The sequence below is a fragment of the Massilia sp. UYP34 genome, from assembly GCF_056279385.1.
In genome coordinates this window covers 739,240-788,143 of record NZ_JBWBRF010000001.1, presented here as the reverse complement: position 1 = coordinate 788,143, position 48,904 = coordinate 739,240, and the positions used below count along the sequence as shown (strand labels likewise).

48 protein-coding genes, 1 rRNA gene and 1 pseudogene (1 of these 50 cut by a window edge) are annotated in these 48,904 nt (G+C 64.8%); 26 read left to right on the top strand and 24 right to left on the bottom strand.

The window, feature by feature from the left end; all coding sequences use genetic code 11:
• Positions 1 to 521 precede the first annotated feature (521 nt).
• From ACZ9AQ_RS03485 to ACZ9AQ_RS03465, 5 genes are all read right to left on the bottom strand, one after another.
• Entirely contained in the window at positions 522 to 2,924 is a 2,403-nt protein-coding gene (locus ACZ9AQ_RS03485; protein ID WP_429200666.1) for a penicillin acylase family protein, read from the bottom strand.
• Positions 2,925 to 3,130: 206 nt separating this feature from the next.
• Positions 3,131 to 3,243 (bottom strand): 5S ribosomal RNA (rrf, locus tag ACZ9AQ_RS03480).
• Positions 3,244 to 3,349: 106 nt separating this feature from the next.
• Positions 3,350 to 4,162: a M48 family metallopeptidase gene (locus ACZ9AQ_RS03475; RefSeq protein ID WP_429200668.1), complete on the bottom strand. Its 813-nt coding sequence runs from the start codon at positions 4,160 to 4,162 to the stop codon at positions 3,350 to 3,352.
• Positions 4,159 to 4,626: a YbjQ family protein gene (locus ACZ9AQ_RS03470; protein ID WP_429200670.1), complete on the bottom strand. Its 468-nt coding sequence runs from the start codon at positions 4,624 to 4,626 to the stop codon at positions 4,159 to 4,161. Before ACZ9AQ_RS03470 ends, ACZ9AQ_RS03475 begins: the two co-directional genes overlap by 4 nt.
• Complete coding sequence (locus tag ACZ9AQ_RS03465; RefSeq protein ID WP_429200672.1) at positions 4,626 to 4,940, bottom strand: YbjQ family protein; 315 nt, start codon at positions 4,938 to 4,940, stop codon at positions 4,626 to 4,628. The genes ACZ9AQ_RS03470 and ACZ9AQ_RS03465 overlap by 1 nt, the downstream gene beginning before the upstream one ends.
• 141 nt (positions 4,941 to 5,081) lie before the next feature.
• Here ACZ9AQ_RS03465 and ACZ9AQ_RS03460 point away from each other — a divergent pair, with 141 nt between their 5' ends.
• From ACZ9AQ_RS03460 to ACZ9AQ_RS03410, 11 genes are all read left to right on the top strand, one after another.
• Positions 5,082 to 6,581 carry a B12-binding domain-containing radical SAM protein gene (locus ACZ9AQ_RS03460; RefSeq protein ID WP_429200674.1) on the top strand — a complete coding sequence of 500 codons (1,500 nt, stop codon included), beginning with the start codon at positions 5,082 to 5,084 and terminating at the stop codon, positions 6,579 to 6,581.
• A gap of 63 nt (positions 6,582 to 6,644) precedes the next feature.
• A complete protein-coding gene (locus ACZ9AQ_RS03455; RefSeq protein ID WP_429200676.1) occupies positions 6,645 to 7,778 on the top strand; it encodes an MlaE family ABC transporter permease in 1,134 nt (377 codons plus the stop codon).
• On the top strand, positions 7,778 to 8,635 hold the full coding sequence (locus tag ACZ9AQ_RS03450) for an ABC transporter ATP-binding protein (RefSeq protein ID WP_429200678.1): 858 nt from the start codon (positions 7,778 to 7,780) through the stop codon (positions 8,633 to 8,635). Before ACZ9AQ_RS03455 ends, ACZ9AQ_RS03450 begins: the two co-directional genes overlap by 1 nt.
• A gap of 2 nt (positions 8,636 to 8,637) precedes the next feature.
• Positions 8,638 to 9,585 (top strand): MlaD family protein, encoded by a 948-nt coding sequence (locus ACZ9AQ_RS03445; RefSeq protein ID WP_429200679.1) that lies wholly within the window; start codon positions 8,638 to 8,640, stop codon positions 9,583 to 9,585.
• 8 nt (positions 9,586 to 9,593) lie between these two features.
• Positions 9,594 to 10,229 carry an ABC-type transport auxiliary lipoprotein family protein gene (locus tag ACZ9AQ_RS03440; RefSeq protein ID WP_429200681.1) on the top strand — a complete coding sequence of 212 codons (636 nt, stop codon included), beginning with the start codon at positions 9,594 to 9,596 and terminating at the stop codon, positions 10,227 to 10,229.
• On the top strand, positions 10,226 to 11,371 hold the full coding sequence (locus ACZ9AQ_RS03435; RefSeq protein WP_429200683.1) for a VanZ family protein: 1,146 nt from the start codon (positions 10,226 to 10,228) through the stop codon (positions 11,369 to 11,371). Before ACZ9AQ_RS03440 ends, ACZ9AQ_RS03435 begins: the two co-directional genes overlap by 4 nt.
• Before the next feature lie 105 nt (positions 11,372 to 11,476).
• Positions 11,477 to 11,812, top strand: a complete 336-nt coding sequence (locus ACZ9AQ_RS03430; protein ID WP_429200684.1) for a (2Fe-2S) ferredoxin domain-containing protein — start codon at positions 11,477 to 11,479, stop codon at positions 11,810 to 11,812.
• A 16-nt stretch (positions 11,813 to 11,828) separates the two neighbouring features.
• Positions 11,829 to 12,458: an alpha/beta hydrolase gene (locus ACZ9AQ_RS03425; RefSeq protein ID WP_429200686.1), complete on the top strand. Its 630-nt coding sequence runs from the start codon at positions 11,829 to 11,831 to the stop codon at positions 12,456 to 12,458.
• 104 nt (positions 12,459 to 12,562) lie between these two features.
• On the top strand, positions 12,563 to 13,708 hold the full coding sequence (locus ACZ9AQ_RS03420) for a D-alanyl-D-alanine carboxypeptidase family protein (RefSeq protein ID WP_429200687.1): 1,146 nt from the start codon (positions 12,563 to 12,565) through the stop codon (positions 13,706 to 13,708).
• A gap of 143 nt (positions 13,709 to 13,851) precedes the next feature.
• Complete coding sequence (locus ACZ9AQ_RS03415; protein ID WP_429200689.1) at positions 13,852 to 14,793, top strand: aldo/keto reductase; 942 nt, start codon at positions 13,852 to 13,854, stop codon at positions 14,791 to 14,793.
• Position 14,794: 1 nt separating this feature from the next.
• Positions 14,795 to 15,106, top strand: a complete 312-nt coding sequence (locus ACZ9AQ_RS03410; RefSeq protein ID WP_429200691.1) for a metal-sensitive transcriptional regulator — start codon at positions 14,795 to 14,797, stop codon at positions 15,104 to 15,106.
• A 7-nt stretch (positions 15,107 to 15,113) separates the two neighbouring features.
• Here ACZ9AQ_RS03410 and pssA read toward each other — a convergent pair whose 3' ends face one another.
• Positions 15,114 to 15,893 (bottom strand): CDP-diacylglycerol--serine O-phosphatidyltransferase, encoded by a 780-nt coding sequence (gene pssA, locus ACZ9AQ_RS03405; RefSeq protein ID WP_429200693.1) that lies wholly within the window; start codon positions 15,891 to 15,893, stop codon positions 15,114 to 15,116.
• A 142-nt stretch (positions 15,894 to 16,035) separates the two neighbouring features.
• Between pssA and ACZ9AQ_RS03400 the strand changes: the two genes are divergently transcribed.
• Together ACZ9AQ_RS03400 and ACZ9AQ_RS03395 are read left to right on the top strand one after the other, a co-directional pair.
• Positions 16,036 to 17,013 (top strand): CAP domain-containing protein, encoded by a 978-nt coding sequence (locus ACZ9AQ_RS03400; RefSeq protein ID WP_429200695.1) that lies wholly within the window; start codon positions 16,036 to 16,038, stop codon positions 17,011 to 17,013.
• Positions 17,010 to 17,615, top strand: coding sequence for an Hpt domain-containing protein (locus ACZ9AQ_RS03395; protein WP_429200696.1), 606 nt, complete (start codon positions 17,010 to 17,012; stop codon positions 17,613 to 17,615). The genes ACZ9AQ_RS03400 and ACZ9AQ_RS03395 overlap by 4 nt, the downstream gene beginning before the upstream one ends.
• Before the next feature lie 66 nt (positions 17,616 to 17,681).
• Here the strand turns inward: ACZ9AQ_RS03395 and ACZ9AQ_RS03390 are convergent, their stop codons facing one another.
• The 7 genes from ACZ9AQ_RS03390 to rpmH form a co-directional block, all read right to left on the bottom strand.
• Positions 17,682 to 17,897: a hypothetical protein gene (locus ACZ9AQ_RS03390; RefSeq protein WP_109345944.1), complete on the bottom strand. Its 216-nt coding sequence runs from the start codon at positions 17,895 to 17,897 to the stop codon at positions 17,682 to 17,684.
• 301 nt (positions 17,898 to 18,198) lie between these two features.
• The gene (locus ACZ9AQ_RS03385) at positions 18,199 to 18,780 is read right to left on the bottom strand and encodes a DUF1439 domain-containing protein (RefSeq protein ID WP_429200698.1); all 582 of its coding nucleotides are present in this window, start codon (positions 18,778 to 18,780) and stop codon (positions 18,199 to 18,201) included.
• Between the two features lie 41 nt (positions 18,781 to 18,821).
• Positions 18,822 to 20,201: a tRNA uridine-5-carboxymethylaminomethyl(34) synthesis GTPase MnmE gene (mnmE, locus tag ACZ9AQ_RS03380; protein ID WP_429200699.1), complete on the bottom strand. Its 1,380-nt coding sequence runs from the start codon at positions 20,199 to 20,201 to the stop codon at positions 18,822 to 18,824.
• A gap of 246 nt (positions 20,202 to 20,447) precedes the next feature.
• Entirely contained in the window at positions 20,448 to 22,139 is a 1,692-nt protein-coding gene (yidC, locus tag ACZ9AQ_RS03375; protein WP_429200701.1) for a membrane protein insertase YidC, read from the bottom strand.
• An 8-nt stretch (positions 22,140 to 22,147) separates the two neighbouring features.
• On the bottom strand, positions 22,148 to 22,411 hold the full coding sequence (gene yidD, locus ACZ9AQ_RS03370; protein WP_123067961.1) for a membrane protein insertion efficiency factor YidD: 264 nt from the start codon (positions 22,409 to 22,411) through the stop codon (positions 22,148 to 22,150).
• Positions 22,408 to 22,806: a ribonuclease P protein component gene (gene rnpA, locus ACZ9AQ_RS03365; protein WP_429200704.1), complete on the bottom strand. Its 399-nt coding sequence runs from the start codon at positions 22,804 to 22,806 to the stop codon at positions 22,408 to 22,410. Before rnpA ends, yidD begins: the two co-directional genes overlap by 4 nt.
• Positions 22,807 to 22,837: 31 nt before the next feature.
• Positions 22,838 to 22,972 (bottom strand): 50S ribosomal protein L34, encoded by a 135-nt coding sequence (gene rpmH / locus ACZ9AQ_RS03360; protein WP_040378179.1) that lies wholly within the window; start codon positions 22,970 to 22,972, stop codon positions 22,838 to 22,840.
• Positions 22,973 to 23,337: 365 nt separating this feature from the next.
• On the opposite strand from rpmH, the gene dnaA reads away from it, so the two are divergent.
• From dnaA to gyrB, 3 genes are all read left to right on the top strand, one after another.
• Positions 23,338 to 24,759, top strand: a complete 1,422-nt coding sequence (dnaA, locus tag ACZ9AQ_RS03355; protein WP_429200707.1) for a chromosomal replication initiator protein DnaA — start codon at positions 23,338 to 23,340, stop codon at positions 24,757 to 24,759.
• 96 nt (positions 24,760 to 24,855) lie between these two features.
• Positions 24,856 to 25,962: a DNA polymerase III subunit beta gene (gene dnaN / locus ACZ9AQ_RS03350; protein ID WP_005664571.1), complete on the top strand. Its 1,107-nt coding sequence runs from the start codon at positions 24,856 to 24,858 to the stop codon at positions 25,960 to 25,962.
• A gap of 205 nt (positions 25,963 to 26,167) precedes the next feature.
• Positions 26,168 to 28,669, top strand: coding sequence for a DNA topoisomerase (ATP-hydrolyzing) subunit B (gene gyrB, locus ACZ9AQ_RS03345; RefSeq protein ID WP_429200710.1), 2,502 nt, complete (start codon positions 26,168 to 26,170; stop codon positions 28,667 to 28,669).
• 56 nt (positions 28,670 to 28,725) lie between these two features.
• Here the strand turns inward: gyrB and ACZ9AQ_RS03340 are convergent, their stop codons facing one another.
• The 3 genes from ACZ9AQ_RS03340 to ACZ9AQ_RS03330 form a co-directional block, all read right to left on the bottom strand.
• Complete coding sequence (locus ACZ9AQ_RS03340) at positions 28,726 to 30,012, bottom strand: MFS transporter (RefSeq protein WP_429200712.1); 1,287 nt, start codon at positions 30,010 to 30,012, stop codon at positions 28,726 to 28,728.
• Between the two features lie 361 nt (positions 30,013 to 30,373).
• The gene (locus ACZ9AQ_RS03335; RefSeq protein ID WP_429200714.1) at positions 30,374 to 30,676 is read right to left on the bottom strand and encodes a hypothetical protein; all 303 of its coding nucleotides are present in this window, start codon (positions 30,674 to 30,676) and stop codon (positions 30,374 to 30,376) included.
• 196 nt (positions 30,677 to 30,872) lie between these two features.
• Positions 30,873 to 32,000, bottom strand: a complete 1,128-nt coding sequence (locus ACZ9AQ_RS03330) for an NHL repeat-containing protein (RefSeq protein ID WP_429200715.1) — start codon at positions 31,998 to 32,000, stop codon at positions 30,873 to 30,875.
• Between the two features lie 568 nt (positions 32,001 to 32,568).
• Between ACZ9AQ_RS03330 and leuA the strand changes: the two genes are divergently transcribed.
• Complete coding sequence (gene leuA, locus ACZ9AQ_RS03325) at positions 32,569 to 34,251, top strand: 2-isopropylmalate synthase (RefSeq protein WP_429201772.1); 1,683 nt, start codon at positions 32,569 to 32,571, stop codon at positions 34,249 to 34,251.
• A gap of 46 nt (positions 34,252 to 34,297) precedes the next feature.
• On the opposite strand, the gene infA is transcribed toward leuA, so the two are convergent.
• The 3 genes from infA to ACZ9AQ_RS03310 all read right to left on the bottom strand — a co-directional run bounded on the left by infA (position 34,298) and on the right by ACZ9AQ_RS03310 (position 36,928).
• Positions 34,298 to 34,564 (bottom strand): translation initiation factor IF-1, encoded by a 267-nt coding sequence (gene infA / locus ACZ9AQ_RS03320; protein ID WP_005664553.1) that lies wholly within the window; start codon positions 34,562 to 34,564, stop codon positions 34,298 to 34,300.
• Positions 34,565 to 34,938: 374 nt separating this feature from the next.
• On the bottom strand, positions 34,939 to 35,196 hold the full coding sequence (locus ACZ9AQ_RS03315) for a hypothetical protein (RefSeq protein WP_429200717.1): 258 nt from the start codon (positions 35,194 to 35,196) through the stop codon (positions 34,939 to 34,941).
• A gap of 73 nt (positions 35,197 to 35,269) precedes the next feature.
• Positions 35,270 to 36,928 (bottom strand): ATP-binding domain-containing protein, encoded by a 1,659-nt coding sequence (locus tag ACZ9AQ_RS03310; RefSeq protein WP_429200719.1) that lies wholly within the window; start codon positions 36,926 to 36,928, stop codon positions 35,270 to 35,272.
• Positions 36,929 to 37,209: 281 nt separating this feature from the next.
• Here ACZ9AQ_RS03310 and ACZ9AQ_RS03305 point away from each other — a divergent pair, with 281 nt between their 5' ends.
• The 7 genes from ACZ9AQ_RS03305 to ACZ9AQ_RS03275 all read left to right on the top strand — a co-directional run bounded on the left by ACZ9AQ_RS03305 (position 37,210) and on the right by ACZ9AQ_RS03275 (position 44,230).
• Positions 37,210 to 40,146, top strand: a complete 2,937-nt coding sequence (locus ACZ9AQ_RS03305) for a DUF6701 domain-containing protein (RefSeq protein WP_429200721.1) — start codon at positions 37,210 to 37,212, stop codon at positions 40,144 to 40,146.
• Complete coding sequence (locus tag ACZ9AQ_RS03300; protein WP_429200723.1) at positions 40,143 to 40,628, top strand: pilus assembly FimT family protein; 486 nt, start codon at positions 40,143 to 40,145, stop codon at positions 40,626 to 40,628. The genes ACZ9AQ_RS03305 and ACZ9AQ_RS03300 overlap by 4 nt, the downstream gene beginning before the upstream one ends.
• Positions 40,618 to 41,097, top strand: a complete 480-nt coding sequence (locus tag ACZ9AQ_RS03295; protein ID WP_429200725.1) for a type IV pilus modification PilV family protein — start codon at positions 40,618 to 40,620, stop codon at positions 41,095 to 41,097. The genes ACZ9AQ_RS03300 and ACZ9AQ_RS03295 overlap by 11 nt, the downstream gene beginning before the upstream one ends.
• Positions 41,094 to 41,969: a prepilin-type N-terminal cleavage/methylation domain-containing protein gene (locus ACZ9AQ_RS03290; RefSeq protein ID WP_429200727.1), complete on the top strand. Its 876-nt coding sequence runs from the start codon at positions 41,094 to 41,096 to the stop codon at positions 41,967 to 41,969. Before ACZ9AQ_RS03295 ends, ACZ9AQ_RS03290 begins: the two co-directional genes overlap by 4 nt.
• Positions 41,966 to 42,466, top strand: a complete 501-nt coding sequence (locus ACZ9AQ_RS03285; RefSeq protein ID WP_429200728.1) for an MSHA biogenesis protein MshP — start codon at positions 41,966 to 41,968, stop codon at positions 42,464 to 42,466. Before ACZ9AQ_RS03290 ends, ACZ9AQ_RS03285 begins: the two co-directional genes overlap by 4 nt.
• A 101-nt stretch (positions 42,467 to 42,567) precedes the next feature.
• Positions 42,568 to 43,302: an SDR family oxidoreductase gene (locus ACZ9AQ_RS03280; RefSeq protein ID WP_429200730.1), complete on the top strand. Its 735-nt coding sequence runs from the start codon at positions 42,568 to 42,570 to the stop codon at positions 43,300 to 43,302.
• Between the two features lie 265 nt (positions 43,303 to 43,567).
• Complete coding sequence (locus ACZ9AQ_RS03275) at positions 43,568 to 44,230, top strand: HAD hydrolase-like protein (protein WP_429200732.1); 663 nt, start codon at positions 43,568 to 43,570, stop codon at positions 44,228 to 44,230.
• Positions 44,231 to 44,233: 3 nt separating this feature from the next.
• Here ACZ9AQ_RS03275 and ACZ9AQ_RS03270 read toward each other — a convergent pair whose 3' ends face one another.
• Both ACZ9AQ_RS03270 and ACZ9AQ_RS03265 read right to left on the bottom strand, forming a co-directional pair.
• On the bottom strand, positions 44,234 to 44,437 hold the full coding sequence (locus tag ACZ9AQ_RS03270) for a hypothetical protein (RefSeq protein ID WP_429200734.1): 204 nt from the start codon (positions 44,435 to 44,437) through the stop codon (positions 44,234 to 44,236).
• A gap of 31 nt (positions 44,438 to 44,468) precedes the next feature.
• Entirely contained in the window at positions 44,469 to 45,722 is a 1,254-nt protein-coding gene (locus ACZ9AQ_RS03265) for an RtcB family protein (protein ID WP_429201774.1), read from the bottom strand.
• 119 nt (positions 45,723 to 45,841) lie between these two features.
• Here ACZ9AQ_RS03265 and ACZ9AQ_RS03260 point away from each other — a divergent pair, with 119 nt between their 5' ends.
• Positions 45,842 to 46,261 carry a hypothetical protein gene (locus tag ACZ9AQ_RS03260; RefSeq protein WP_429200735.1) on the top strand — a complete coding sequence of 140 codons (420 nt, stop codon included), beginning with the start codon at positions 45,842 to 45,844 and terminating at the stop codon, positions 46,259 to 46,261.
• On the opposite strand, the gene ACZ9AQ_RS03255 is transcribed toward ACZ9AQ_RS03260, so the two are convergent.
• The 3 genes and pseudogenes from ACZ9AQ_RS03255 to folE form a co-directional block, all read right to left on the bottom strand.
• Positions 46,262 to 46,870 (bottom strand): phosphatase PAP2 family protein, encoded by a 609-nt coding sequence (locus ACZ9AQ_RS03255; protein ID WP_429200737.1) that lies wholly within the window; start codon positions 46,868 to 46,870, stop codon positions 46,262 to 46,264.
• Between the two features lie 169 nt (positions 46,871 to 47,039).
• Positions 47,040 to 47,315 (bottom strand): annotated as a pseudogene (locus tag ACZ9AQ_RS03250) (transposase); the annotation flags it as partial.
• An 80-nt stretch (positions 47,316 to 47,395) separates the two neighbouring features.
• Positions 47,396 to 47,962 (bottom strand): GTP cyclohydrolase I FolE, encoded by a 567-nt coding sequence (gene folE, locus ACZ9AQ_RS03245; protein ID WP_109345918.1) that lies wholly within the window; start codon positions 47,960 to 47,962, stop codon positions 47,396 to 47,398.
• Positions 47,963 to 48,105: 143 nt separating this feature from the next.
• Here folE and ACZ9AQ_RS03240 point away from each other — a divergent pair, with 143 nt between their 5' ends.
• Positions 48,106 to 48,904: the 5' portion of a hypothetical protein gene (locus tag ACZ9AQ_RS03240; protein ID WP_429200738.1), read on the top strand. Its footprint extends 107 nt past the window's final position; 799 of the gene's 906 nt are visible here — the first part of the coding sequence; the start codon lies at positions 48,106 to 48,108; its stop codon lies off the right edge, out of view.

Sequence of the window (48,904 nt, the reverse complement as noted above, 5' to 3'; positions counted from 1 at the left end):
ACTTGCATGTGTAAAGCATGCCGCCAGCGTTCAATCTGAGCCAGGATCAAACTCTTCAGTTCAATCTCTGTTTGTTGACTCTTTCGAGTCATCGGCTATTGCTAACCGAGTCGCTCACTCAAAATACTGACCGTCACTTCATTGCTGAAGCAACGTTTAATACTTTGTGCGAACATTTGATATTTTAAGTATGCAAGAACCGAAGTTCTTGGCACCTTCATCAAACGCCCACACTTATCGACTGTTAATTTTTAAAGAACTTTATTCGGTACTGCACCCCTGCCGTTTGCTTCGAATCGTTTTGTTCGTCAGCAGCAGAGGAATGAGATTATGCTCGTCCTGCTGAGCTTCGTCAACACCTAATTTTTCAGTTTTGTGACGAAACCGCGTCGTTACGGAGGATGTCGACGAAGGCCTTTATCAGCCGGCGCACGATATATAGCCTCAACCAGTCTTCGACCACCTGGCGGCAGCCAAGCTCAGCCTGCCGCAGGACGTGCTGGCGCAGCGCGAAGCGATCGCTATTCCCGCAGCGTGAGCGTCGTATAGTTCGGATCGGCCCCGATACGCTCTTGTGTAAAGGGAAGGCTCGGCCACTCCTTGCGCGAATACATCATGGTCTGGTCGGCATACCAGGGCGACCTGGGGTCGGTCGACTGGCCATAGGTCAGCATGGCCTGGGCCACCGGCCCTTGCTCGTCGAACGTGACGGTCTGGATATAACTCTGGCCCCAGTGCGCGCCAACATAGCCCTGCGCCGTCAATCCACTGCGCATGGTCAGCGAACCATAGCTTCCTTCCTGATTACCGTTGCCGCCATGCAGGGGAATGCGCACGCCGTTACGCGGCTCGACCTGGTAGTCGCCCAGCCGGCCGTCGAACGGCACGTCGAGCGACTGCAGCTTGTCCGCCGCGCCTTTCAGCGCTGCCAGCAACGCCGGCATGGCCTTTGACGCCACCCCGGACGGCGTATTCACCGGGTCGGCCGGATCGAAGGGCACCGCCCATTTATCCGGAATCGCCGCCGCCGCGCGCCAGAATTCGCGGAACAGCACCGCCCCACGGCTATCTAGATCGGCGCGGCGATCCCAGCCCTGCAGCGCCGTGCAGGCCCGCCTCAGCAGCGCATCGTTCGCCGCCGCACAGGCCGGCAGCAGTTCCGGCAACACGAGCTCGGCCGCATACACGCGGTTCGAGAACGCCAGTGCCTGCATATCGCCCAGGCTCAGTTTACTGCGCCGGGCCAGCATATCCTCGACCTGGCGGAAACCGATCCGCGTGCGCAGGCTTTGCTCGACATTGGTCCGCCCATACAGCGGCGAATAGCCCAGCGGCGCCGGCCCGGTCAGCAAGGCCTTCGGGTTGGTCAGCCAATAACTGTCGTTCGAATTGCCGACATAGTCGGTGCGCATCATCCACGGGGCATTGGCTGGAGAATAAATGCCGGGTGGCGCCCCCGCATCCTGGCCCCAGCCGCAGCTGCTGCGTGAACCGTCGAACAGCAGCGCCGCCTGCAGCAACAGACAGCCATTGGCGAATTTGTCGGCGTTCATGTGCGGCACGACGCTGGCGTCCGCATACAGCGTGTTGCCGTCGCGGTCGGCCGCAACCGTATTTACCCACGGCAGGCCCACCACCTTGTCCAGCGAGTCCTTGAGCGCACGCACGTTGCTGGCGCTACCGATGCCCAGCCATTGCGCGAGCATGCGCGTATTGCTGCGGTTCGGGTCGGCCAGCACATAGGCCGCCTCCGCCGTCCACGTCATGCCCGCCGCCGGCCGGCTGATGACGGCGCCCTGGTGGCTGAAATAGAAGGTCTTGCTGCGCCGGCCAACCAGCCCGTCCGGCAGCAGCGCATCGACGTGGACCGTCTTCGCGGTCATCCTGCGCCGCTCGCCGTCATAGACATAGGTGGTGCCGCTGGCGTCGGCCGGATCCAGCGTCAGCCGGAAGGTGGTGAAGTGATAGGCGAACGTCACCGTATGGCTCCATGCCACGTCGCGGTTGAAGCCGATCACGACGGCCGGGACGCCGCCGATGATCACGCCCATCGCGTCATAGCGCCCCGGCACGGTCAGGTGGGCCTGGTAGAAGCGGTCGGTCGTGGTCCAGGGATAGTGCGGATTACCCAGCAACAGCCCCCGCCCATTGGCGGACAAGTCCTTGCCCACCGCCAGGGCATTGCTTCCAAACCCTTGTCGGTTGAGCTGGTCCAGCTGCGCCACCAGCGTCGAGGCGTCGATCTTGCGCGGCGCCCTCCTGGCCAGGCGCACGCTCGCGCCGGGAACCCTCCCGGCTGCGACAAAATCCCTGGCAAAGGCCTGGCCCGACGCGTGCAACGCCTTTTCCGCCACCACCAGAACCATATCGTCGAGCGTCATCGGCCGCACCCACTTGGCGTCGGCGCAGGCGGCCGGCAGCTTGCCGCCGGCATCCTTCAGGTAGCGGTTATAGCCGTCGACAAAGCCTTCGAGCAGATCGCGCGGCTCGCGGGGCCCCGCGGCATAGCCGGCGCGCAACTGCCCGATATCGAGGTAGCCCTTGAAGAAAAAGTCGCTTTCTTCATTGTTCAAGTCCATGAAACCGCTGCCGCCGCCATAGTCGTCGCCCGTGCGCTGGCGCGGACGCGCATCGGCGCCGAAGAACAGCGAGCGCTCGCCACGCACGGTCAACAGGGAATCGGCAAACATGCAGACGTTGTCCTGGGCATAGGCATACGCCAGCCCATAACCGAGGCTATGAAAATTATCGGCGCGCACGTGCGGCACGCCATGCGTGGTGCGTGCGAGCGAAACCTGGACACGGGCGACCGGCTCGGAAGGCGGCGGGGGCGGCGCCGGATCGTCGCCGCCGCTGCAAGCGCCTAGCGCCAGCGCAAGCAGCGCGCAGACAAGAAACCGGATCGCAGGGACAGGAGGCTTCATGGAGGCGCTTTCTGCGGCAATGGCCGCATGGTGATGGCGGAACGAAGGGCAAAAGGTGCAACAACTTTAACCCTGAATTAATGCCCGCATACCATTACTTACGCGTAAATCCTCAAAATAGATGATTGACGCAACGCCGTCGTGTCGGACCGCCAGAAAGCAAAAAAGCCCACCAGACATCTGGTGGGCTTTCTCTCTATTGAATAGCCTGACGATAAACTACTTTCACACTGGTTGCAGCACTATCATCGTCGCAATGTCGTTTCACGGTCCTGTTCGGGATGGGAAGGGGTGGTACCGACTTGCTATGGTCATCAGGCATAACTTGCTGGAAAACTGTTCCTCTACTGGGCAACAGACTTCCTGAATTCCGGCGAGCATTCTATCAGGCAAATCCTCGGAGCACCAGCGTTATCACGCCGCGGTCAAAACCGCGGCAAGGGACGTACTGCGCCGGATTGCATCCGCGCCTGGCGAATCGCCGCCCGTAATGCCGCGATGCGTGCATCCATCGATGGATGCGACGCCAGGTAGTGCGTGAACGCCGGCGTATCGCCCTCCGCGCGCCGCAGGCTTTCAAAGAATTCGGTGGCGCCGCCGGCGTGTCCGTAACGGCACTGCAGGATGTCCAGCGCCTTGCCGTCCGCCGCCGCTTCGCGCCCGCGCGAATAGCGCGATTCTCCCAGGGTTTGGGCCGGCAACAGCACACTGGCCGCTCCCGATCCATCCCCGGTCAGCAAGGTGGCGGCCGCCACCAGCACCAATCGCCGCCCGAGCGCGCGCAAGTGATCGCGATGCGCGAGATGGGACAGTTCGTGGGCCAGCACGAACGCCATGCCGTTCTCGGAACGCACGCTGTCGAACAGCGCCGAATGCACGACGATCAGCCCGCCAGGCGCGACCATCGCATTCGGCGACGTCGATCGGGTGATCCGCACCGTCACCGGCTCGCTCACCCCGGCGCATGTCTTCATGCCATCGACCAGGGCCTGCGCCCACGCCTCATGTTTGCGCAGCGCGGCTTCGGCGGGCGGCGGCGTCCACGCCACCAGCCGCGTGAGCCTGGCCTCGGTCCCAGGGTCCATGCGCTCGACGACCACGTCCACCAGCCATCCCAGCGCCAGGTAGGCCGCGAAAATCGCCGCCGACAGCCCGGCCAGGATCAGCACGAAATCCTTCAGTGGATGTTCGTGCGAGATATTGTCGTTGTGCTCGGGCAGCGACGCCTGGTATTTCATGCCGGTGCGGACCGCTCCACATAATAGATGGCGGTGCCGTAGGCCAGTACCTCGACCCCGGTCACCTGGCGCGGCTGACTGCCGGCCAGCGGCATGGTTTCCAGGCGCACGTTAACGATCTCATGAGCGCCGGGACAGCTTTCCTTCAGGCGCAGCAGCGCTTCGCGCTTGGCGCGGTCGAGCAGGGATTCATACGACTTGACCGAGCCGCCCACGATCGAGCGCAGGGCCGAAGCCGCCTTCTTGAAATGGTCGACCGAGATGACCACGCTGCCCGTCACCAGCTCGCTGCGCGCCACCGGTCCGGCGCCCAGTACCGTGCGCAGCGATGTAGCGGGCAGGTGCACGAACGCTTTTTCGCGCTCGATGATCGAGCGGTAATGCCGGCGCTCGGCCATCCTCCCAAACACATAGCCCAGCACCACGGGGATCGTCCAGAAGGCGATCAGAAAGAGGATTTCCATTATTCGACCGTCACCGCGGTGCCATAAACATAGATCTCGGCGGCGCCAGCGGCCACCGACGAGGTCGAGAAGCGCACGTTGACGATCGCATTCGCGCCCATCTGCGCCGCCTGCGCCTTCATGCGCTCGGTGGCCTGGGTGCGCGATTCTTCCAGCAACTCGGTATAGCCGCGCAGCTCGCCGCCGACCATGTTCTTCAGGCCCGCCATGATGTCCCGTCCGACGTGCTTGGAGCGCACCGAACTGCCGGAGACGATGCCGTGGCAGACCGTGATGTTCTTGCTGGGAATGGTTTCGATATTCGTGAGAAGCATGATGGCCCTGGATAAAAAAGAGTGGTCGATTGTAGACAGTAATCTTTACCACAAGCAATTCGCACTGCATAGTCGGCGCGAATGGCGCTTCAAGCACAGTAAAATACCGCCTTCGCGCCAGCCATCCTTCGCTTCCCCACCATGACGATCCTGCTCTCAACGCTCAATGCCCGCTATACGCACGCCTCGCTCGGCCTGCGCTACCTGGCGGCCAACATGGGTCCGCTGCAAGAGCAGACCACGATCCAGGAATTCGTCATCGGCGCCAAGACCACCGACCTGGTCGAGCGCATCCTGGCGCACGCGCCGCGCATCGTCGGCTTCGGCGTCTATATCTGGAACGTGGAAGAGACCACCCGCCTGGTGGCCCTGCTCAAGCGCGTGGCGCCGCAGCTCACCATCATCCTGGGCGGCCCGGAAGTCTCGCACGAGACGGGCGAGCAAGAGATCGTCAAGCTGGCCGACTACGTCGTCACCGGCTGGGGCGACGTCACCTTCCCCAAGCTGTGCCGCGAGATCCTGGACGGTCCCAAGCCGATCATGAAGGTGCATGCGGGCGTGCAGCCGCCGATGGGGGACATCGCCCTGCCCTACTCTTTATATGGCGAAGAAGACATCGCCCACCGCACCCTGTACGTGGAAGCCTCGCGCGGCTGCCCGTTCAAGTGCGAATTCTGCCTGTCCTCGCTGGACAAGACGGCATGGCCCTTCCCCCTGGATACCTTCCTGGCCGAGCTCGAGCTGTTGTACTCCCGGGGCGCGCGCCTGTTCAAGTTCGTCGACCGCACCTTCAACCTGAACGTCAAGACCAGCCTGCGCATCATGCAGTTCTTCCTCGACAAGATCGCCGCCGCGCCAGGCGACCCGGTATATGCCCACTTCGAGCTGGTGCCGGACCACCTGCCGGAAGCGCTCAAGGAAACGATCGCCAGATTCCCGGCCGGAGCGCTGCAGTTCGAGATCGGCATCCAGAGCTTCAACCCCGAAGTGCAAGGCCTGGTCAGCCGCCGCCAGAACAATGAAAAAGCGGCCGAGAACATCCGCTGGCTGACCCGGCACTCCACCGCCCACCTGCACGTGGACCTGATCGCCGGCCTGCCGGGCGAAGACGTGGCCAGCTTCGCGCGCGGCTTCGACCACCTGGTGAGCCTGGGCGCCGAAGAGATCCAGTTCGGCATCCTCAAGCGCCTGCGCGGCACGCCGATCATCCGCCATACCCAGGAATTCGGCATGGTCTACGATCCCTACCCGCCTTATACGGTGCTGGCGACGAACAGGATCGACTTCGCCACCATGCAGCGCCTGGTGCGCTTTGCCCGCTACTGGGACCTGGTGGCCAATTCGGGCCGCTTCGCCAACACCATCCCGGTGCTGCTGGGCGAGACGCCGTTCGACAACTTCATGGCCTTTTCGGACTGGATCTATGCGCACACCGACGCCACCCACCGCATCGCGCTGGACCGGCTGGCCAAGCTGGTGGCCCGGTGGCTGCAGGTGCGCGGCATGGCCGCCGACGAGGCGGCGGCGCTGCTGGCCAGCGACTATGCCGGCAAGGTCGACGCCCCGACCCGCCTGGTGACGCCGGCGGATGCGCCGAAAGCGGTCGCCCCGGCGCGCCAGGTGCGCCATCTGGCCGCCTGACGGGGCAAGCACGCAAGAGGATCGCGGCTGGCAACACATATGATTCTCTTTTACACTGGCGCAATGCGGATTGAAAATGCGCCAACATTAACCATTCAACAGTCCGGCCAGGGAGCCGGCCAATCCGTCATTGCCGAGGGGGTCTGGCAAGTCCACGGCCTGTCGCAGCGCGGCGTCCTCAAGGGCATCACGCGCCAGCTGGCCAGCCTGAAGGACAAGGGCGCCTGCGAATGGGACCTGTCCGGCATCGAAAGCCTCGACCACATCGGCGCCCAGCTGTTCTGGAATACCTGGAACAAACAGCGTCCCAAGCGCCTCAAGCTCGACCCGCGCCAGGAAGACCTGTTCCGCCGCATCGAGCAGGCCAGCGCCATCAAGCTGCCGCGCCACCGGACGAGCCCTTTCCATTGGGTGATCATTCTGGGCGCCGGCATCCTGAACTTCTTCGAACACCTGCGCAGCTTCATCGGCCTGATCGGGATCGTGGTCCAGGACCTGGGCCGCTTCCTGCGCCGTCCCCAGACCGGGCCGTGGCGCGAAATCTCGGCCAATATCTATCATTCCGGCTTCCAGGCGCTGGGCATCACGGCCCTGGTCGGCTTCCTGATCGGGATCGTGCTGTCCTACCTGTCGTCGCAGCAGCTGCGCATGTTCGGCGGCGACGCATATCTCGTCAACATCCTCGGCATGGCGGTGATCCGCGAACTGGGCCCGCTGCTGGCGGCGATCCTGGTCGCCGGCCGTTCCGGCTCCTCGATCACCGCCCAGCTGGGCGTGATGCGGGTGACCGAAGAACTCGACGCCATGCTGGTGATGGGCATCTCGCATGGCTACCGCCTGATCATGCCGAAAGTGGTCGCGCTGGCGATCTCGATGCCGCTGCTGGTGGTCTGGACCGACGCCATGGCCCTGTTGGGCGGCATGGTCTCGGCCAAGATCGAGATGGGCATGTCGTTCCGCTACTTCCTGCAAAAGCTGCCGGACGCGGTGCCGATCGTGAACTACACGATTGGCCTGCTCAAGGGCGCTACTTTTGGGGTGCTGATCGCCCTGATCTCGTGCCACTTTGGCCTACGCATCAAGCCCAACACCGAGAGCCTGGGCCGCGGCACCACCACCTCGGTGGTCACCGCGATCACGGTGGTGATCCTGGCCGACGCGGTGTACGCCATCATCTTCAGCGGGACGGGCTTCTGATGCCGGAAACCAGCAAACAACGCCGCCAGGAGCTGAACCTGCGCCCCGACGAGGAAGTCGGTGCGCCGGTGGTCCAGATCCGCAACCTGTGGACCCGTTTCGGGCGCACGGTGGTGCACCAGGACCTGAACCTCGAGATCTACAGCGGCGAAATCCTCACCATCGTCGGCGGCTCGGGCACCGGCAAGACCGTGCTGCTGCGCCAGATGCTGGGCCTCGAGCGGCCAGCGCAGGGCAGCGTGCACGTGTTCGGCGAGGACATCAGCGCGGCCTCGCCCGAACAGCTGCAGCGCATGCGCAACCACTGGGGCATGCTGTTCCAGCAGGGGGCGCTGTACTCGGCGCTGAGCGTGTTCGACAACATCGCCCTGCCGATGCGCGAGCTGCGCGCCCTGCCCGAGGACGTGATCCGCGACGCCGTGCTGCTCAAGATGGATATGGTGGGCCTGGGCCCCGAGCACGCCAACAAGATGCCGGCCGACCTGTCGGGCGGGATGGTCAAGCGCGCCGCGCTGGCGCGCGCGCTGGCCCTCGAGCCGCAGCTGCTGTTCCTGGACGAGCCCACCGCCGGCCTCGACCCCGACCTGTCGGACGCCTTCGTCACCCTGATCCAGACCCTGCACCGCGAACTGAAGCTCACGGTGGTGATGGTCACGCACGACCTGGATACGCTGTTCGCGCTATCCTCGCGCATCGCGGTGCTGGCCGAGAAGCACGTGCTGGCGGTGGGACCGTCGTGCGACGTGCTGCAGGTCGACCATCCCTTCATCAAACACTTTTTCCTGGGCCCGCGCGGCCGGCGGGCGCTGGAAGTGCTCGACGAGCGCCATGCCCAGCATGAATCGGAGAATCGATAGTTATGGAAAACAGGTCGCATGCCCTGATGACCGGCATCTTCACGATCGCGCTGCTGGTGGCGACCATCCTGGTCGGCCTCTGGTTCAGCCGCGACAAGACCGAGCTGGTGCCCTACGAGATCGTCACCACCCAGTCGATCCCCGGCCTCAACCCGCAAGCCACGGTGCGCTACCGCGGCCTCGAAGTGGGCCGCGTCGACGCGATCGTGTTCGACCCGCGCGTCACCGGCCAGATCCTCATCAGGCTCTCGGTGGACGCCGCCTCCCCGATCACCAGCACCACGTATGCGACGCTCGGCTACCAGGGCGTCACGGGCATCGCCTTCATCCAGCTCAACGACGACCGCACCGGCTCGCCGCGCCTGCAAACGGGGGATGATCGTATTGCCCGCATCCCGCTGCGTCCGGGCCTGCTCGACCAGCTCGAAGTGCGCGGCCTGGCGATCCTCGGGAAGGCAGAGAAAGTGACCGCCAGCCTCGACGAGCTGCTCAGCGAAGACAACCGCGCCAAGATGGTCGGCGCCTTCGAGAGCGTCGACCGCGCGGCCGACGCCTACGCCGCCATTCCCGAGCGCCTCGATCCGGTGATCGACCAGCTGCCCGCCCTGATTGGCAAGGTCAACCGCAGCATGGATTCGGTCGACACCCTGGCCACCAGCGCCACCTCGATGACCCGCAACTACGACCAGCTGGCGACCCGCCTGCAGGCGCCGGACGGCCCGATCGAGCGCCTGAACACCACCATCGGCGCGCTCGGCGCCGCCACCAGCGAACTGGAGCTGGAAACCCTGCCGCACGTGGTGCGGATGACCGACGAGGCGCGCTCTTCGCTGCGCGCGGTGCGGCGCACCGCCAACTCGTTCTCCGACCGCCCGCAGAGCATCCTGTTCGGCACCCCCGGCGACGCGCCCGGCCCCGGCGAGCCGGGCTTCGTGCCCCCGACCAAATGAGGACCACCGTGAACCGTCAATCCTTCCGCTTTCCTGGCGCCGCCGCCGTTGCCGCAGTTGCGTGTTCCGTGCTGCTGGCCGGTTGCGCCGGCCAGGAACGCGCGCAGAACACCATCTACGACTTCGGCGCGCCGTCGCTGGGGCCAACCGCCCCGGCCACGCCGCCCGCCGCGCCCCTTGCGATCGTGGTGATGGATGTCACCGGTCCCAGTGGCCTGGACACCGAGCGCATGTTCTACCGCCTGAACTACGCCGACGCCCAGCAGGCGCGCACCTACGCCAGCAGCCGCTGGAGCGCCACGCCGGTCGCCCTGGTCACCACCCGCCTCAAGACCCGGCTGTCGCAGGCGCACATGAAGGTGCTGTCGGCCACCGACGCCGCCAACGGCATACCGGTCCTGCGCATCGAGATCGACGACTTCGTGCATGCGTTCCCGAGCGCGGACCGGAGCGAAGGCCGGATCATGCTGCGCGCCTCGGTGTTTCTCGAGCACCGCCTGGTCGACCAGCGCAGCTTCGAGCGCAGCACGCCGGCGGCAAGCCAGGACGCGGCCGGCGGCGCGGCGGCGCTGGCGGCCAGCACCGACCAGCTGGCGGCCGACATCGGCGCCTGGCTGGCCGCCCTCGGCCTGCAAGGCAAATGACCAAGGCGGAAGTCCCTGCCGACGTCGCCGCCGGCCGCTCGCGCGGCTCGCCGATCGTGCGCGCCGCGCTGCTGGCCTATTTGCTGCTGATCGTCTACGCCAGCTGGTTCCCGTTCACCGGCTGGCGCGACAGCGGCATCTCGCCGCTGGCCTTCCTGAACCTGGTCAAGCAGCGCTACTGGACCGGCTTCGACGCCGGCGTCAACATCGTCGGCTACATCCCGTTCGGCATGCTGCTGGTGCTGGCGATGTATCCGCGCGTGCGCGGCGTATGGGCGGTGCTGCTGGCCACGCTCGCGGGGCTCCTCACCACCGGCACGATGGAAGCCGTACAGACTTACCTGCCCAGCCGCGTGCCGTCGAACCTCGACTTCGTCACCAATGCCGGCGGCTGCTTCCTGGGCGCCATCCTCGGCGCGCTGTGGGCCCCGGGCCTGCTCGACCGCAGCCGCCTGTTCAAATTGCGCCAGCGCTGGTTCGCGCCGCACGCCAGCCAGGGCTTGGTGCTGGTGGCCATGTGGCCGCTGGCCCAGATCTACCCGCAGAGCTACCTGTTCGGCCACGGCCAGGTGCTGCCGATCCTGTCCGGCTGGCTGTCGTCCTGGTTCGGCACCGAGATCGACCTGGTGGCCATGCTGCGCCCCGGCGACGACATCATGAGCGTCGAACAGTACTGGCTGTCCGAGACCATCATCACCGCCTGCGGCATGACCGGCGCCGCCCTCACCCTGATGTGCCTGGTGCGCCGCGGCGCCCCGCGCTTCTGGCTCATGCTGGCCCTGCTGGCCGGCGCACTCGTGGTGAAGGCGTTCGCCAGCTCCCTGCTGTTCCGGCCCGATAACGCCCTGGTGTGGGTGACGCCGGGCGCCGAAGGCGGCTTCTTGATCGGCCTGATCATGCTGTCCGGCCTGGCGTTCGCGCCCCAGGTGGCGCAGCGCCGGCTGGCGGTCGTGACCCTGATCCTGGCGCTGGTGGTGGTCAATACGATCCCGGTCAACCCGTATTTTTCGTCCACCCTGCAGGGCTGGGTGCAGGGCAAATTCCTCAACTTCAATGGCGCGGCCCAGTTCCTGTCACTGGCCTGGCCCTTTGTTGCATTGTGGTTCTTGCTGCTGCCCTCGCATAAACTCAATCGGCAATAGAGCCTGTCCCGGCAGGTGGGGCCTCCCACCTGTCGGGATAGGCGCGATAGCGCGTATCATGACGCTTTGGCGCGACGCCATGCCACTCTTTCCAATGAGAACGACATGAACGACCACGTGAATGACGAGCAGTTTTACAAGCACCATGTATTTTTCTGCATGAATGTCCGCGACGGCAAGGATGCGCGCCCGAGCTGCGGCAAGTGCGGCGCCGAGAAGGCGCAAAAGCATGCCAAGAAACGCATCAAGGAACTGGAACTGAGCGGCCCGGGCAAGGTGCGCATCAACCAGGCCGGCTGCCTCGACCGCTGCGAGGAAGGCCCGGTGCTCGTGGTCTACCCGGAGGGCACCTGGTACACCTACGTCGACAACGACGACATCGACGACATCATCGATACCCACCTGGTTGGCGGCAAGGTCGTCGACCGCCTCAAGATCTGATCCGACAAGACGCTCTATGAACATCCATTCGCACAAGTTCACCCTCGACGGACACGCCGGCAAGATGCAATGCCTGCTCGACCTGCCGGAAGGCGCGCCGCGCGGCGTCGCCCTGGTGGCGCATCCGCATCCGCTGTATGGCGGCACCATGGAGAACAAGGTCGCCCAGACCCTGGCGCGCACCTTCGTCACGCTCGGCTATGCGGCGGCGCGTTTCAATTTCCGCGGTGTGGGCGAATCCGAAGGCGTGCACGACGAGGGCCGGGGCGAGGTCGACGACATGGCCGTCATGTATGCCCACATGCGCGAACAATACCCTGACCTGCCGATCACGCTGACCGGTTTCTCGTTCGGCACCTTCGTCCAGGCCCAGTTTGCGCTGCGCCTGGCGGCCGAAGGCCGGCCGGCCGAGCGCCTGGTGCTGGTCGGCACGGCGGCCGGCAAATGGCCGATGCCAGAAGTGCCGCAAGACACCATCCTGATCCATGGCGAACTGGACGATACAATTACCCTGAAGGAAGTTTTCGACTGGGCGCGGCCGCTCGACCTGCCCGTGACCGTCGTTACGGGCGCCGACCATTTCTTCCATCGCAAGCTCGGCCACATTAAAAATCTCGTGATTCAACTGTGGCGACGTGACATTTAGCCGCAACAACCCCCTATAATCATTCCCTTCTCTTGAGGCAATGCTCCTTTCGGGGCATTGCCTTGCGCTCCACCACAGCCTTACTTAATGACGAAATACTTCCCATGAAAAAACTGTTAGCGGCCTTCGCCGCCAGCCTGGTGATGGTCTCGGCCAGTGCGCAAACCGTACCCGCGCCCGCCATCGCCGCCAAATCGTGGTTGCTGCTCGACGCGACGAGCGGCCAGGTCATCGCCTCGCAAGAACAGAACATGCGCATCGAACCGGCGTCGCTGACCAAGGTCATGACGGCCTACGTCGCCTTTGCCGCGATCCGCGACAAACGCATCACCATGGACCAGATGGTGAACGTGTCGGAGCGCGCCTGGAAAGTCGACAGCAGCAGCTCGAAGATGTTCATCGATCCGCGCGTGCCAGTGTCGATCAGCGACCTGCTGCATGGCCTGATGATCCAGTCGGGCAACGACGCCGCGGTCGCCATCGCCGAAGCGGTGGCCGGCGACGAAGCCACCTTCGTCACCCTGATGAACCGCGAAGCGCAGCGCCTGGGCCTGAAGTCCACCCGCTTCGCCAACCCGCACGGCCTGCCGGACGCGAACAACTACTCGACCGCGGCCGACCTGGCGCAGATGGCGGCCCACGTGATCCGCGACTTCCCCGAGTTCTACAAGATCGACTCGATCAAGCAGTTCACCTATAACAAGATCACCCAGCAGAACCGCAACCGCCTGCTGTGGCTGGACCCGACCGTGGACGGCATGAAGACCGGCCACACCAATTCCTCGGGCTACAGCATGATCGCCTCGGCGCGCCGTCCGAACGGCAGCACCGGCGAACGCCGCCTGATCTCGGTGGTGCTGGGCACCAGCTCGACCGACGTGCGCACCCAGGAAAGCCAGAAGCTCCTGAACTGGGGCTTCCAGAACTTCGACACCGTCAAGCTGTACTCGAAGGGCCAGGCGATCCAGACGCCATCGATCTGGAAGGGCGCGCAATCGACCGTCAAGATCGGCTTCACGCGCGACATCCTGGTCACCGTGCCGAAAGGCGTGGCCGGCAAGCTCAAGCCGGTGCTGGAACGCCGCGACCCGCTGGTCGCGCCGCTGGCACGCAACGGCCAGGTCGGCACCCTCAAGATGACGGTCGACGGCAAGCCGCTGCTGGTGTTGCCGGTGGTGGCGCTGGAAGAAGTGCAGGAAGCGAGCATTTTCGGGCGCGCCTGGGATTCGATGCGCCTGTGGATGCAGTAAGCCGGCGCGCTTGACCGTCGAAAGCCCGTCCGCGCATCGCGCCGGACGGGTTTTTTTTCATGCGCGGCGGCTGACGCGGGGCAGGCTTGCGGCCGTTATAATCATGCTATCCAGTCAGCACGAAAAAATCACGAAAGAACCCGATGCCACAAGCGCCTGCCGAACTTCTCTTCCCCCGCATTCCGACGCGCGAAGGCGGACTCGAACTGTCGCGCATCGTGGCCGGCATGTGGCGCATGGGCGAATGGGACATGCCGGTCGCGGCGCGCGTCGAGTTCATCGAACAGTGCCTGGCGCTGGGCGTGACCACCTTCGACCACGCCGACATCTACGGCAACTACGGCGTCGAAGAGCTGTTCGGCCAAGCCCTGCGCGCGCAACCGTCGCTGCGCGATCGCATGGAGCTGGTGAGCAAGTGCGGCATCAAGCTGTTGTCGGACAAGCACCCGGGCCACACCATCCAGCACTACGACACCAGCGCCAGCCACATCATGCGCTCGGCCGAGGAGTCGCTGCGCAAGCTGGGCACCGACCGCCTCGACCTGCTGCTGATCCACCGTCCTGATCCGCTGATGGAATTCGACGAGATCGCCGCGGCCTTCTCGCGCCTGAAGCAGGACGGCAAGGTGCTGCACTTCGGCGTGTCGAACTTCACGCGCCATCAGTTCGAGTCGCTCAACCGCCGCATACCGCTGGCCACCAACCAGGTCGAGTTTTCGCCCCTGCACACCGCGCCGATGTTCGACGAGACCTTCGACGGCCTGCAAGACCTGGGCGTGGCGCCGATGATCTGGTCGCCGCTGGGCGGCGGCCGCCTTTTCGACGCGGGCGATGCGGGCGATGCGCACGGCCAGCGCGGCGCCGCGCTGCGCCAGGCCATCCAGGACGTGGCCGAGCGCATGGACAAGCCGTTCTGCAGCGTGGTGTTCGCGTGGATCATGCGCCTGCCCTGCCGGCCGATCCCGCTCACCGGCAGCGGACGCATCGCGGCGGTCCGCGAAGCGGTGCTGGGCGCGAGCTTCGAGCTCGAGCGCGATGACTGGTTCCGCATCCTGCGCGCCGCACGCGGACACGAGGTGGCCTGAGATGGTCGAGGGCCCGATCCGGATCGTCGAGGGCAAGGCCCTCAGCGCGCAGCAAAAGAAGGATTTGCTGAACCGGCTGGCCCGGATCGAGGGCCAGCTGCGCGGCGTGCAGAAACTGATCGCGCTGGCCGATTTGCCGTCGGATTGCGACGCCGTCGCGCAGCAGATGGCGGCGGCGCGCAAGGCGCTCGACCGCTCCTTCGTGCAATTGCTGACCTCATCGATCCTGACCCAGACCGGCGACGCCGAAGACCTGGACGATGCCCGCGCCCGCGCCGCCCACCTGGCGGCGATGCTCGACAAGTTCGCGTGACGGGCGCCTAGTCTTCGAACACCTTGGGCGGCGCGACGCCGCGCCAGCCCAGCTTCCAGCCGATGTTGAGCAGCAGGGTCGCGCACACGTAGAGCACGAAGAACAGCACGAAGAAGCGCTCCTGCAGCAGCGCCAGCAGCACCGCGCACACGCCCAGCAGCGCCAGCATCACCTTGCCTTTCGGGTGCTTGGAGCTGGGGAAGCGGATGGTCGACACCATCAGCGCGCCGACGAAGACCATCAGCGCGCACACCAGGAAGGCCGGCGCTACCGCGACGACCGGATCGGGCCAGGCCACCACCACCGAGGCGACGCAGGCGGCGCCGGCCGTGATCGGCATGCCGACGAAGTAGCGCGGATCGGTGCGGCCATGGCTGATGTTGAAGCGCGCCAGGCGCAGCGCGCCGCAGGTGACGAACACGAAGCAGGCCAGGCCCCCCATGCGCTCGAGCGTCGGGTGCATGTCGCCCAGCTGGGTGAAGCCGTAGCAGTACAGCAGGAGACCAGGCGCGCAGCCGAAGTTCATCACGTCGGCGATCGAGTCGAGCTGCACGCCGAAGCTGGACTGGGTATTGGTGGCGCGCGCCACGAAACCGTCGAGCGCGTCGAACACGCCGGCCAGCACCAGCAGGATCGCGGCCAGGCGGAAGTCGTCCGGGTCGCCGACGCGCGCGTTGTCGACCGAGATCACGATGCTGGCGAAACCGCAGGCGATCGACAGCAGCGTCACGGAACTGGGCAGGGCGAACTTGGCGCGCGCGAGGCGTTGCTGGTTAGATAGCTTCAATGGTCGACTCGACAAGGGGAATGTTGGCTTATTCTACAGGGTGCCTTCCGAGGGTGTTGCGCGATGGTGGCGGAGGCGGTCACGATGGTCGTTTTTGGCCTAGAATGATGCCCCACGATTATGTATTGACGGGAGTTGCAAGATGAGCCATATGCCACGCTGGCAATCGATTGCCGCGATCCTGGGCGCTGCCCTGGCCCTGAGTGCATGCGGCGACGGTGGCGGCAGCAGTCCGGCGGTCCAGCCTGGCGGCGGCATGGCGGTCACGCCAAGCCCCGCTGCGCCCGCGCCCCCGCCCGCGCCCGCGCCGGCCGCGGATTCCCCCGCCCTGACCGGCAATATCGCCGTCGATGGCCGCAACTGGATGAATTACCGGCGCGGCCAGGCCGGCATGCCGACGGTCAGCCAGAACGCGCAGATCGGCAACGCAGCCCTCGGGCACGCCGAATACCTGCGCATCAATGACGTCCTGAGCCACGACCAGGAGCCGGGCCGCCAGGGCTTCACCGGCGCCACCGTGGCAGACCGCCTGAACGCGGCCGGCTACACGCTGGATCAGACCCGCGGTTTCGCCTATGGCGAAGTCATTTCCGGCTCGAGCAACGGCTCTGGCTTCTTCATGACCGAAGAACTGATCACGGCGATCTACCACCGCTTCGTGATCTTCGAGCCGACGTTCCGCGAGATCGGCACCGGCGCCGCCAGCGCCAGCCGCGGCTATCACTATTTCACCGCCGTTTTCGCCAGCCGCAACGGCTACGGCCCGGGCATCGCGCGCGGCACGATCGTCAGCTGGCCCTTCAATGGCCAGACCGGGGTCGCGCCCAACTTCTTCAGCGATACCGAGGAACCGGATCCGGTCCCCGACCGCAACGAGGTAGGGTATCCGATCAGCGTGCACACCAATCTCGATTCAACGCTGGCGGTCGGCAGCTTCACGGTGCGCCCGCGCGGCGGCGCCGACCTGCAGGTGCTGCGCGTCGATCCGCCGGGGCAGGCGACGGCGGCCTCCATCATCCCCGTGCTCCCGCTGCGCGCGGCCACCACCTACGAGGTCAATTTCACCGGTACGGTCAATGGCGCGGCGGTTGCGCGCGCCTGGTCGTTCACGACGCGGTGAGCGGCGCCGCAGTGGCGCCCGGCGCGCCGGCGATCGACTTCGCGGCTGGCCTCGAGCGGGTGATGGACGACCGCGCGCTGTTCCTGCGCGTGCTGGGACGGTTCGCCGGCGACTACCGCGACCTCGCGGCGCGCCTGCATGCGGCGCTGAATGCAGGCGACGCCGTGCTGGCGCACCGCATCGCCCACACGCTCAAGGGCGCGGCCGGGATGATCGAGGCGAACCGGCTGCGCCAACTGGCGCTGGAGGTCGAACTGGCAATGAAGGCCGGCGGGGCGGCGCCGCCGGCGCTGGCTGCGGCACTGGTTGCGGCGCTGGACCAGGAGCTGGCGCGGGTGCTGGCCGAAGTCGACGCACTGCTGGCCGCGCCGGAAATGCCGGCGCCGGCATCAGCAAGCTCGCCGGCCGCCCGGGACGACCTGGCGCGCCTGCGCGACATGCTCGACATCGGCGACGGCCGCGCGCCGGACCTGGCCGCGCAGCTGCGGCCGCACCTGCTGGCGGACATGGGGTGCGAGAAGGTGGCGGCGTTCGACGCGGCGCTCAGGCGCTTCGATTTCGAAGGCGCGCTGGCGCTGCTGGAGCAGGCCGACCGGGGCTAACGGCGCAATACGCCGCCGTCACTGAGCGGCTTTCACTGAGCGGCTTTCACTGCGCGGCGCGCGCCGTCAGCGTGTGAACTCGGCTTCTTCGTCGAAAGAATCGGCGCAGGATTTGCCGCAAAAGCGCCGCACGCTGTCGAGCGGCTTTTCGCAGTACCAGCACGAACCCTTGGCCGGAAGACTGGCGCGGGTCGGCATGCTGCCTGTGGAGGCAACGGAGACGGCCACCGGCGGCTCGGCGGGTAGCCCACTGTCCGGAAGACTCTCGTGTGTCGTTTCCAAGATCCACCCCCTGATACGGCAGCCTTTAGTCAGAGAAAGATTACTTCAGCGGAACTCCGTGCGCATGAGAAAGCGCAAGCCTGGCCGCGACAGGCGAACCCATCACGACTTTCGTTGCGTATCAGTGTGCGCCCAATGCCAGGCGGGTGCAATCCCCTGCCCCGCGCCCATGGAGTGATTTGACATGGGTGCAACGTTTCCGCTGCACGAGCCACGGTGCACCGCCAAAAACCGTAGTGTAATGACAACTGCCGGCATGCACGCTTGTGTGCGCTACTTGTTTGCGTTAGTTATGCGCCGCTTATTTCGCCGGTTCGAGCGTCACGACCAGGCCGCTGCGGGTGGTCTGGATTCGCGTGGGAACGAATTGCACACCCGCATAACGCAAGTCTTCCTGGTCGAAGGTATAGACCGGCATGTCGCGCGCCACGGTGTCGATCAGGCCGTTGGCAACCCGGGTCAATTGACGCTCGGCTTCGGCGTTGCCGAGCCGCAGGCTGTCGACGCGCGGCTCGGCCATCATGACGGCGGCGCGGCCCGGATCGACGTACAGGCGTCCCGAGAACGCGATATTGCCGGTCCAGGCGCGCGCGAACGGCGGCGAAACCGAAGCCTCGACGGCCAGCGCGACCCGGTCCTGGTCCGGCTGGATCGCCAGTTGCGGACGGGTGAGCTGGATGTCGAACAATTCCAGCAGGCGCTCATTGACGGGGAAGCGCTTGTCCAGGCCGGTCTGCAGCTTGTGCAGCGGCAGCTCGACCTGGCGCGGGCCGATCAGGCTGGAGCAGGAAGCGAGCAGGCTGGCGCCGACCGCGATGGCGGCCAGCCTGAACACCGTACGCCGCATCGGCGTGGAGGAATGAGGTGGCGTGTATTGATCCATATGCCAAGCCTAGCACGAGCCGGCCATAAGCCTGTTGATCGTTACTTGCCGATACAGAAGCGGCTGAAGATCACGCCCAATAAATCATCCGGCGTAAACTGACCTGTAATGCTCGACAGCCGATCCTGGGCCAGGCGTAGTTCTTCGGCAAACAGGTCGAGCGACTGGTCGTCCTGCATCGCGTGCCGGCGCGCCAGCTCCAGGTGTTTGCGCGCAGCGCGCAGGGCGATCAGGTGCCGTTCGCGCGCCAGGTACAGCGATTCTCCGGTCTGCTGCCAGCCGGCGATGCGCAGCAGCTCGGCGCGCAGCAGGTCGATGCCGAGCTTTTCGTGCGCCGACAGGTACAAGTGAACGGCGTCCGCGCTCTCGTCCTTCGACGGCTTGTGCCCCGACAGGTCGATCTTGTTCCAGATGCGCACCACCGGCACGTTCGGTGGGAAGGCCGCGACGATCGCCTCGTCGGCGGCGCTCGGGCCGAGATTCGCGTCCAGCAGGTGCAGGATCACGTCGGCCTTGCCGACCTCGCCCCAGGTGCGCTCGATGCCGATGCGCTCGACCACGTCGATCTCTTCGCTCACTGCGCGGATGCCCGCGGTGTCGATGATGTTCAGCGGGATGCCCTCGATCTGGATCGTCTCGCTCACCTTGTCGCGCGTGGTGCCGGCGATCGGCGTGACGATCGCCACCTCGGCCCCGGCCAGCGCGTTCAGCAGCGAGGACTTGCCCACATTGGGCTGCCCGACCAGCACCACGTTCAGCCCTTCGCGCAGCAGCGCGCCCTGCGCCGCCTGGCGGAACACGTTTTCCAGCGCGTCGATGATGCCGGCCAGCTGGCCGCGCGCGTTCGACTTTTCCAGGAAGTCGATTTCTTCTTCCGGGAAGTCGAGCGTGGCCTCGACCAGCATGCGCAGATTGATCGTGCGCTCGACCAGGGTGTGCACCACTTGCGAGAAGGCGCCCGACAGCGATTGCGAGGCCGACTTGGCGGCGGCTTCGGTGGAGGCGTCGATCAGGTCGGCCACCGCCTCGGCCTGGGCCAGGTCCAGTTTATCGTTCAGAAAAGCGCGGCGCGTGAACTCGCCCGGCTCGGCCAGGCGCAGGCTTGACGCCGCGCCGGCTTCCAGCACCCGGCCCAGGAGCATCTGCAGCACCACCGGGCCGCCGTGGCCCTGCAGTTCGAGCACGTCCTCGCCGGTATAGGAATGCGGCCCCTTGAAGTACAGGGCCAGACCTTCGTCGATGATGTCGCCATTGGCGGCCTTGAACGGCAGATAGGTGGCGTGGCGGGCGGCAAGGGTCACGCCGGGGAACAGGGCGTCGACGAGGAAGCCCAGCGATTTGCCGGAGGCGCGCACGACGCCGATGCCGCCGCGGCCAGGGGCGGTGGCGATGGCGGCGATGGGGGATGTGTCGAGTTTCATGGGGGGATTGTAAGGGATGCGAGGTGGATGCGGGTATGGCGGGTATGCGCGCTCACTTGGGTTCCCGCCTTTGCGGGAACGACGTGCATGAGCGGCAGGCCGAGGCATCGACCGTCGCCCGCTACCGTCAAACCGTCATTCCCGCGAAGGCGGGAATCCAAGGCCAGTGCACACCACAATGGCTGCATCGACCACAAACAAAAAACCCGCGCACAAGGCGCGGGCTTTTCACGAGAAGGCTGCGGATTACTTGGCCGCGGCGGACTCGAACTTGCGGGTGATGACCCATTGCTGGGCGATCGACAGGATGTTGTTGACCACCCAGTACAGCACCAGGCCGGACGGGAAGAAGAAGAACACCACCGAGAACGCGATCGGCATGAACAGCATCATCTTGGCCTGCACCGGATCGGTCGGCTGCGGATTCAGCTTGGTCGTGATGTACATCGACACCGCGTAGATCACCGGCAGGATGTAGTACGGGTCGGGCTGGGTCAGATCCTGGATCCAGCCGATCCATGGCGCGCCGCGCATCTCGACCGAGGCCTGCAGCACCCAGTACAGGGCGAAGAACACCGGCATCTGCACCAGGATCGGCAGGCAGCCGCCCAGCGGGTTGATCTTCTCGGTCTTGTACAGCTCCATGGTGGCCTGCTGCATCTTGGCCGGATCGCTCTTGTAGCGTTCGCGGATCGCCTGCATCTTCGGCGTCACCACGCGCATCTTGGCCATGCTGCGGTAGCCGGCGGCCGACAGCGGGAAGAAGGCCAGCTTGATCAGGATGGTCAGGGCGACGATGGTCCAGCCCCAGTTGCCCAGCATCGAGTACAGCTGGGTCATCACCCAGAAGATCGGCTTGGCGATCACGGTCAGCATGCCGTAGTCCTTCACCAGCTCCAGGCCCGGGGTGATGGTTTCCAGGATCTGCTCGTCCTGCGGACCCGAATACAGGCGGGTGTCGGTCGACACGGTCGCGCCGGGCGCCACGGTGCCCAGCGACTGCACGGTGCCGATCGCGTACAGGTTGTTGGCGATCTTCTTGGTGAAGATATCGCGCGGCGCCTTGTCGGCCGGGATGAAGGCCGAGACGAAGAAGTGCTGCGAGAGCGCGACCCAGCCGTTATCCGCCTTGGTCGAGTGATCGGCGTTGCCCTTTTCGATTTCCTCGAAGGTCAGCTTCTGGTACTTGTCGGCGTCGGTGTACAGGGTCGGGCCGGTGTAGCTCGGCATGAACCACGAATCGGTGGCCGGCTTGTTGCCGTCGTGCTGCAACTGCAGGTACAGCGACGGCTGGACCGGCGCGGCGCTGATGTTGGTGACGTCATGACGCACGCCGATCAGGTAGTCACCCTTGCGGAAGGTCAGCGTCTTGGTCAGGCGCACGCCGCCCTGCTCGGCTTCCAGCACGACCTGCGCCTGGTTGTTGCCGCCCAGCGTGGTCTGGGCCGACTTGACGGTGAACGGCGTGGTGTGGTTCGGCAGCACGCCGGCGGCGCTGGTGCCGATCAGGCCGGTCTGGCCCAGGTAGACGTTCGGGCCGTTCACGTTGAACAGGACCTGGTTCCTGGTCTTGTCAAAGTGATCCGGATAGTGCAGCAGCTCGAGGCGCTTGATGACGCCGCCGACCGAGTCGATGTCGACTTTCACCACGTCGGTGGTGACGGTGACGACCTGGCTGGAAGGCGCGGCCGGGGCAGCGGCAGGAGCAGGAGCGCCCGGCACGGCAGTGGCGGCGGCGGCGGGCGCACCCGGCACGGCGGCGCTGCCCGGCTGGGCCGCGGCTGGGACATCCGCCGGCTTGTTCTGCTGCGCGACTTGCGCTGGTGGTTGCGCCGAGAACAGCGACTGCTTGCCGTTAGCCACCATCCAATTGTTCCAGAGAACAATCAGGGAGATGGCGAACACGATCCACAGGACAGTACGTTTATTGAATTCCATTGGAGTCTTCAGGAGTGGTTGCAACCGCAAGCGGCTGAATGGGATTCCTTGGGGCCGTCTTTCGGCGGCACCGGGTCGACGCCACCCGCATTCCACGGATGGCAGCGGCCCACGCGGCGCGCGGCCAGCCAGGAACCGCGTGCGGCGCCATGGACGCGCAGCGCTTCGATTGCGTAATTGGAACAGCTGGGATAGAACCGGCAGCGCGGCCCGAGCATCGGAGACAGCAGCAACTGGTAGCCGCGAAGCAACCAGACGAGCAGCGTCTTCATGGCGTGCTGGCCGCGGTGGAATGCGGCCGCTGTTGCGATGCGAACAGGCGTGCCAGTTCCACCTTCAGCGCGGCCTTCAGGGCGCGCGTGGTGGCCGGGCCGTCCTTGGCGTTGACGGGACGCGACAGGCGCACGATGCAATCGACCGACGCCAGGCTGCTCGTACGGAACAGTTCTCGCGTCATGCGCTTGATCGTATTGCGGGTCACCGCGCGCGGCGCGAAACGCTTGGCCGCAACGACGCCCAGCCGCGCATGCGGCAAGGAGTTCGGACGCGTGTAAAGCACGAAATGCGCCGTTTTTTGCGTCGGCCGCAAACGAAAAACGGATGAAAATTCATCCGTTTTAACGATGCGCCGAGCGCGCGCGAAGTCGTGCGAACCTTCGCCTGTCATCACCGACCGCAATCGATCTGCGGTGCGTGACTTAGACAGCCAGACGCTTGCGGCCTTTGGCGCGGCGAGCGTTCAGGACTTGACGGCCACCACGGGTAGCCATACGTGCGCGGAAGCCGTGCGTGCGCTTGCGACGGACGACGGAAGGTTGGTAAGTACGTTTCATGGTGGTCTCGCTTAAAGCAAAATAAGATGCAAAATCGGGTCTGACGTCGTGTCAGATTCGGCGCCGATGACAGTTTCGCTCGAGGTTAAACCAGCGTCACGCCACAGCAAGTCTTTCGTCGCCCAACCACCAGCCGCTGAAAAATCACAGCCTGGCATGGCGCACGGACGGGGAACCCTGAATTAGACTCCATTTCACACCGTCATGTCAAGCCAGGTGTTGTTTCACCAAGCGCCGCCCACAGGCGTTTCCAGCTTGGCAAGGGGTCGACCTCGCTCGTCATTTCGGCGGAAAATATGTGCAGCGCCTGTGGATAACTTCGGCCGAGACAGGTAAAATAGCGTGTTACGAATCAAAAGCGAAGTATGGAAAATTTTTGGCAGACAGCATCCGCGCAGCTTGAGCTCGAACTCACGCCGCAGCAATTCAGCGCGTGGATCAAACCGCTCGTCGCCCTCGACTACGAAGACGGCAAGCTGCGCATCGCTGCGCCGAACCGCTTCAAGCTCGACTGGGTCAAGACGCAGTTCGCCACTCGCATCACCGAGCTGGCAGCCCAGTACTGGGAAGCGCCGGTCGAGGTGCAATTCGTGCTCGACCCAAAGAACAATCCTGCCCGCAAGACGGTAGACACGGGCGCATCCGGCAACTCGGCCACGGTCGACTTCAATGCGCCGCGCCCCGCGCCTGGCGCCGAAAACCCGAGCCCGTCCGCCGGCCCGAGCCCGAACCAGAACCTGAACATCGCCAACTCGCCCAAGCGCGAGCAAAGCCGCATCAACACCGAGCTGACGTTCGACAGCTTCGTGACCGGTAAGGCCAACCAGCTGGCGCGCGCTGCCGCGATCCAGGTCGCCAACAACCCGGGCGTGTCGTACAACCCGCTGTTCTTCTACGGCGGCGTCGGCCTCGGCAAGACCCACCTGATCCATGCGATCGGCAACCAGGTCATGGCCGACCAGCCGAACGCGCGCATCCGCTACATCCACGCCGAGCAGTACGTGCGTGACGTCGTCACCGCCTATCAGCGCAAGGGCTTCGACGATTTCAAGCACTACTACCACTCGCTCGACATGCTCCTCATCGATGATATTCAATTCTTCGGAGGCAAGAGCCGGACGCAGGAAGAGTTCTTCTATGCGTTCGAGGCGCTGATCGCGGCCAAGAAGCAGATCATCATCACCTCGGACACCTATCCGAAAGAGATCACGGGCATGGACGACCGCCTGATCTCGCGCTTCGATTCCGGCCTGACGGTGGCGATCGAGCCGCCCGAGCTCGAGATGCGCGTGGCGATCCTCTTGAAAAAAGCGCAGTCCGAAGACGTGACCCTGTCGGACGACGTCGCCTTCTTCGTGGCCAAGCACCTGCGCTCGAACGTGCGCGAACTCGAAGGCGCACTGCGCAAGATCCTGGCCTACTCGCGCTTCCACGGCAAGGACATCACCATCGACGTGGTGAAGGAAGCGCTCAAGGATCTGCTGTCAGTGCAGAACCGTCAGATCTCGGTGGAAAACATCCAGAAGACGGTGGCTGACTTCTTCAACATCAAGGTCGCGGACATGTATTCGAAGCGCCGGCCGGCGAACATCGCTCGTCCGCGCCAGATCGCCATGTACCTGGCAAAAGAACTCACGCAAAAGAGTCTTCCGGAGATCGGCGAACTGTTCGGCGGCCGCGACCACACGACCGTGCTGCACGCGGTGCGCAAGATCGCCGGCGACCGCCAGAAGAATCCGGAGTGCAACCACGAGCTGCACGTGCTGGAACAGACGCTCAAGGGTTAATTTTCTGCCCTTGAGCGGAATTTTTGTGTTTGCCTCAGGCAATGGCACAATATCGCTTTAGTAACACATCACCTTTCAAACGTACTGAGGATAACTATGCAATTGGTCAAAACCACCCGAGATACGCTTCTCCGGCCACTGCAGATCGTGAGTGGTATTGTCGAGCGTCGGCACACTATGCCGATTCTGGCCAATATCCTCATTCGCAAGACCGGCGAGAGCGTGTCCTTCCTGTCGACCGACACCGAAGTGCAGATCACCACGCACGCCAATATCGGCTCGGGCGACGACGTGACCGGCACCACGGTGGCCGCGCGTAAACTGCTCGACATCCTGCGCGCGCTGCCGGAATCGGGCGACGTCACCATGACCCTGCAGAACAAGCGCCTGGCGGTCCAGAGCGGCAAGTCGCGCTTCGCGCTGCAGACCCTGGCGGCCGAGGAATTCCCGACCGTCTCGGTGGCCGACAGCTACAACGCCTCGGTGACCCTGCCGCAGAAAACGCTGAAGCACCTGTTCAATATGGTGTACTTCTCGATGGCCCAGCAGGACATCCGTTACTACCTGAACGGCCTGCTCCTGGTGCTCGACGGCAGCAATATCATTGCCGTAGCAACGGACGGCCACCGCCTGGCGTTCTGCCAGGTGGAGACCGAGCAGCAGTTCGAGCGCCAGGAAGTCATCATCCCGCGCAAGACCATCATCGAGCTGCAGCGCCTGCTGGAAGAAAGCGATGAAACCGTGCGCCTGGACATCGCGGCCTCGCAGGTGAAACTGACCTTCGCCGACATCGAGCTGGTCTCGAAACTGGTTGAGGGCAAATTCCCTGACTACACCCGCGTGATCCCGAAGGGGTACAAGAACGACTTCACGATCAGCCGCGATGAACTGCTGCGCTCGCTGCAGCGCGCCGCGATCATGACCAGCGATAAATTCAAGGGCGTGCGCTGCATCATCGAGCCGGGCGTCATGAAGATCAGCTCGACCAATGCCGACCAGGAAGAAGCGGTCGAAGAACTCGAAATCGACTACGGCGGCGACGCGATCGACATCGGCTTTAACGTCACGTACCTGCTCGACGTGCTGAACAACCTGAAGTGCGACCAGGTGAACATCGCCCTGGGCGACTCGAATTCGTCGGCGCTGATCTCGATTCCCGACAATGGCGACTTCAAGTACGTCGTCATGCCGATGCGTATCTAAGAAGGTTGGCTCGACGGCATCGCGAAGAGTCATGCGTTAGCTTAAACCCGTCATTCCCGCGCAGGCGGGAATCCAAGTGCGGTGTGATCCGCCAGCAATCTTGGGTTCCCGCCTGCGCGGGAACGACGGTTCCGGGGTTGCAGGCCAGTGTTGAAGCCAGCTAGCCGCAGGCAACCGGATCCACCCGTTTTATAGAAAGCAGTCCATGTCCGAGAATATCCCAGCAGAAAAGCCCGTCGAAGTGGCGGATGAATACGGCGCCGCCTCGATCCAGATCCTGGAAGGCCTGGAAGCGGTGCGCAAGCGCCCGGGCATGTATATCGGCGACACCTCGGACGGCACCGGCCTGCACCACCTGGTGTTCGAGGTCCTCGACAACTCGATCGACGAAGCGCTGGCAGGTTATTGCACCGAGATCCACGTCACGATCCACTCCGATAACTCGATTTCGATCACCGACAACGGCCGCGGCATCCCGACCGGCGTCAAGATGGACGACAAGCACGAGCCGAAGCGCTCGGCGACCGAGATCGCCCTGACCGAGCTGCACGCCGGCGGCAAGTTCAACCAGAACTCCTATAAAGTGTCGGGCGGCCTGCACGGCGTCGGCGTATCTTGCGTGAACGCACTGTCAAAGCTGCTGCGCGTGACCGTGCGCCAGAACGGCAAGGTGCACCAGATGGAATTCACGCGCGGCGTCCCGGTGGATCGCCTGATCGAGATCCGCGACGGCTTCGAGGTCTCGCCGATGAAGGTGATCGGCGAAACCGACAAGCGCGGCACCGAGGTGCATTTCTGGGCCGATGAAACGATCTTCACGCTGGTGGAGTTCCACTACGAAATCCTGGCGAAGCGTATCCGCGAACTGTCGTTCCTGAACAATGGCGTCAGCATCAAGCTGACCGACCAGCGCACCGGCAAGGAAGAGCTGTTCGCCTTCGAAGGCGGCACCCGCGGCTTCGTCGAGTACATCAACAAGGCCAAGACCGTGCTGCACCCGACCGTGTTCCAGGCAACGGGCGACCGCATGTCGGACCAGAACACGAATATCTCGGTCGACGTGTCGATGCAGTGGAACGATTCGTTCAACGAGCAGGTGCTGTGCTTCACCAACAACATCCCGCAGCGCGACGGCGGCACCCACCTGACCGGCCTGCGCGCGGCGATGACGCGCGTGATCAACAAGTACATCGACGAGCACGACTTCGCCAAGAAGGCCAAGGTCGAGATCTCGGGCGACGACATGCGCGAAGGCCTGACCTGCGTGCTGTCTGTGAAAGTGCCCGAGCCGAAGTTCTCGTCGCAGACCAAGGATAAGCTGGTGTCGTCGGAGGTGCGCGGCCCGGTCGAGGAAATCGTCGCCAAGACGCTCACCGACTTCCTGATGGAAAAGCCGAACGACGCCAAGATCATCTGCGGCAAGATCGTCGAAGCCGCCCGCGCCCGCGAAGCGGCGCGCAAGGCGCGCGACCTGACCCGCCGCAAGGGCATCATGGACGGCCTGGGCCTGTCCTCCAAGCTGGCCGACTGCCAGGAACGCGACCCGGCGCTGGCCGAGCTGTACATCGTCGAGGGTGACTCGGCGGGCGGTTCGGCCAAGCAGGGCCGCGACCGCAAGTTCCAGGCGATCCTGCCGCTGCGCGGCAAGGTGCTGAACGTGGAAAAGGCGCGCTTCGAGAAGATGCTGTCGTCGGAACAGATCACGACCCTGATCGCGACGCTGGGCACCTCGATCGGCCCGGACGAATTCAACGTCGACAAGCTGCGCTACCACCGCATCATCATCATGACCGATGCGGACGTCGACGGCGCCCACATCCGTACGCTGCTACTGACCCTGTTCTACCGCCAGATGCCGCAGCTGGTGGAACGTGGCCACATCTATATCGCGCAACCGCCGCTGTACAAGGTCAAGGCCGGCCGCGACGAGCGTTACCTGAAGGATGACGTCGAAGAGGCCAGCTACATGATGAACGTGGCGCTGAACACCGCGTCGCTGATTCCACGCGAAGGCGCCGAGCCGGTGACCGGCGAGGCGCTGACCGAGCTGGCGCGCAAGTACAACCTGGCCAACGCCATCATGATGCGCCTGGCGCGCGTGATCGACCGCGCTGCGCTGACCGCGATCTTCAGCGGCGGCGTAGCACTGGACCTGACGACGCTCGAGAGCGCGGAAGCGTCGGCCAAGGCGATGGAAGCGGCGATCAACGATCCGGCGGTGAAGGTCAAGGTGAAGTCGGACGAGCTGTCCGAAAAACACGGCCTGCGCATCGAACGCATCTACCACGGCAACGTGCAGGTGACCGCGATCGACGCCGACTTCGTGGCCGGCGCCGATTACGGCGTGCTGGCCGATTCGGCCGCCACCTTCCAGGGTCTGATGGGCGAAGGCGCGATCGTGCGCCGCGGCGAAGGCGAGCGCATGAAGGAATTCGCGGTGCGCGATTTCCATCAAGCGATGGAATGGCTGCGTGAAGAAGCCGAACGTGGCGTGTCCAAGCAGCGCTATAAAGGTCTGGGCGAGATGAATCCGGAGCAGTTGTGGGAGACCACGATGGATCCGACCGTGCGTCGTTTGCTCAAGGTGCAGATCGAGGATGCGATCGCGGCGGATCAGATCTTTACGACGCTGATGGGGGATGACGTCGAGCCGCGCCGTAACTTCATTGAGACCAATGCGCTGCGAGCTGGCAATATCGACGTTTAAGCGTATTGCGCTTCAAGTCAAAACGGCCTCTTCGTGAGGCCGTTTTTTATTGCTGTTCAATCCTGCTCGGGTATCGGCCGCACCACCAGGAACTGGTACGACATCGCGCCAAGGAAGGCAATGCCGGCGCCCGTCAGCAAGGCCGGCACGAACGACCAGCCCTGCGCAATATAGCCGGTAAAGATCGGCGCCAGGGCGCCGCCGATAAAGCCGCCAAAGTTCTGGATCGCCCCCAGCGAGGCAATGCGGCTGCGCGGCGCCACCGCGGTCACCAGCGACCACGAACAGGCCGACGCCGCATTGGCCAGGAAAATCACGACCGAAATACAGGCAATCGCCGCGGTATTGCTCTCGACCAGCGCGGCGGGAATCGTGAACGCCACCATGCCCAGCATCGACAGCACCACCGCCGTCCGACGACCTGCGACGACCGATTTCGCGCGGCGGGTGATCTGGTCCGACGCCCAGCCGGCCGACAGCGCGCCCAGGAAACCGCACAGGAAGGGAATCGTCGCCGCCACGCCGACATAGGCCACGTCCATCTGACGTTCCGTGCGCAGGTAGCCCGGCAGCCAGGTAAGGAACACCCAGTTCAAATAGACCGATCCGAAGAAGCCAAGCAGCATGCCCCAGGTGGCGCGCTGGCGGAACAGCGCGCGCCAGGACGCGAAGCCCGTTGCCGGCGCGGCCTCCGAGGCCTGGCCTTCGTCCAGGTAGGCACGCTCGGCGTCGGTCAACTCTTCGCGCACCGGATCGCGATACAGCATGACCCAGACGATGGCCGCGACGATGCCCAGCGCGCCAGTGATGAAGAAGGCCCAGTGCCAGCTGGTCGCGGCGATCAGCGGCGACAGGCACAAGGGCGCCAGCGCGAAACCCAGCGGCGAGGCCGAGTTATAGATGCCCGTCGGCGTGCCGCGTGCACGCAAGGGGAACCAGTTGCTCACCACCCGCGCCGCGGCCGGGAATTGCGGCGCCTCGCCGATGCCCAGCACGACGCGCGCCAGCACGAACCAGCCGAAGGTGGAGACGAGTCCGCCCGCGGCCTGGGCCAGCGACCAGACCACCAGTCCCGCGCCAAGCAGCCAGCGCGGCCCGATCTTGTCGACCAGCGCGCCGACCGGCAGCTGGCACAGCGCATAGCTCCACGAGAAGGCCGACAGCAGCACGCCCATCTCGCCAAGCGAGAGGCCGAGGTCGGCGCGGATGAATTCATTGGCGACGGCCAGTGTGGCGCGGTCCAGATAGTTGATGACGCCGGTGACGACCAGCAGCACCAGTGCCAGGTTCTGGCGGTAGCGGATGCGCGGCGTTGCGGTCAGGTAAGTAGGGGTAACGTTCATTTCGGGATGGTATCAAACGACACCAGTCACCGGTTACGCCTTTTTTCTCCATGGCATGTTTGCAACACAGCGGCTGCAGCATGCACATCCCGCGCTGCCATCCGCTCCGGGCTGTGCAGGACGCCCAATCGCGCGAAAGCCAGCGCACCTGCCAACGTCCACAATGCGACCATTCTCGAGGAGTTCGATTCCTGCTCACTCACTGACGCCATAGCGAGAGCGACCAGTATCATGTGAGAAGGACTTGGTATGCGCCTCCACCGAAACACGCTTCCCGATGCCAATACCGATTTCCTGCGCCGCGTGCAAGCGGCTGCAAAGACTGATGTGATGTCATTGTCGAGCGAAAAGCCGCGCGCGACTAATGCGCACGGCTTTTCGGCTCGATCTGATCCTCATATTCATTCAGACGTCTCAGGACAACCGGATTGTCGCCGTACTTTTTCTTGAGACGGGCAAGCCTTGCGTCCGTGCCACGGCAAAACTTGTCGATCTGACGACTCACCTCCTTCATTCGCTCGATATCCTGCGGTTCCGGTATCTCACCGCGGAAGTGGTCGCAAGCGTCTCTTCGCTCGACGAAGGCCGACACGTCACTTGGCATACGTTCAGCAGCGTGAAGAGATAGACAGGTGAGCAGCAGCAAGAGCGTGATTGTCTTCACGGTAGGCTCCTCAAGCACCATTGTCAGCCCAATGTGGCTCGTCTCGTCCACGTCGGTTGTATTTGATGACACCGTAGCTTTCACCTACCCGATGGAGCTGCAAATTCATGCCGCTCCACGGAGGCGCACGCGCCAGCGCGCGTTAGCGCGATCATCCGGGAAGCTTGCACGATCATCCGAAGATGCGGGTCAGCGCCTACGGCAGCCTGATCTTGACCACCGCATTGCCGGACGTGACATACAGATTACCCTTGCCGTCCGTGACGATGCCGCGCACGTCGGCCAGGCTGCCCGGCAGGTCGCCGGTGCGCAGGGTCGTCGAGCGCGTCGATCCCGCCACCGTCGTGACCACGCCCTCCGGCGTGATCCTGCGCACCAGGTTGTTGATCGCATCGGCGGCGTACACATTGCCGCGCGGGTCGACCGTCAGCGCCACCACCTGCTCGAAGCGCGCGGCGTTGCCGATGCCGTTGATCGATCCCCGGGCATTCGGCGCACCGGCCAGCGGGATCATGTTGTTGACGCCGATAAAGCCATTCGGGTTCCAGCGGCTGATCTGGCGATTCAGGTCGAACACGAACACGTTGTTGTTGTTGTCCACCGTCACGCCGCGCGGCTCGAACTGGCTCACGCCAGTCAGGTCGTTCACGACGGATTGACCTTCCAGCATCAGCGTCTCGCCCCCCGCAATCCTGCGTGTACTGTAGCTATTGGTGATGAACAGGTTGTCGTTGGCATCGACCGCGATCGCGCCGGGCACCACGGAATCCAGCCGGCCCGCGCTGACATTGCTCCCGATCGGAATCGTCGCCGTGGTGCTGACGCGTCCAGCGGAAGTAATGCTCCGGATGCGCAGATTATCGGCCACATAGATGGTGCCGCGCCGGTTGACCGCCACGGCCACCGGATCGCTGAAGCGGGCATTGCCCGCGTCGCCATCGACCAGGCCGCTGGTGCCGGCCGCCCCGGCCACCGTCGTGACCACGCCGGCCGGCGTGATCTTGCGAATGACGAAGTTGCCGGTGTCGGCGACATACAGATTGCCATCGGCATCGATCGCAATGCCATGCGGCGATTTGAAGCGCGCAGCCGCACCGGTGCCGTCCATCGTGCCCTCGACCGTCGGATCGCCCGCCAGGATCGACAGCGCGGCCTGCGGTGGGGGCGCTTCGCCGCCATCCCCACCGTCTTCGTCCTTCGGTATGCCGTCGCCACAGGCGGAGCACAGCAGCATCAGCGCGGCGGCGCCGCACAGCTTGAGCCGAAGGCGGGCAGTATCGAGGGCATTATTGAGGGAGGTAGCGGTCACGGCACGGCGGGTCATGAATCTCTCCAGGAAGGTCCGTCTTCGATGCTATCACGCAGCAAACCACCCGCTGCGCCTCTCAGCCATGACGCCAGCATAAAATGCGGCGCCGCCGCTCTAGAACGGCGCCAAAGCGACACTTTCGCCGTGCCGTCCCCGTTCAACAAGATATTGAATTCCCCATACTTTCTTTTCCGCAATCGGCTATTTCCCGCTTGACATACGGTCGGGAGTTCCTTAAAGTCGAAATTATGTCTTTCACCCTGCATCTGTCGACCACCCTACCAGCCGCCGGCGCGCTATCGCTGGCTGCCCTGCTACTACGCGCGTAACGCTTCGCCGTACGTCCCGGCTCCGCCGGCCCCAACAGCAGCAGGATTCGCACCGATGTCTACCACGCCATTTTTCGCACCACCGAATGTCCCCACCGGGTTCGCCGTGGCGGCCGGCTCGCGCGCAGGCATCCGCCTGCTGCTAAAGCTACCGATCGGTTGCCGGGCCTAGCGTTTTCGTGGCCCGTCCGGCAGCCTGTCGCCACCTCTCAGACCTACAAGGTCGCCCAGTGACCACCCCATCAGGAGCCCCGATCATGCTGAACAACCCCGCCACCAAATACCGCCCTTTCCCCGCCGTCCCGTTGACCGACCGCCAGTGGCCGAGCCGCGCCATCACCACGCCGCCGATCTGGATGAGCACCGACCTGCGCGACGGTAACCAGGCATTGATCGAGCCGATGAGCGTCGAGAAGAAGCTGCGCTTCTTCAAGATGCTGGTCAAGATCGGCATCAAGGAGATCGAGGTCGGCTTCCCATCCGCCTCGCAGACCGACTTCGACTTCGTGCGCATGCTGGTGGAAGACAAGCACATTCCGGACGACGTGACCATCATCGTGCTGACCCAGTCGCGCGATGAGCTGATCCGCCGCACGGTGGAATCGGCGGTCGGCGCCAAGCGCGCCATCGTCCACGTCTACAACTCGGTGGCGCCGGTGTTCCGCCGCGTGGTGTTCGGCATGGAGCGCGACGAGATCGTGCAGATCGCGGTCAAGGGCGTCCAGCTGATCAAGGACCTGGTGGCCCAGCATCCGCAGACCCAATGGGGCCTGGAGTATTCGCCGGAATCGTTCTCGACCACCGAACTCGATTTTTCCAAGCAGATCACCGATGCGGTCAGCGCCGTGTGGCAGCCGACGCCGGACAACAAGATGATCGTCAACCTGCCGTCGACCGTGGAAGCGGCCACGCCGAACGTCTACGCCGATCAGATCGAATGGATGTGCCGCCACCTGAACAACCGCGAATCGCTGGTGATCAGCGTCCACCCGCACAATGATCGCGGCACCGCGGTCGCCGCCGCCGAGCTGGCGGTGATGGCCGGCGCCGACCGTGTCGAGGGCTGCCTGTTTGGTAACGGCGAGCGCACCGGCAACGTCGACCTGGTCACCCTGGCGATGAACCTGTACACGCAGGGCGTCAATCCGGGCCTGGACTTCTCGGACATCGACGCCGTGCGCCAGCTGGTGGAAGACTGCAACCAGTTGCCGGTGCACCCGCGCCATCCGTATGCGGGCGACCTGGTGTTCACCGCCTTCTCGGGCTCGCACCAGGACGCGATCAAGAAGGGCTTCGCCAAGCAGCAGCCCGACGCACTCTGGGAAGTGCCGTACCTGCCGATCGACCCGGCCGACCTGGGCCGCAGCTACGACGCCGTCATCCGCGTCAACAGCCAGTCGGGCAAGGGCGGCATGGCCTATCTGCTGGAACAGGAATACGGCCTGCAGCTTCCGCGCCGCTTGCAGATCGAGTTTTCGCGCGCCGTGCAGCGCGTGGCCGACGAAAGCGGCCGCGAGATCAACGCCGGCGACCTGCACGCGCTGTTCGCGCGCGAATACCTGGAGCAGGTCGAACCGTATCACTACATCTCGCACCGCATGGTCGAGGACAGCGAGCATGACGTGCAGCTCGACGTGACCGTGGCGCGCCACCATGCGCAGCAAACCTTCGCCGGCACCGGCAACGGTCCGATCGACGCTTTCGTGAGTGCGCTGGGGCTGGAGATCCGCCTGATGGACTACCACGAGCATGCGATCGGCTCGGGCGCCGATGCGCGCGCGGCCTGCTACGTCGAACTGCGCGTGGGCAATGGCCCGACCCTGTTCGGCGTGGGCATCGACAGCAATATCGTGACCGCTTCGTTCAAGTCGGTGCTGTCGGCGGTGAACCGTCACATGGCGGCCAGCGGAGAGAATTCGGCCGCGCTGGCGGCCTGAAGAAGGGGGACAGGGCGCGCGGCGCCCTGCCGGCGCCGCCAGTCGATCAGCGGCGGCGCTGCGGCGCGCGGCGCGGGCCGGCCGGTCCGCGCGACTCGAGGTGGCGGAACACGATGCGGCCCTTGGTCAGGTCGTAGGGCGAGAGTTCGAGCGTGACGCGGTCGCCCATCAGGATGCGGATGTGGTTCTTCTTCATGCGGCCGGCCGTATAGGCGATCATCTTGTGGCCGTTTTCCAGCTCGACGCGGAAACGCAGTTCCGGCAGCACTTCCGACACTAGGCCGTTCATTTCGATCAGTTCTTCTTTTGCCATGCAGGTTCTCCTGGGTGCGCCGCCGGAAGGATTCGGGCGTCGTTGATGCGGGGGATCGTTGGGCCCGGCATCGAGCGCCAGGAGAGGGATGAAAAAAAAGCCCGCATCCTGCGGGCTTCGTTTCAAAGCATTACCGATGTATCGCCACTCCCGCCCATGCTATCTGCGTGGTGCCGGAGCTATGGACGCCCGCGCTATCTGCGCGGTGCGGCCGCTGTACAGGCTGACTGACATACCGAAAACACGTCCCCCGGAAAGTCGCGCACTGCACAGGCGCGGTCACGGATCAGGGGACTTTCGACCAGGCGTGGCCTGATCGATTGGTCGAGTATAACAGCTTTCTTTGTGCGGCGCACAAATAATTTTCGCCGATGTCAGAGCGGCGCCGGTTCGTCGCCGTCGTCGCGGCCGGCCCTGAAGCGTTCGGCCACGATCGACGCATCGTCGTCGAGTCGGGAAGGGACGGCCGCCTCGGGCGGATCGAGCATGTCGGCCAGCATGGCGTGCAGTTCCGGCGTGTCCCACTCCTCGCCCGCGCGCAGCCGGCGGTGGATATAGTGCTGGATCTCGCTATGCTGTTCGGCGGTCAATGGCAGGCCGTGGAACGTGGTGCCCGGGGTCGCTTCGCGCATGCTGCCTCCTGTGCCCCGCCGACATGGCCGGATGTGTCGACTATACGCCGGCGCGCTCCGGGCGGCGCGCGCTTCACGCCGTCCCGCTCGTCCCGCCCATTCCGCTCATCCGGTCCAGCATCTGCAGCGAGGCGCGTTCGCTCATCACCAGCACCAGTTTCAGGCGCGCGCGCGTCATGCCGACGAAGAGCTTGCGCAGCGCGCGTTCGTCCAGTTCCTCGAAGTCGATCTCGGTGAAGATCAGCGCCGGCGCCGACTGGCCCTTGAAGCGGTACACCGATTCGGCCAGCAAGCCCCCTTCGCGAAACACCGGGTTGCCGAACAGGTCATAGGCCCCCGTGAACGAGCGCAGCGTGTGCGAATCGCTCAGGCGGTCGAGCCTCAGGATCGCCGATTTCTCCCGCCCGCGAAACGCGCAGATCGCGATGTCCTGGCGCCCGAAGCCGGCCGCCAGGCACGAGGTCACGGCGCGCCGGGTCTGCGCCAGCATCGCTTCTTCGTCCCCTTCCGGATACGTCAGCTCCTCGATGTCGGCGCCCTTGAACGGACTGCCCGCCTCCACCGGCTGGCGCGCGGCGCCGAGCGCCGTCAGCATGTCGACGATCTGGCGCGGGCTGCGGTAGTTGGTATGCGAATGCAGGGTGACCCAGCCCGGCAGCGGCACCATCGCGCGGCCGTACAGGTTCTGGTCCGGGTCTTCCATCCAGATCGCGCGCGCGCCCGGCTTGAGCATGCGCAGCACGATGTCGCGCCAGGCCACCGAGAAGTCCTGGCCCTCGTCGACGATCACCACGTCGAACTGCCAGGTCTCGGGCAGCTCGGCGTCCGTCATCGAGTGTTCGATGCGGTCCCAGACGTCCGCCGCGCCATAGTCGGGCGTGACGTCCTGCGCGCGCAGCCAGGCGTCGGACAGCATGTGGAAGGTGGCCACCCGTCCGCCGGCCGGCGCCAGGCGCTCGATGTGGTCGGCCAGCGGCCGGTTGAAGCAGACGTAGAGCGGACGCAGGCCGGCGTCGAGCGCGGCCGTGTATTCGGCCAGCGCCAGCTGGGTCTTGCCGCTGCCGGCGGTGCCGATCACATGCAGGCGGAACGGCGCGAATTCGAGCCGTCGGGCCCATGTCGCCAGGCCGCCCGACAGCCGCGTCACCATGTTCACCGCGTTGCCGATCATGGCGCTCGGGTCGGGCCGCAGGTTCAGCGTGTCGCCCAGGAAGCGCGTGACCTTGTCGAAGTCGTCGGTGCGGTCGGTGACCGGCAGCGACTCGCGGATCACCCGCGCCAGCCGCGGCTTGCTGGTGGCGTCGATGATGTGGTCGGGATCGATCCCGGCCAGCTGCTGGTCGCGCACGATGTAGTCGGGGCAGTACAGCAGATAGTCGACCGACAGCGCGCCATGGTAGCGCTTGGTCAGCCCCTCGACGGTCGCCAGGATCTGGCTGCGGATCTTGCGCGGTTTACCCTGGTAGCTTTTCACCAGGCCTTCCGGGGTCTCGTTGAGAAAGCCGGCCACCTGCTCGATCACCAGCATGCGGCCGTTCGGGGCGAGCACGATGAAGTCGACGTCGCCATACACCGAGTAACCCTGCTCGACGTTGGTCCAGTGCACGCCGTGGTAAATGACGTAGGGGGTGTCGGCCAGGCGCTGCTCGAGATAGGCCAGGGTTTCGATCTCGCGCGCGGCGGCGCCGGTGACCGCCATCTCGCGCCAGCCGGCAGGTTGGATATGGGCCATGGTGTCCGCAAGCGTTAGTATGGTGGAAACTATTGTAAGTCTGTTTCCATCATAGTCACACACCGTTGTGCGGGGAACGCACATCGGGCCATCAATAAGGGGCAATTCATTGCCATAACGAAAAATTCATTGTCGTGGGGCGCCTAACTCATGCACACTTTCGTTCATTAAGCTTTGCAGGATCCTTTGTGCATTTTCCCCCCGTCCCTTTGCCAGTATCGACACGCGCCCCGCTGTGGCGCCTGTGGTCATGCCTGCTTCTCGTCCTGGGCCTGTGCCTGATGGACGCAGCCCATGCCAAGACCTATACCTTTGATGGCGGCAAGGTGCTCAACTGCAGACACAAGGCGAAGGTCTATACCTGCCCCAACCTCCGGTTGCCCGATTGGGACGACAACATGGTCATCGAAGACGGCTATACCGTCAACGTCAGCGACGACGTCAGCTTCGGGTGGAACCAGGGCCTCAGGATGTCGGGCACGGCGCGCCTGACCAGCACCGGCAGCATCAACCTGACCGGCCTCGGGCCCGGCAGCCTCTTCATCAATGGCGGCTCGTTCGAGGCGGGCGGGAACTTCGCGGTCGGGGGGCGGACGCCGTTCAGGGCCGACGTCACCGCCGGCACGCTCACGCTGGGCACCGGGACCGATATCCGGATCACCGGCAAGATGGTGTCGCGCGGCGCGGTATCGGTGGCCTCGAACGCCACCATCATTGGGCCGGTGAGCGGCACGTCGATCATGACCAACTCACCTTTCAAGATCACCGGCGACGTCACGGCCAGCGGCACGCTCAAGATTGCGTCCGGCGCCATCATCGAGGGCGCGATCAAGGGCTCCGTCATCACCGCCGATTCCCCGGTCACGCTCACGGGCAACGTCACCGCCACCAGCAGGTTCACCCTCGGCTCCGGCAGCACGGTCAGCGGCAATATCGTGGCGCCGGAAGTCGAGCTGCATGCCTCGAAGAGCAATATCACCGGTAACATCACCGCCAGCAAGCTCCTGACGATGGGCGACTCCGTCAAGGTCAAGGGAACGGTCGATACCGGGACGCTGACGATGAATGCTTCCAACGCCATGATCGAAGGCGCCGCCAAGGTCAACTTCGCCACGCTGTACTGGAACGGGCGGGTCACCCAGCCCATCGTGTGCAAGGCGGGCACCCGTCCCGGCCATTGCGACTGCGTCGACAACCAGAGCGGCAACCCGGTCAACTCCACCAACGGTCCGCGCTGCGAGGGTCCCAGTCCCGTGGCGGGCACCTTGAGCCATTTCCTGATCGAGCATGACGGCAACGACGCCGCCACCTGCTCGACCAAGGAAGTCAAGGTCAGCGCGTGCACCAATGACAACTGCAGCCAGACGCTCTCCACGCCGACCCGGGTCACCATGCAGCCCGGCGGCGCCAGCGCCAGTTTCACGGGTTCCGGCACGGTCCAGGTAGCGAGCGCCCGCAAGGGTGTCAACCAGCTGTCGCTGACGTCCGACGGCGCGGCAACGCCGGTCCGGTGCCGCAACACCAAGAACAACGCGGCCAGCTGCGACGTCAACTTCACGGGCGATGTCGGTTTCCGGGTGTCCGTGCCGGACCACAAGGCGGGCAACTGGGTGCGCGCCGAACTGCAGGCGCTCAGGACGGACGGCGCCGCCTGCGTGCCCACCTTCGTCGATGTCAAGAAGCCGGTCCAGTACTCCTGCAGCCATACCGAGCCGAAGACCGGCACCTTGCCGGTAAAGCTCCGGCGCACGGAATCCAGCCCCGACACTGCCGTCGCGCTGATGTGCGACCCCAACAAGCTGGTGCTCTGGGAGACCACCTTCGACGGCCAGGCGAGGACGGCCATCGAGCTTACCTATACCGATGCCGGCAAGGTGACGCTCAACGCGAAGACGGATGACATCAGCGGCGCCGACGCGTTTATCGCCGCTCCGGACCATTTCGTCATTGCCACGCCCAGCCCCTTGCGCGCGGGCCTGGACTTCGACGTGACGCTCACGGCGAAGAACGCCGACAACAACACGACCCCCAATTTCGACAAGAACGGCTACACCGCCACCGGCGCGACCACGACGACGGTCAGCATGCCCTGCAAGGCAGGCAACGGTGTCATGCAACCGGTCGAGACCGAGTTCAGCGGCGGGAAGGCCAAGATCGCGGCCAACTTCACCGAGGCCGGCTGGATCAACCTGCAGGCGGAGTTGAACGAGTTTCTCGGCAGCGAGGTGACGACGGTCAGCGCCACCGGCAACAATGCGGTCACGCCCTGCACACTCGAGGTCGGCCCCTTCGTGCCCATGTACTTCCAGGTCGAGCTGAACGACACCGGGCGCATCGTCGCGGCCAAGGACGGCAAGGAACTCGCCTACTACTATTCGCGCGAGCCGATCCCGCTCAAGGTCACCGCCATGAACGCACAGGGCCAGCCGACGACCAATTATCCGGACGTTTATGGATCGGATCACGCATTCGCCCTGAGCGCCGTCGCCACCGACGGCACGTCGCTTGACGCCGGCGCCGGCACACTTGCCGGGACGCTCGCGGAGAGCGATTTCGTGGCGGGCGTCGCCACCTGGACCCCTTCCACCAAGTCGCCACAGGCGACCTTCCAGTTCACGAACCCGCGCGCCAAACCCATGCAGATCCGCGTGCGCGTGGAAAACAAGGCGGCCACCGGCGCCCTGCCTACCGGCCACGACATCACGTCGGCGGGCGCATCCGCGCATGAAAAGGCGCAACCGGAAATCCGCATCGGACGGCTGCGCATCGCCACGGTATTCGGGCGCGCGGCCTCCACGCTCAAGCTGCCGGTCACGGCGGAATACTGGAGCGGCAACAGCTGGCTGCGCAACGACAAGGACGATTTCACCATCGTGCCTGCCGCCGCCATCGCACAAACCTCGCATGCGCACGCCAACGGCAGTGGCGCCAAGCCCAGGACCCAGGTCTTTTCCGACCTGGAGCTGGGGGGCGGCGAGGCCCTCCTGCCAGTCCAGGGCGATGCGGCCGGCTGGATCGACATCGCCTTCAACCTCGGCCCCGGCACTGGCGTTGGACCAGACCAATCCTGCCTGAAGTCGCATCCAACCACCACGTTCGCCGGCATGCCCTGGCTGCAATCGCTCAGCGGCTGCATCGACCCTTCCGGGCGCGCCACCTTCGGCATCTTCGCGCCCGAGAGCCGCCGCATCATCCACATGCGCGAGGTGTTCAATTGAAGCGCGCATGGCGGCGTCAAGCCGGCTTCACGATGGTCGAACTGGTCACGGTGATGGTGCTGGTCGGCGTGCTGGCCGCGATCGGCATTCCGCGGCTGATGGGCGGGAACAGCATCAATGCGGTCGTCTTCGGCGACCAGGTGGCCAGCGCATTGCGCACGGCGCAGAAGAGCGCGGTGGCCAAGCGCCGCATCGTGTGCGTGACGACCTTCGAGCGACGCATTGAACTGCGCATCAGCACGGCTGGCGGCGCGGCCGCCTGCAACCTGCAGCTCGACGGCGCCGGGGACGGCACGTTCGACAGCACCGATGACAAGATCAGCATGAACAATCCGCAGCCCGCGCTGTTCTTCCGTCCGGACGGCACCATCGCCGCCACGGCGGGCGGGGCGCCGCTCGAAGGCTTCGACGTCACGGTCAGCGATGCCAGCGGCGTGCGGCGCACGATCCACGTCGACGGGAGGACCGGTCTTGTCAATTAAGCGCATGGCCGGGATGACCCTGGTCGAACTGATCATCGCCATCGTGATCGTGGGCACGGCGCTGGCCGGCCTGGTCGCGGTCTACAACCGCGCCAACGTCGCCAGCGCCGACCCCTTGATCACCCAGCAGATGCTGGCCATTGCCGAGACCATGATGGAAGAGGTCATGCTCAAGCCCTATATGACGGATGGCAGCAATGCCCCACAGCCGGCAATCCGCGCCGACTACACCGAGATTGACCACTACAACGGGTACGCCACCAGCGGCGGCATCGTCGACGTGGCGGGCGATCCGGTCGCGGGCCTGGGCCGCTACGACGTCGCGGTCAGCGTCACCCCGACCACGCTGACGAACATCGCCAATGCCGCCGATGTCCGGCGCATCCAGGTGGTGGTGACGGAACGCGGCGGCCAGCAATTGCAGCTCACCGGATGGAGGACCAAGCCATGGCAGCCAGCGCAACCATGAGGCGCCCTCGAGCGCGCGGCTTCACGCTGGTCGAGCTGATCGTCGTCATCGTCCTGATCGGCATCATCGGCGGCGTGCTCGTCCTGCAGCTGCTGCCCGCGATCCGCAGCTACCTGCTGGTCGGGCAGCGCGCGGCGCTGACCAACCAGGCCGACACCGCCCTGCGCAAGATCGTCGGTGAAGTGCGCAGCGCGGTGCCCAATTCGCTGCGGCTCGAATCGTCCACGTGCATGGAACTGGTGCCGACCAAGGATGGCGGCCGCTATCGCATGGGTCCCCACGTCGACCGCGACGTCGACCCCGTCGTCGTGGCCGGCGACTTCCTCGACGATACCGGAACCAAGACCCGCTTCGACGTGCTGACCGACGCCGTCAATGCGCCCGTGCCGGGCGACGCCATCGTGATCGGCAACCAGAACACGAGCGACGTCTATAACGAGGTGAACGTCGGCATTGTCAACGCATCGGGCGTTCCCACGAACGCCGCCACCGGGGTGTCCAGCATTACCCTCGATGCCGCGATCCAGATCCCGCCGGGCTACGATGGCGGACGCTTCGTGGTCGTGCCGAAGGACGAAAAAGTCGTCACCTACCTGTGCCTCGGCGCGAAGCTGGACAAGGACACCGGCACCGGTGCGGGCAAGCTGTATCGCCTCGCCGACGCCAACTTCCACCTCGACCCGACCTGCCCGGCCGTGGCGCCGGCCGGCGCGGCGCTGGTGGCGGACAAGGTGTCGCATTGCGCCTTCATCTATTCCCCCAACCAGGGCGCGACCCAGGAAAGCGGCTTCGTCCAGCTGCAGCTGACCCTGAGCGACAAGGGCGAATCGGTCCCGCTCACCATCGGCGCCCACGTGGACAACGTGCCATGAGCCGCCCGCGCCCACAATCCGGCTTCGCCTACATCGCGGCGATCGTGTTCCTGGTGGTGATCGCCGGAATCGCGGTGGCCCTGCTGCAGCTGACCACGACCCAGCAGACCACCGTCAACCAGGCCCTGCTCGGCGCCCGCGCCGGCCTGGCCGCGCGCGCCGGCATCGAATGGGTCTACGAGGACCTTGGCAGCCGCTGCGCGCAAACCGGCACCATCACGGACCTCGGCGATTTCGTCAACGACGCCGGTTTCCACGTCAGGGTCACGTGTTCGTACCGCGTCTATCTGGAAGGCGAGCAACTCGACGCCAGCGGGGCGCTGGAAGCGGTCGTCAAGCACATCTACCGGATCGAGTCGGTCGCCTGCAACCGCAATGGCCCCGGCGCTTGCCCGGACGACGCCAGCGTCCCACGGCCGGACTATGTGGAACGGAAACGGGTCGCCACCGTCTGCATGACCGCCAACAACAACAACAACAACCCGTTCTGCAACTGAGATTGCTATCCATACCGAAACAATGATCTCGGTTTTCGAGGAATGATTTTTTCCCGATAACAGCGCATCATGGAGTCCTCAACCATCCCGAGGAGCATTCCATGACCCCATCCAAAGTCGCCATCGTCACCGGCGCCTCGCGCGGCATCGGCGCCGCCGTCGCCCGGCGCCTGGCCGAAGACGGCTACCGCGTCGCCGTCAACTACGCCAGCAATAGCCAGGAAGCCGAGAAAACCGTGGCCGAGCTGCACGCGGCCGGCCACACGGCCATTGCGATCCAGGCCGACGTCGCCCAGCCCGACCAGGTGCGCGCATTGTTCGACACCACCGAGCGCGAGCTGGGCAAGGTCGACGTCCTGGTCAACAATGCCGGCATCCTCAAGACGGTGCCGCTGGCCGAGACCAGCGACGCGCTGTTCGCGCGCACCTTCGCCATCAATGTGCAGGGCAGCTTCAACACCATGCGCGAAGCGGCCACCCGCCTGAACGAAGGCGGCAGCATCGTCAACTTCTCGACCAGCGTGGTCGGCCTCAAGCCGCCCGGCTATGCGATCTACGGCGCCACCAAGGCCGCCGTCGAGACGATGAGCCAGATCTTCGCCAAGGAGCTGCGCGGCCGCCGCATCCGCGTCAACGTGGTGGCGCCGGGCCCGGTGGCGACCGAGCTGTTCTTTGACGGCAAGACTCCCGAGCAGATCGCCCATTTCGCCCAGCTGCCGCCGCTGGAGCGCCTGGGCGAGCCGGACGATATCGCGCGCGTCGTGTCCTTCCTGGCCGGCCCCGACGCCGCCTGGGTCAACGGCCAGGTGCTGCGCGCCAACGGCGGCGTGGTCTAGCCGGAGCAATCCTTGCGGAGCATTTCACCCGATTTACAGGGTGTAACAGGCGCATCAACGCCACCGCACCGCCAGCAGCACGATGTCGTCGCCGCCTGGCGCTTCACGACATCCTGTATGTAGGACAGGAAGGCCCCCACCAGGTTGGTATCGGATTCTTGGATCATGGGAAGATTGGATGAAATCTGCTTCCCGCTAATCAAGGCGCATGGCATTCGGTCGCCAATCGAACTACCGTTGTTCCGCCCTCTCCTATAATCGGGCCATGACCATTCTTTCACCGGCTTCGCAGATGGGCTACCGCCTGGCGATCTTCGACTTCGACGGCACGCTGGCCGATTCCTGGCCCTTCTTCCTGAGCGTGTTCAACGATATCGCCGACCAGCATGGTTTCCGGCACATCGACGCCGGACAGGCCGAGCGGCTGCGCCACTACGGTCCGCGCGACGTCATGCGTCACGTCGGCATGCCGGCCTGGAAGCTGCCGTTCGCCTCGCGTTCCTTCATCGACCGCATGCGCGCCGTCACCGGATCGGGCCGCATCCCGCTGTTCGACGGCATCGGCGCAACCCTGCGCGAGCTCGACCGCGCCGGCCTGCGGCTGGCGGTGGTGTCCTCGAATGCCGAGGAGAACGTGCGCGCCGTGCTCGGGCCCGAGCTGGCGGCCCTGATGGGCCAGTACGAATGCGGCATGTCGATCTTCGGCAAGGCCGCGCGCATCCGCAAGGTGGTGCGGCGGGCGAGCACGCCGCCATCGCAGGCGCTGTACGTGGGCGACCAGACCACCGACGCCGACGCCGCGCGCCGCGCCGGCATCGCCTTCGGCGCGGTCAGCTGGGGCTATGCGCCGATCGAGATGCTGCGCCGGGTGGCGCCGGAACGCGAGTTCGGCGCGCCGGCCGACCTGCTGTCGCTGGCGCGGCAGTAAGCGTCAACTGCCGAAGTCGGCGTTGCGCTCGATCGCCTTGCGTACCGCCGTGACGAGACCGGGATAGCTGCCGGCGCGGCACAGGTTGTCGGGCGGCGTGCATGGCGCCGGATTGCGCTCCGGATCGCGCTCCGGATCGTGCACCGCGGCGCGTGGCGCAACCGGAGCGGCGCCGGGACGGGCAGTCAGGCTTTGGTCTTCATTCATGGACAGGCTCGCTTGGTGGAAGATGGGAGGCTCAGCCCTTCACGCACACCACCTGCTTGAGGGTGTGGACCACGTCGACCAGCTCGCGCTGGGCGTGCATGACGGCGTCGATGTCCTTGTAGGCCATCGGGATTTCATCGATCACGCCTTCGTCCTTGCGGCATTCGACCCCGCGCGTGGCGCGCTCCTGGTCGGCCACCGTGAAGCGGCGCCTGGCTTCGGTGCGGCTCATCACGCGACCCGCGCCATGGCTGCAGCTGTGGAAGCTTTCTGGATTGCCCTTGCCGCGCACGATGAAGCTGCGTGCGCCCATCGAGCCGGGAATGATGCCCAGCTCGCCTTCACGCGCGGACAGCGCACCCTTGCGCGTGATCAAGACGTCCTTGCCGAAGTGGCGCTCGCGCTGCACGTAGTTATGGTGGCAATTGACCGCTTCTACATGCGTCTCGAAAGGCTTCCTGATCACGCTGCGCACCGCGCCGATCAGGTTCTGCATCATGACTTCGCGGTTGATGCGCGCGAACTTCTGGGCCCAGCCGACCGCCTCGACGTAGTCGTCGTAGTGCCGGGTGCCTTCTTCGAGATAGGCCAGGTCCTGGTCCGGCAGGTTGACCATGTGGCGCCGCATGTCCTGGCGCGCGAGCTCGATGAAATGGGTGCCGATCGCATTGCCCACGCCGCGCGAGCCGGAATGCAGCATCAGCCAGACGAAGTTTTCCTCGTCCAGGCAGACCTCGACGAAGTGATTGCCGCTGCCCAGGGTGCCCAGGTGCTTGTAGTGGTTCGCATGGCGCAGCTTGGGGTACTTGCGGCAGATCTCGTCGAACTCGCTCTTGAGCCTGGCCCAGCCGGCATCGACGGCCGGCGGCGGGTTGTCCCAGGAACCGGCGTCGCGGCCCCGGGCGTGTCGCGTCTTCGGCGACATGCCATGCGGCACCGCCTGCTCGATGGCGCTGCGCAGCTTGCCCAGATTGTCGGGCAGGTCGCCGGCGCGCAGGGTGGTCTTGGCAGCCATCATGCCGCAACCGATGTCGACGCCGACCGCGGCCGGGATCACGGCCCCCAGGGTCGGAATCACGCTGCCGATCGTCGATCCCTTGCCAATATGGACGTCGGGCATGACGGCGACGTGGTGGAAGACGAATGGCAGTTGCGCCAGTGCCGACAACTGTTCCTTCGCGCCAGGCTCGGCCGGCACGCCCCTGGTCCACATCTTCACGGGGCGGCCATCCGCCGGACGAAGCTGGTCCGTAGCGCCGAGCAATTCATAGTCGTTGTGGTCCATGCGGCGCATGATCGCGCAAAACGACAATCCGCGCTGTCCGCCTGAATCGGCCCCGCCTGTATCGCTATTGCTATACTCGGCACACCACACTGTTGCATGAATGAACAATGACACTGCCGATGCGCCTTTCCCTCGTCCTCCTGGCTCCGCTGCTGCTGAGCGGCTGCTTCCTCGAGACGGCCACCTATTCCATCGATCCCAATACCGATCACGCGATCACGGTCAGGGTCGAGAAAGACACCTTTTGGGCCAAGGAGGGAACGTTGCGCGTGATCATGTCGCGCCTGCCGGAATGCCAGCGCCAGCTCGAGCTGGGTTCGGTATGGCTGTCGGGTTTGCAGGTAGAATTGTTCGGCAACGGCAACAACATCTATACCTTGCGCGCCGACGACCAGGCCTGGCAGATCGACACCACCGGCTGCACCGAACGGCAGGCGCCGGATGCCGACGCCGTCACCGGCCTGCCGCTGGGAATCTTCGCACTCGGCGACGACGACAAGCTCACCTTTGAAAAGCCGGAAGCGTCGACCGGCGAGTAATCAGGGCCGCAGCCAGCCGCGCCCGATCGGCAGCGCCAGCAGCCGGTGATAGACCAGCTCGAGCGCCGGCAACGCCCGGGCGCAGGCGGCCTGCGCCAACGGCGTATAGGCCAGCAGCGCAAAGCCGCCCGACACCAGCAAGGCCCCGATCATGTCTTTCGGCCAATGCACGCCGAGATAGACGCGCGACCAGGCCACGACCAGCGACAGCGGCAGCATCACCAGTCCCAGGCTGCGCGCCAGCGGCACGCGGCTGAAGGCCAGCACCAGCGCCACCGAGAAGATGCTGGTCGCGTGGTCGCTGGGGAAGGAGCTGTCGGGGGCATGCAGCAGGAAGGTATGGCCGACCTCGGCCACGAAAGGACGCGGGCTGTACCACAGGTGGCCGATCATGGCGTTCAGCGTCAGCGCACAGGCCGCCGCCAGGAAGGCGCGCAGCGCCACCTCGCGCCGCGGCCCCGTTCCGCTGGCCCACAGCAGCACCAGGGAAAAAGGCACAAGGAAAATCAGCCATTCGGCCGCGAACACCGCCCCCAGCAATTGCCAGCCAGTCAGCTCAGCGTGGGCATTCAGGACAGAAAACAGGATCAGATTGACGTGCTCGAACATGGCGCAGGGCTATTGATGAAAGATTGATAACTTTTTTCATAGCTTAGCCCATCCATTCTTGTGCACCTTTGGCAAAGTGCAACAGAATGTGACAAAAAGGTGACAGCACCCCAGGCTGTGCCTAGCGTTTGTGTAGCAAGGAGCGCAACTGGGCGAGTTCTTCCTGCCGTCCCGCTTTCTCCAGCACGCTTTCGAGCAGCGACTGGCCATTCTCGCGCTGCATGGTCCACTGCGTGAAATACTCGTGCACGGTACGCCAGGGGGGATAGCCGGCCGGCATTGCGCGCCAGGTGGAGCCGGTATGCAGGAAGTACAGCACGGCGCAGAACACATCGTACAGATCATGCTTGCGCGGACGCGTCTTGCGCCGGGCCGCCTCGAGCATGGGGCGTATCACCTCGAACTGCTCACGAGTAATATCGCTGGGATAGGCTGGACGATCCATATTGACCTCCAAAACAACTTGGAGGTCCTGATCTGGAACAGGTTCCCGTTGTATTTACACGGCAACCTGTTCCCGGAATCTCAGTCGCGTGCCAGTGCCAGGAACTCGGTGCGCAGCGCCAGGTTCGGTTGCAGCTCGCCCAGCAGGGTCGAGGTGATGGTTTCTTCGCCGATGGCGCGGATGCCACGGCTCTCCATGCACATATGGCGGCACTTGACGACGACGCCGACGGCCTTCGGTTCCAGCACCTCCATCAGCGCATTGGCGATCTGCATCGTCATGCGTTCCTGCACCTGCAGCCGCTTGGAGAAGATGTCCACCAGGCGGGTCAGCTTCGACAGGCCCACGATCTTCCCGTTCGGCAGGTAGCCGACGGTGGCCTTGCCGAAGAACGGCGCCAGGTGGTGTTCGCAATGGCTGTAGACCGGGATGCCGCGCACCACGATCAATTCATTGTATTCCTCGGCGCCATCCTCGAACGCCTTGAGCACTTCCACTGGATCCTGGTCGTAGCCCGAGGTCCAGTGTTTCCAGGCTTTCGCGACGCGCGCCGGCGTTTCGACCAGGCCCGGACGTTCCGGATTTTCGCCCAGGCTGGTCAGGAGACGACGCCAGTCGTGTTCGGTGAAAGCTTCTTTGTCAGACATGGTGCACCTTAAAAAAACGATTGCCGCAAGTATATAGGGAAGCACTGTGGCCGGCTGCCGGCCGCCTTATTCTTGAGGAAAATTAAATCCTATATCACACGGTTAGCTTAGCGTTGAGCGTGGTTCCAGCCTGGGAGAGCGCTATGTTCGGCAGCACGGTTCTGGAAGTCGCCATCGGCTTGGCATTTTGCTACGGCACCCTGGCGCTGGTCGTCACCACGTTGCAGGAAGCCCTGGCGGCAAGCTTCCGGCTGCGCGCCGGCATGCTGCAGGACGCCGTCAAGCGCATGCTGAACGATCCCCGCTTCGACGCCACGGCGCGGGTGCTGTATGCGCATCCGCTGGTCAACCCGCGCGCCGGTGGGCTCGATCCCGGCGCACGCCTGCCCGCCCGGCTCCGTCCATCCTACATCGAACCGGCCAACTTCGCGATCGCGCTGATCGACGCCATCCGCGGCAGCCACGGCTCGCTCGAGGCCGACATCGCCGCCGTTCCCGACCCCCAGCTGCGGCGCACCCTGCAAACGCTGTACCAGCAGGCGGGCGGCGACCTGCAGCGCTTCCAGGCGGCCCTTGCCGGCTGGTTCGAAACCGCCATGGAACGCCTGTCCGGCGTCTACAAGCGGCGCCAGCTGCTGATCTCGTTCCTGGTCTCGCTACTGCTGGCGATCCTGTTCAACATCGACAGCATCCACCTGTTCCAGATCCTGTGGCAGCATCCCGCCATGGCCGCCCACATCACCGCCGTGCCCGACGGGCTGGACGCCGACGTGATGGCCCAGCTGTGGGTGCTGCCGATCGGCTGGCAAGCCTTTCCTCCGGTGCTCGATGCCGATTTCGCGCTGCAGGCCTCGGGCTGGCTGGTCACCGCCAGCACCACCTTGTTCGGCGCGCCGTTCTGGTTCGACATCCTGCAGCGCGCGATCAACCTGCGCAGCACCG

What these genes read in the sequence shown, in the direction of transcription:
- ACZ9AQ_RS03285 (WP_429200728.1), top strand. Translation starts at nt 41,966, where the DNA reads ATGAGCCGCCCGCGCCCACAATCCGGCTTCGCCTACATCGCGGCGATC.
- rpmH (WP_040378179.1), bottom strand. Translation starts at nt 22,972, where the DNA reads ATGAAACGTACTTACCAACCTTCCGTCGTCCGTCGCAAGCGCACGCAC.
- ACZ9AQ_RS03400 (WP_429200695.1), top strand. Translation starts at nt 16,036, where the DNA reads ATGAGCCATATGCCACGCTGGCAATCGATTGCCGCGATCCTGGGCGCT.
- yidD (WP_123067961.1), bottom strand. Translation starts at nt 22,411, where the DNA reads ATGAAGACGCTGCTCGTCTGGTTGCTTCGCGGCTACCAGTTGCTGCTG.
- ACZ9AQ_RS03420 (WP_429200687.1), top strand. Translation starts at nt 12,563, where the DNA reads ATGAAAAAACTGTTAGCGGCCTTCGCCGCCAGCCTGGTGATGGTCTCG.
- ACZ9AQ_RS03280 (WP_429200730.1), top strand. Translation starts at nt 42,568, where the DNA reads ATGACCCCATCCAAAGTCGCCATCGTCACCGGCGCCTCGCGCGGCATC.
- ACZ9AQ_RS03460 (WP_429200674.1), top strand. Translation starts at nt 5,082, where the DNA reads ATGACGATCCTGCTCTCAACGCTCAATGCCCGCTATACGCACGCCTCG.
- ACZ9AQ_RS03410 (WP_429200691.1), top strand. Translation starts at nt 14,795, where the DNA reads ATGGTCGAGGGCCCGATCCGGATCGTCGAGGGCAAGGCCCTCAGCGCG.
- ACZ9AQ_RS03265 (WP_429201774.1), bottom strand. Translation starts at nt 45,722, where the DNA reads ATGGACCACAACGACTATGAATTGCTCGGCGCTACGGACCAGCTTCGT.
- yidC (WP_429200701.1), bottom strand. Translation starts at nt 22,139, where the DNA reads ATGGAATTCAATAAACGTACTGTCCTGTGGATCGTGTTCGCCATCTCC.
- ACZ9AQ_RS03475 (WP_429200668.1), bottom strand. Translation starts at nt 4,162, where the DNA reads ATGAAATACCAGGCGTCGCTGCCCGAGCACAACGACAATATCTCGCAC.
- dnaN (WP_005664571.1), top strand. Translation starts at nt 24,856, where the DNA reads ATGCAATTGGTCAAAACCACCCGAGATACGCTTCTCCGGCCACTGCAG.
- ACZ9AQ_RS03415 (WP_429200689.1), top strand. Translation starts at nt 13,852, where the DNA reads ATGCCACAAGCGCCTGCCGAACTTCTCTTCCCCCGCATTCCGACGCGC.
- ACZ9AQ_RS03455 (WP_429200676.1), top strand. Translation starts at nt 6,645, where the DNA reads ATGCGGATTGAAAATGCGCCAACATTAACCATTCAACAGTCCGGCCAG.
- ACZ9AQ_RS03450 (WP_429200678.1), top strand. Translation starts at nt 7,778, where the DNA reads ATGCCGGAAACCAGCAAACAACGCCGCCAGGAGCTGAACCTGCGCCCC.
- ACZ9AQ_RS03305 (WP_429200721.1), top strand. Translation starts at nt 37,210, where the DNA reads ATGGACGCAGCCCATGCCAAGACCTATACCTTTGATGGCGGCAAGGTG.
- ACZ9AQ_RS03315 (WP_429200717.1), bottom strand. Translation starts at nt 35,196, where the DNA reads ATGCGCGAAGCGACCCCGGGCACCACGTTCCACGGCCTGCCATTGACC.
- ACZ9AQ_RS03470 (WP_429200670.1), bottom strand. Translation starts at nt 4,626, where the DNA reads ATGGAAATCCTCTTTCTGATCGCCTTCTGGACGATCCCCGTGGTGCTG.
- ACZ9AQ_RS03270 (WP_429200734.1), bottom strand. Translation starts at nt 44,437, where the DNA reads ATGAATGAAGACCAAAGCCTGACTGCCCGTCCCGGCGCCGCTCCGGTT.
- ACZ9AQ_RS03445 (WP_429200679.1), top strand. Translation starts at nt 8,638, where the DNA reads ATGGAAAACAGGTCGCATGCCCTGATGACCGGCATCTTCACGATCGCG.
- infA (WP_005664553.1), bottom strand. Translation starts at nt 34,564, where the DNA reads ATGGCAAAAGAAGAACTGATCGAAATGAACGGCCTAGTGTCGGAAGTG.
- folE (WP_109345918.1), bottom strand. Translation starts at nt 47,962, where the DNA reads ATGTCTGACAAAGAAGCTTTCACCGAACACGACTGGCGTCGTCTCCTG.
- ACZ9AQ_RS03275 (WP_429200732.1), top strand. Translation starts at nt 43,568, where the DNA reads ATGACCATTCTTTCACCGGCTTCGCAGATGGGCTACCGCCTGGCGATC.
- mnmE (WP_429200699.1), bottom strand. Translation starts at nt 20,201, where the DNA reads ATGAAACTCGACACATCCCCCATCGCCGCCATCGCCACCGCCCCTGGC.
- ACZ9AQ_RS03425 (WP_429200686.1), top strand. Translation starts at nt 11,829, where the DNA reads ATGAACATCCATTCGCACAAGTTCACCCTCGACGGACACGCCGGCAAG.
- rnpA (WP_429200704.1), bottom strand. Translation starts at nt 22,806, where the DNA reads ATGACAGGCGAAGGTTCGCACGACTTCGCGCGCGCTCGGCGCATCGTT.
- ACZ9AQ_RS03465 (WP_429200672.1), bottom strand. Translation starts at nt 4,940, where the DNA reads ATGCTTCTCACGAATATCGAAACCATTCCCAGCAAGAACATCACGGTC.
- ACZ9AQ_RS03290 (WP_429200727.1), top strand. Translation starts at nt 41,094, where the DNA reads ATGAGGCGCCCTCGAGCGCGCGGCTTCACGCTGGTCGAGCTGATCGTC.
- gyrB (WP_429200710.1), top strand. Translation starts at nt 26,168, where the DNA reads ATGTCCGAGAATATCCCAGCAGAAAAGCCCGTCGAAGTGGCGGATGAA.
- ACZ9AQ_RS03430 (WP_429200684.1), top strand. Translation starts at nt 11,477, where the DNA reads ATGAACGACCACGTGAATGACGAGCAGTTTTACAAGCACCATGTATTT.
- dnaA (WP_429200707.1), top strand. Translation starts at nt 23,338, where the DNA reads ATGGAAAATTTTTGGCAGACAGCATCCGCGCAGCTTGAGCTCGAACTC.
- ACZ9AQ_RS03260 (WP_429200735.1), top strand. Translation starts at nt 45,842, where the DNA reads ATGCGCCTTTCCCTCGTCCTCCTGGCTCCGCTGCTGCTGAGCGGCTGC.
- ACZ9AQ_RS03340 (WP_429200712.1), bottom strand. Translation starts at nt 30,012, where the DNA reads ATGAACGTTACCCCTACTTACCTGACCGCAACGCCGCGCATCCGCTAC.
- ACZ9AQ_RS03310 (WP_429200719.1), bottom strand. Translation starts at nt 36,928, where the DNA reads ATGGCCCATATCCAACCTGCCGGCTGGCGCGAGATGGCGGTCACCGGC.
- ACZ9AQ_RS03435 (WP_429200683.1), top strand. Translation starts at nt 10,226, where the DNA reads ATGACCAAGGCGGAAGTCCCTGCCGACGTCGCCGCCGGCCGCTCGCGC.
- ACZ9AQ_RS03385 (WP_429200698.1), bottom strand. Translation starts at nt 18,780, where the DNA reads ATGGATCAATACACGCCACCTCATTCCTCCACGCCGATGCGGCGTACG.
- ACZ9AQ_RS03330 (WP_429200715.1), bottom strand. Translation starts at nt 32,000, where the DNA reads ATGACCCGCCGTGCCGTGACCGCTACCTCCCTCAATAATGCCCTCGAT.
- ACZ9AQ_RS03485 (WP_429200666.1), bottom strand. Translation starts at nt 2,924, where the DNA reads ATGAAGCCTCCTGTCCCTGCGATCCGGTTTCTTGTCTGCGCGCTGCTT.
- ACZ9AQ_RS03255 (WP_429200737.1), bottom strand. Translation starts at nt 46,870, where the DNA reads ATGTTCGAGCACGTCAATCTGATCCTGTTTTCTGTCCTGAATGCCCAC.